Annotated in this window: 55 protein-coding genes (1 of these 55 running past the window's edge); 44 read left to right on the forward strand and 11 right to left on the reverse strand. The window is 50.4% G+C overall.

The features are described 5' to 3' along the window. Window positions 1-143 precede the first annotated feature (143 nt). The 5 genes from cyoD to AC0YOA_RS21500 all read right to left on the reverse strand — a co-directional run bounded on the left by cyoD (window position 144) and on the right by AC0YOA_RS21500 (window position 4762). Window positions 144-488, reverse strand: coding sequence for a cytochrome o ubiquinol oxidase subunit IV (cyoD, locus tag AC0YOA_RS21480; protein WP_210040178.1), 345 nt, complete (start codon window positions 486-488; stop codon window positions 144-146). 1 nt (window position 489) lies between these two features. After that, on the reverse strand, window positions 490-1116 hold the full coding sequence (gene cyoC / locus AC0YOA_RS21485) for a cytochrome o ubiquinol oxidase subunit III (protein ID WP_210040177.1): 627 nt from the start codon (window positions 1114-1116) through the stop codon (window positions 490-492). After that, window positions 1116-3086, reverse strand: coding sequence for a cbb3-type cytochrome c oxidase subunit I (locus AC0YOA_RS21490; protein ID WP_210040176.1), 1971 nt, complete (start codon window positions 3084-3086; stop codon window positions 1116-1118). Before AC0YOA_RS21490 ends, cyoC begins: the two co-directional genes overlap by 1 nt. 21 nt (window positions 3087-3107) lie before the next feature. Beyond that, window positions 3108-4154, reverse strand: a complete 1047-nt coding sequence (cyoA, locus tag AC0YOA_RS21495; RefSeq protein ID WP_475788346.1) for a ubiquinol oxidase subunit II — start codon at window positions 4152-4154, stop codon at window positions 3108-3110. A 347-nt stretch (window positions 4155-4501) separates the two neighbouring features. Next, window positions 4502-4762: a hypothetical protein gene (locus AC0YOA_RS21500; RefSeq protein WP_210040174.1), complete on the reverse strand. Its 261-nt coding sequence runs from the start codon at window positions 4760-4762 to the stop codon at window positions 4502-4504. Between the two features lie 466 nt (window positions 4763-5228). On the opposite strand from AC0YOA_RS21500, the gene AC0YOA_RS21505 reads away from it, so the two are divergent. Further along, window positions 5229-5429, forward strand: a complete 201-nt coding sequence (locus tag AC0YOA_RS21505) for a hypothetical protein (RefSeq protein WP_475788347.1) — start codon at window positions 5229-5231, stop codon at window positions 5427-5429. 52 nt (window positions 5430-5481) lie between these two features. Here AC0YOA_RS21505 and AC0YOA_RS21510 read toward each other — a convergent pair whose 3' ends face one another. After that, a complete protein-coding gene (locus AC0YOA_RS21510) occupies window positions 5482-7047 on the reverse strand; it encodes an S-layer homology domain-containing protein (RefSeq protein WP_475788348.1) in 1566 nt (521 codons plus the stop codon). Between the two features lie 191 nt (window positions 7048-7238). Between AC0YOA_RS21510 and AC0YOA_RS21515 the strand changes: the two genes are divergently transcribed. From AC0YOA_RS21515 to AC0YOA_RS21650, 28 genes are all read left to right on the forward strand, one after another. Continuing rightward, complete coding sequence (locus AC0YOA_RS21515; protein ID WP_475788349.1) at window positions 7239-8228, forward strand: Gfo/Idh/MocA family protein; 990 nt, start codon at window positions 7239-7241, stop codon at window positions 8226-8228. 77 nt (window positions 8229-8305) lie between these two features. Continuing rightward, entirely contained in the window at window positions 8306-8842 is a 537-nt protein-coding gene (locus tag AC0YOA_RS21520) for a GNAT family N-acetyltransferase (protein WP_475788350.1), read from the forward strand. A 486-nt stretch (window positions 8843-9328) separates the two neighbouring features. Next, window positions 9329-10471: an ABC transporter ATP-binding protein gene (locus AC0YOA_RS21525; protein ID WP_475788351.1), complete on the forward strand. Its 1143-nt coding sequence runs from the start codon at window positions 9329-9331 to the stop codon at window positions 10469-10471. Continuing rightward, a complete protein-coding gene (locus AC0YOA_RS21530; RefSeq protein ID WP_475788352.1) occupies window positions 10468-13434 on the forward strand; it encodes an extracellular solute-binding protein in 2967 nt (988 codons plus the stop codon). The genes AC0YOA_RS21525 and AC0YOA_RS21530 overlap by 4 nt, the downstream gene beginning before the upstream one ends. After that, window positions 13431-14399 (forward strand): carbohydrate ABC transporter permease, encoded by a 969-nt coding sequence (locus AC0YOA_RS21535; protein WP_475788353.1) that lies wholly within the window; start codon window positions 13431-13433, stop codon window positions 14397-14399. The genes AC0YOA_RS21530 and AC0YOA_RS21535 overlap by 4 nt, the downstream gene beginning before the upstream one ends. 4 nt (window positions 14400-14403) lie before the next feature. Then, entirely contained in the window at window positions 14404-15261 is an 858-nt protein-coding gene (locus AC0YOA_RS21540; protein WP_475788354.1) for a carbohydrate ABC transporter permease, read from the forward strand. Between the two features lie 27 nt (window positions 15262-15288). Next, window positions 15289-17304 (forward strand): YIP1 family protein, encoded by a 2016-nt coding sequence (locus AC0YOA_RS21545; RefSeq protein WP_475788355.1) that lies wholly within the window; start codon window positions 15289-15291, stop codon window positions 17302-17304. A 40-nt stretch (window positions 17305-17344) separates the two neighbouring features. After that, window positions 17345-19525 (forward strand): DUF5696 domain-containing protein, encoded by a 2181-nt coding sequence (locus AC0YOA_RS21550; protein WP_475788356.1) that lies wholly within the window; start codon window positions 17345-17347, stop codon window positions 19523-19525. Continuing rightward, a complete protein-coding gene (locus tag AC0YOA_RS21555; protein WP_210040157.1) occupies window positions 19522-20418 on the forward strand; it encodes a carbohydrate ABC transporter permease in 897 nt (298 codons plus the stop codon). The genes AC0YOA_RS21550 and AC0YOA_RS21555 overlap by 4 nt, the downstream gene beginning before the upstream one ends. Beyond that, the gene (locus AC0YOA_RS21560; RefSeq protein WP_210040156.1) at window positions 20415-21395 is read left to right on the forward strand and encodes a carbohydrate ABC transporter permease; all 981 of its coding nucleotides are present in this window, start codon (window positions 20415-20417) and stop codon (window positions 21393-21395) included. The genes AC0YOA_RS21555 and AC0YOA_RS21560 overlap by 4 nt, the downstream gene beginning before the upstream one ends. A gap of 132 nt (window positions 21396-21527) precedes the next feature. Further along, complete coding sequence (locus tag AC0YOA_RS21565; protein ID WP_475788357.1) at window positions 21528-22916, forward strand: ABC transporter substrate-binding protein; 1389 nt, start codon at window positions 21528-21530, stop codon at window positions 22914-22916. A 143-nt stretch (window positions 22917-23059) separates the two neighbouring features. Then, window positions 23060-23446 (forward strand): ACT domain-containing protein, encoded by a 387-nt coding sequence (locus AC0YOA_RS21570; protein ID WP_475788358.1) that lies wholly within the window; start codon window positions 23060-23062, stop codon window positions 23444-23446. Window positions 23447-23538: 92 nt separating this feature from the next. Then, entirely contained in the window at window positions 23539-24192 is a 654-nt protein-coding gene (locus tag AC0YOA_RS21575; RefSeq protein ID WP_475788359.1) for a TetR/AcrR family transcriptional regulator, read from the forward strand. Between the two features lie 67 nt (window positions 24193-24259). Then, complete coding sequence (locus AC0YOA_RS21580) at window positions 24260-24685, forward strand: SRPBCC family protein (RefSeq protein WP_475788360.1); 426 nt, start codon at window positions 24260-24262, stop codon at window positions 24683-24685. 66 nt (window positions 24686-24751) lie between these two features. Next, window positions 24752-24952, forward strand: a complete 201-nt coding sequence (locus AC0YOA_RS21585) for a hypothetical protein (RefSeq protein WP_475788685.1) — start codon at window positions 24752-24754, stop codon at window positions 24950-24952. A gap of 510 nt (window positions 24953-25462) precedes the next feature. After that, window positions 25463-26854 carry a glycoside hydrolase family 32 protein gene (locus AC0YOA_RS21590; RefSeq protein WP_475788361.1) on the forward strand — a complete coding sequence of 464 codons (1392 nt, stop codon included), beginning with the start codon at window positions 25463-25465 and terminating at the stop codon, window positions 26852-26854. A 126-nt stretch (window positions 26855-26980) separates the two neighbouring features. Further along, window positions 26981-27937 (forward strand): ABC transporter permease, encoded by a 957-nt coding sequence (locus tag AC0YOA_RS21595; protein ID WP_210040149.1) that lies wholly within the window; start codon window positions 26981-26983, stop codon window positions 27935-27937. 12 nt (window positions 27938-27949) lie between these two features. Next, complete coding sequence (locus AC0YOA_RS21600; protein ID WP_475788362.1) at window positions 27950-28849, forward strand: carbohydrate ABC transporter permease; 900 nt, start codon at window positions 27950-27952, stop codon at window positions 28847-28849. A 57-nt stretch (window positions 28850-28906) separates the two neighbouring features. Beyond that, entirely contained in the window at window positions 28907-30634 is a 1728-nt protein-coding gene (locus tag AC0YOA_RS21605) for an extracellular solute-binding protein (RefSeq protein WP_475788363.1), read from the forward strand. Window positions 30635-30770: 136 nt separating this feature from the next. Next, the gene (locus AC0YOA_RS21610) at window positions 30771-32531 is read left to right on the forward strand and encodes a sensor histidine kinase (protein ID WP_475788364.1); all 1761 of its coding nucleotides are present in this window, start codon (window positions 30771-30773) and stop codon (window positions 32529-32531) included. Further along, complete coding sequence (locus AC0YOA_RS21615) at window positions 32509-34119, forward strand: helix-turn-helix domain-containing protein (protein ID WP_475788365.1); 1611 nt, start codon at window positions 32509-32511, stop codon at window positions 34117-34119. The genes AC0YOA_RS21610 and AC0YOA_RS21615 overlap by 23 nt, the downstream gene beginning before the upstream one ends. A gap of 160 nt (window positions 34120-34279) precedes the next feature. Next, the gene (locus AC0YOA_RS21620; RefSeq protein ID WP_475788366.1) at window positions 34280-35080 is read left to right on the forward strand and encodes a phytanoyl-CoA dioxygenase family protein; all 801 of its coding nucleotides are present in this window, start codon (window positions 34280-34282) and stop codon (window positions 35078-35080) included. A gap of 3 nt (window positions 35081-35083) precedes the next feature. Next, window positions 35084-36082, forward strand: coding sequence for a Gfo/Idh/MocA family protein (locus tag AC0YOA_RS21625; protein WP_475788367.1), 999 nt, complete (start codon window positions 35084-35086; stop codon window positions 36080-36082). 4 nt (window positions 36083-36086) lie between these two features. After that, window positions 36087-37160 (forward strand): Gfo/Idh/MocA family protein, encoded by a 1074-nt coding sequence (locus tag AC0YOA_RS21630; RefSeq protein WP_475788368.1) that lies wholly within the window; start codon window positions 36087-36089, stop codon window positions 37158-37160. A gap of 114 nt (window positions 37161-37274) precedes the next feature. Then, the gene (locus tag AC0YOA_RS21635) at window positions 37275-38012 is read left to right on the forward strand and encodes a phytanoyl-CoA dioxygenase family protein (protein ID WP_475788369.1); all 738 of its coding nucleotides are present in this window, start codon (window positions 37275-37277) and stop codon (window positions 38010-38012) included. A gap of 229 nt (window positions 38013-38241) precedes the next feature. After that, entirely contained in the window at window positions 38242-39135 is an 894-nt protein-coding gene (locus tag AC0YOA_RS21640) for an alpha/beta fold hydrolase (RefSeq protein ID WP_475788370.1), read from the forward strand. Window positions 39136-39180: 45 nt separating this feature from the next. Next, window positions 39181-39696, forward strand: a complete 516-nt coding sequence (locus AC0YOA_RS21645) for a dihydrofolate reductase family protein (protein ID WP_475788371.1) — start codon at window positions 39181-39183, stop codon at window positions 39694-39696. Window positions 39697-39936: 240 nt separating this feature from the next. Next, on the forward strand, window positions 39937-40476 hold the full coding sequence (locus AC0YOA_RS21650; RefSeq protein WP_475788372.1) for a GNAT family N-acetyltransferase: 540 nt from the start codon (window positions 39937-39939) through the stop codon (window positions 40474-40476). A 5-nt stretch (window positions 40477-40481) separates the two neighbouring features. Here the strand turns inward: AC0YOA_RS21650 and AC0YOA_RS21655 are convergent, their stop codons facing one another. Both AC0YOA_RS21655 and AC0YOA_RS21660 read right to left on the reverse strand, forming a co-directional pair. Next, window positions 40482-40910, reverse strand: coding sequence for a hypothetical protein (locus AC0YOA_RS21655; protein WP_475788373.1), 429 nt, complete (start codon window positions 40908-40910; stop codon window positions 40482-40484). Next, window positions 40907-41539: a TetR/AcrR family transcriptional regulator gene (locus AC0YOA_RS21660; RefSeq protein ID WP_475788374.1), complete on the reverse strand. Its 633-nt coding sequence runs from the start codon at window positions 41537-41539 to the stop codon at window positions 40907-40909. The genes AC0YOA_RS21655 and AC0YOA_RS21660 overlap by 4 nt, the downstream gene beginning before the upstream one ends. A 328-nt stretch (window positions 41540-41867) precedes the next feature. Between AC0YOA_RS21660 and AC0YOA_RS21665 the strand changes: the two genes are divergently transcribed. Continuing rightward, entirely contained in the window at window positions 41868-42791 is a 924-nt protein-coding gene (locus AC0YOA_RS21665; protein WP_475788375.1) for a tyrosine-type recombinase/integrase, read from the forward strand. 55 nt (window positions 42792-42846) lie between these two features. Here the strand turns inward: AC0YOA_RS21665 and AC0YOA_RS21670 are convergent, their stop codons facing one another. Beyond that, window positions 42847-43176 (reverse strand): dihydrofolate reductase family protein, encoded by a 330-nt coding sequence (locus AC0YOA_RS21670; protein ID WP_475788376.1) that lies wholly within the window; start codon window positions 43174-43176, stop codon window positions 42847-42849. A gap of 167 nt (window positions 43177-43343) precedes the next feature. Between AC0YOA_RS21670 and AC0YOA_RS21675 the strand changes: the two genes are divergently transcribed. Beyond that, on the forward strand, window positions 43344-44012 hold the full coding sequence (locus AC0YOA_RS21675) for a cyclase family protein (RefSeq protein WP_475788377.1): 669 nt from the start codon (window positions 43344-43346) through the stop codon (window positions 44010-44012). Window positions 44013-44111: 99 nt separating this feature from the next. On the opposite strand, the gene AC0YOA_RS21680 is transcribed toward AC0YOA_RS21675, so the two are convergent. Together AC0YOA_RS21680 and AC0YOA_RS21685 are read right to left on the reverse strand one after the other, a co-directional pair. After that, entirely contained in the window at window positions 44112-44858 is a 747-nt protein-coding gene (locus AC0YOA_RS21680) for a YdcF family protein (protein WP_475788686.1), read from the reverse strand. Window positions 44859-44996: 138 nt separating this feature from the next. Then, a complete protein-coding gene (locus AC0YOA_RS21685) occupies window positions 44997-45557 on the reverse strand; it encodes a methylated-DNA--[protein]-cysteine S-methyltransferase (protein ID WP_475788378.1) in 561 nt (186 codons plus the stop codon). A gap of 207 nt (window positions 45558-45764) precedes the next feature. On the opposite strand from AC0YOA_RS21685, the gene AC0YOA_RS21690 reads away from it, so the two are divergent. From AC0YOA_RS21690 to AC0YOA_RS21750, 13 genes are all read left to right on the forward strand, one after another. Further along, entirely contained in the window at window positions 45765-46628 is an 864-nt protein-coding gene (locus AC0YOA_RS21690; protein ID WP_475788379.1) for a M15 family metallopeptidase, read from the forward strand. A gap of 36 nt (window positions 46629-46664) precedes the next feature. Beyond that, complete coding sequence (locus tag AC0YOA_RS21695; protein WP_475788380.1) at window positions 46665-47186, forward strand: VanZ family protein; 522 nt, start codon at window positions 46665-46667, stop codon at window positions 47184-47186. Between the two features lie 177 nt (window positions 47187-47363). After that, window positions 47364-48059 (forward strand): response regulator transcription factor, encoded by a 696-nt coding sequence (locus tag AC0YOA_RS21700; RefSeq protein ID WP_475788381.1) that lies wholly within the window; start codon window positions 47364-47366, stop codon window positions 48057-48059. Further along, window positions 48052-49161: a sensor histidine kinase gene (locus AC0YOA_RS21705; protein WP_475788382.1), complete on the forward strand. Its 1110-nt coding sequence runs from the start codon at window positions 48052-48054 to the stop codon at window positions 49159-49161. Before AC0YOA_RS21700 ends, AC0YOA_RS21705 begins: the two co-directional genes overlap by 8 nt. 143 nt (window positions 49162-49304) lie before the next feature. Beyond that, on the forward strand, window positions 49305-50171 hold the full coding sequence (locus AC0YOA_RS21710; protein ID WP_475788687.1) for a carbohydrate ABC transporter permease: 867 nt from the start codon (window positions 49305-49307) through the stop codon (window positions 50169-50171). A 62-nt stretch (window positions 50172-50233) separates the two neighbouring features. Next, window positions 50234-51064 carry a carbohydrate ABC transporter permease gene (locus tag AC0YOA_RS21715; RefSeq protein WP_475788688.1) on the forward strand — a complete coding sequence of 277 codons (831 nt, stop codon included), beginning with the start codon at window positions 50234-50236 and terminating at the stop codon, window positions 51062-51064. An 80-nt stretch (window positions 51065-51144) separates the two neighbouring features. Then, window positions 51145-52305 carry an efflux RND transporter periplasmic adaptor subunit gene (locus tag AC0YOA_RS21720; RefSeq protein WP_475788383.1) on the forward strand — a complete coding sequence of 387 codons (1161 nt, stop codon included), beginning with the start codon at window positions 51145-51147 and terminating at the stop codon, window positions 52303-52305. Window positions 52306-52344: 39 nt separating this feature from the next. Further along, window positions 52345-53679: an ABC transporter substrate-binding protein gene (locus AC0YOA_RS21725; RefSeq protein ID WP_475788384.1), complete on the forward strand. Its 1335-nt coding sequence runs from the start codon at window positions 52345-52347 to the stop codon at window positions 53677-53679. 182 nt (window positions 53680-53861) lie between these two features. Continuing rightward, the gene (locus tag AC0YOA_RS21730) at window positions 53862-54365 is read left to right on the forward strand and encodes an RNA polymerase sigma factor (protein ID WP_475788385.1); all 504 of its coding nucleotides are present in this window, start codon (window positions 53862-53864) and stop codon (window positions 54363-54365) included. A gap of 59 nt (window positions 54366-54424) precedes the next feature. Then, window positions 54425-55471, forward strand: coding sequence for an acyltransferase family protein (locus tag AC0YOA_RS21735; protein ID WP_475788386.1), 1047 nt, complete (start codon window positions 54425-54427; stop codon window positions 55469-55471). A gap of 64 nt (window positions 55472-55535) precedes the next feature. After that, entirely contained in the window at window positions 55536-56120 is a 585-nt protein-coding gene (locus AC0YOA_RS21740; RefSeq protein ID WP_475788387.1) for a TetR/AcrR family transcriptional regulator, read from the forward strand. Between the two features lie 269 nt (window positions 56121-56389). Then, window positions 56390-56836 carry a DUF2269 family protein gene (locus AC0YOA_RS21745; RefSeq protein WP_210040121.1) on the forward strand — a complete coding sequence of 149 codons (447 nt, stop codon included), beginning with the start codon at window positions 56390-56392 and terminating at the stop codon, window positions 56834-56836. Window positions 56837-56993: 157 nt separating this feature from the next. Continuing rightward, window positions 56994-57671, forward strand: partial view of a molybdopterin oxidoreductase family protein gene (locus AC0YOA_RS21750; RefSeq protein ID WP_475788388.1) — the beginning only. It continues 1380 nt past the right edge of the window; only the first 678 of its 2058 coding nucleotides appear in the window; the start codon lies at window positions 56994-56996; its stop codon lies beyond the right edge, outside the window.

A 57671-nucleotide genomic window follows, 5' to 3' on the forward strand; every position in this document is an offset into this window, starting at 1 on the left:
TAACGAAGAACGGATTCAATTAAAATTAAACAAACTGACGCCGGTTGAGTACCGACGCCAGCTCATAGCCTAGGGCTTTTTTCATTGTCTACAAATTTGGGGCTTGACCAGAACGTGTACAGGGAGGATTTGCATGCCATAGATCAATACATTTTATTGTTAGTCATAATCCAGACCGAACCGGCAACGATCGTAATGACAATGACGAGGCCGAAGATCAGGGTCATCAGGTTGTAGCGCGGCCCTTTCTCATCGCGCAGATGCATGAAGAAGAGGAGCTGGACCGCAAACTGCAGGATGGCTGTTCCGATCAGCAGAACCCGTGCCGATGTGCCTTCAAGCCATCCGTTCAGCACGACCATGAGCGGGATGATCGTCAGAACGATGGAGAGGAGGAAGCCGATCGTATAGGACTTCAGCGAGCCATGACCGCCTTCGTGTCCGTGACTGCCATGCGCGTCGTGTGCGCCTCCGCTGTGCTGTGCCATGTCACATCACCCCCATCAGATAAACGATCGTGAAGACGAATATCCAGACGACATCGAGAAAATGCCAGTACAGGCTCGTAATGTTCACCTTGCGCCGCGTCACGGGTGTGATGCCGTAGCGGGCGAGCTGAATCATGATGCCTGTAATCCAGACGATGCCGACTGTAACATGAATGCCGTGCGTGCCGACCAGTACGAAGAAGCTGGAGAAGAATGCGCTCGAGCTGATTGTATGGCCTTCATGAATGAGCTTCAGAAACTCGGTCACTTCAAGTCCGATAAAAGTTGCGCCAAGCAGCACGGTGACGATCAGCCAGCCGATCAGACCTTTGCGGCTGCCGGCGTTCATTGCGAGCACCGCCAGACCGCTGGTGAAGCTGCTGGTCAGCAGGATAAACGTTTCGGCGATAATGCCTGGCATTTCGAATATTTCCTTCGGACCGGGACCACCCGCGTGATTGCCGTGCAGCACCACATATGTTGCAAACAGCGTAGCGAACAGAACGCAGTCGGTGATCAGGAAGATCCAGAAGCCAAACTGGCGAAGCTCCTCCTGATTGACATGTCCGTCATGGCCGTCCGCATGCGAGTGGACCTGTGCTTGAGTATGATTGCCGGCGTGTGCCATCAGGAAGACCTCCTAGCCGCAGCTTCTGTGCGTTTGATTTCGTCCACCGGAATATTATACTCGGTGTTGTAGTTGAACGAGTGTGCCAGCATCGTCGCTACGACGCCGATGAAGCCCGGGATAGCGATCCATAGCCAATGAAACACGAGGCCGAAGCCGACAAGAAACCAACAGGCGGCCTGGATGAACGGAATCGCCGAGTTCTTGGGATAATGGATTGGCTCAAGCGGCGGCTTGGGAAGAGGCGCATGACCGGCAGCCAGACGCTCCTTCTCTTCCCACCAGGGCTCGCGGTCCGTGACGACCGGGATCACCGCGAAGTTGTAGAGTGGCGCCGGTGAAGGAATCGACCATTCCAGCGTGCGGCCGTTCCACGGATCGCCCGTCGTATCCTTCTCCATGAATTTGATGCTGTGGGCAATCTGCCACACCTGGAACAGGAAGCCAAGTCCCATCAGGAAGCCGCCGATTGTCGATGTGAAGTTGAGTCCCCACCAGCCGGTATCCCAGCCATAGGAGCTGACGCGCCGCGTCATGCCGTCCAGACCGACGAAGTATTGCGGGATGAAGCAGACGTAGAAGCCGATATTCCAGATCCAGAAGGCCCATTTGCCAAGCTTCTCGTTCAGCTTGAAGCCGAACATTTTTGGCCACCAGTAATACAGGCCCGCGAAGTAGCCGAAGGCGACGCCGCCGATCAGCACCTGATGGAAATGGGCGATCAGGAAGTAGCTGTTATGGAATTGAAAGTCCGCCGGAGCGACTGACAAGAGCACCCCGGTCATTCCGCCGATGACGAAGCACGGTATGAAGGCGATTGTCCATAGCATCGGCGTCGAGAAGCTGAGACGGCCGCGGTACATCGTAAACAGCCAGTTGAAGATTTTTACACCTGTAGGAATCGCGATAATCATAGTCGAGATGGCGAAGAACGTATTGACGTTCGCGCCGGAGCCCATCGTGAAGAAATGATGAAGCCATGTGAAGAATGACAGCAGGCTGATGCTCATCATGGCGAATACCATTGATTTATAGCCGAACAGCCGCTTTTTGGAAAATGTCGAGACAATCTCCGAGAATATGCCGAAGGCCGGGAGGACAACGATATAAACCTCCGGATGTCCCCACATCCAGATCAGATTGACATACATCATGGCGTTGCCGCCGCCGTCCATGGTGAAGAAGTGGGCGCCGAGGAAGCGGTCAAGAAACAGCAGCGCCAGCGTAATGGTCAGAATCGGGAAGGCAAAGATGATCGTGATGCTGCTCGTTAGCACGGACCACGTAAACATCGGCACCTTCGACCAGGTCATGCCGGGAGCGCGCATTTTGATAATCGTGACGACAAAGTTGATGCCTGTCATCAGCGACCCGATACCGGAAATCTGGATACCCCAGATATAGAAGTCCTGGCCGACGCCGGGGCTTCCCGTTATCTCCGACAGCGGTGGATACGACAGCCAGCCTGCGTCCGGCGAGCCTCCGATGATAAATGACATATTGAACAGCATTGCGCCGATGAAGAACAGCCAGAAGCTGAGCGAGTTCAGGAACGGGAAGGCGACGTCGCGCGCTCCGATCTGCAGCGGCACTGCAATGTTGAACAAACCGAACATAAGGGGCATTGCCATGAAAAGAATCATAATGACGCCATGCGTTGTAAATACCTGATTATAATGCTCCGGCGTCAGGAATTTCATGTCCGGAAAGGCGAGCTGCGTCCGCATCATCAGCGCGTCGACGCCGCCGCGGAACAGCATCAGCAGGGAGGCGATGATATACATGATGCCGACCTTCTTGTGGTCGACGGTAGTGAGCCATTCAGTCCACAGCCAGCCCCATTTCTTAAAGACCGTTAATGCGAACACGATGGCGATGGTCGTCATGGCGATCGCGACGTCCGCTCCGTATATAAGCGGATCGCCCGTCACGAAAAACCAGGACAGAAAGTCTTTGATTTGTTCGAACATATGCGTGGATGCCTCCCTTTTCTAGTGGTTATGACCCGTACCTGCGGCATCGGCGTCTTCGTGCTCCATATTCATATCCATATCCATGTCTTCCATGCCGTCGTTCGTTCCCGGCTGCGGGTTCAGATCGGGCGCCAGCTGGCCGCCTTCGTCCTCTTCCGTATGCAGCTCGCTGAGCGTCGTCGCCTTGCGGCCAAGACCGCCCTCTGCGCCGCGCGACATCGAGTAGTTATGTACGATGCGCTGGAACAGACCGTCGGAAACGGAGGCATACGTAAGAATAGGGGAGGTACCCGGCTTAACCAGCTGTTGGTACGAATCGTCCGTCAGCGCGCCGCCTTTTGCCTTGACGTCCGTCACCCAGACATCAAAATCGCTGCGTTTAACGGCCTTGGTCGTGAAGGCCATCTTGGCAAACTCGCGTCCGGTGAAATTCGCGCCTGTCCCAAGATATTCGCCTGGCTCATCCGCCTGCAAATGCAGCGTCGTCTGCATGCCGGACATGGTATAGATCATCCCGCCAAGCTGCGGCACCCAGAATGAGTTCATCGGTCCATCGGACGTCAGCTCGAACTTGACGGGCGTATCTTCGGGAATAACCAATGTATTAACGGTCGCGATGCCCTGCTCCGGATACTGGAACAGCCATTTCCAGTCCAGCGAGGTAACCTGCACCGTAATGGGCGCAACATCCGACTTCAGCGGCTTGGCGGGATCCAGCCTGTGCGTATAGATGCTGGTCACTACCGCCAGCAGGGCGATTGCGAGAATCGGAATTCCCCACCAGATAATCTCCAGCTTCGTACTGTGCTCCCATCTTGGCTGATAGGACGCTTTTCTCTCGGGCCTATCCCTGTAACGCCATACGATCCACGCTGTAATTGCGATTACCGGAACCGCGATGACGAGGCAGAGCAGCATTGCGAAGTAGATCAAATCCCGCTGCTGTTCGCCAATCGGGCCTTTCGGGTCGAATACGACCATGTTGGTACAGCCGGAAGCCATGACCGTGCTTACGGTCAACAGGCCGACCACGGCAAGATGCCGAATACCTTTCGCTACGTTCATCTTTTTCTCATCTCCCTACATTCCCATCTTACCCATCCTATCAGCGAGGATTCCCCCCAGGCAGGATAATTATCACAAAATTGAACCCTTGTGAAAATAATAACATGTTCTCTTTCCTGCGTATCGCTTGTTAACAAAGGCGTCATCAGACCGTCGAATTTCCGTAATAAATCGTTCAACATTTCGACGCAATTCAGACTTATGTAAAATTTACCCTTAATCCACCCGTACGAAAAGGACCCCTGCACCCGGCGGCGTGAAAATCATGATTTTCCAGACAGGTCCCGAAATAAATGGAAAAAGGCTGCTCCCATTGAAGGAAGCAGCCAGTAAAGGTGCGTTCTGATCTACAAATCATTCTCCGCCTCGGATTTCCGTTTGTGAACAAGGTTCATGGCTGTACCGATCGTGTACGTGAAGACGCTACCCACCAGAAACCCGATACCCATCATCAGCAGCATGTTATTGTCGCTGAAATGACCGATATCAATCAGACATAAGACAACACCTACGCAAAGGGCTACCCAAGAGGCGACATGCATCGCGAAGAACAAAGATTTTCCTTCCCGTGCTGTCTGCCGTTCAGCAACTGCCGTTTTTGTCGACATATTAATTCACTTCCCCAATTTAGTTAGTTTGCAAGTATGCTTTCTTCTTATTATAACACCAATAAAGCGTTTGCGTTCAAAAAATGTTCAAATTTTGATCATAAAACAGACACTTTCTTTAAAAGCGGCATCTGCTGATGTATTACCTCTGTGACGATTATGCGAAACCGGTCTCTTGGCATGGAGACAATCCCTATGCGCTGAGGAGAAATTAAAAGTTAATCGACACCCCCAGCCTGCAGTTCTATTATGCTCATAAGCACAATAAAATATATGATGTTCTACATTTATAAATAAGATCAATATTTAACTAAAAAATCTTTTATTGTGTATTATATAATTATATAATATGTATTATATATGACTTATTGGGAGGTTAAAAAAAGGAAACGGAAATGTAATCGGCATAATCCGCTTGCAAAGCGCAGGGAAGTTGTCCGGACAAAACTTAGGGAGGGTTTCGGTTATGCTGTCAAAGCCTGGTCAAATCAACTTGGGAAGTATTGTTTGCCAATATTGCGGAAGGCTGATTGATACGGTGGATGCGAGCAGAGTGAGAACCTATCATGGAATATGCAGCCCTGGCGGCTGCCTGGCGGATAGTGGCGAAGAAGAGTCTGATTCGAATTCGAATTCCTATTCCACCGTCCTCGTTATCAAGAGATGACAATTCAAGCGCAGGCCTCCCATTTGACCGGGAGGCTTTTTTCTTCGTCTCGTTATGATACGAACCGCAGTTTGCTCAAGCGATTTGCGTTCCGAAGTGCTGCCCAAATGTCCGCAGTCGCACCTCCGATATACCAATAGGCGAAACCGGCGGCTTTTTCATTCAAGGACTGGACATATTTCAAGGTTAAAGAACGGCTGTCTTCGAGCCATATGTTATGGATGACATGATTATTCGTGTATACCGCTGTATATTGTCCTACTGATGGATCCCATTTCAGCGATGAGAAGATGGGGAGCAGCTGCTCCTGATCAGGAAGCTCGATATCCTCCGATAGAACCTTTCCTGCCTCGATACGCCAATCTCTCGTGAATAATGGCATGCCGACAATTAATTTGGAAGGAGATGAAATTTCTTTGTTGATCTGCTTCACACCTTGAATAAACCAGGGGAGAGAGGCAACCGAGCCCATCACGCTCGAACCTGCCCAATGCTCTTCATAATCCATAAGAACCAGGTAATCAGCGCTTGCGCTTAATGCCGCATAATCAAAGGGCTGGCTCCAGTCCGTATTTGAATCCGGCGGCACGTCGATGGATATCACTTTCCCGGCCGAATGGAGGCGGGTTCCCAGGTCTTTGACGAATGCGGTCAACAAATCCCGGTCGTCCGGGTCCACGTTTTCGAAATCAAGGTTGAATCCGTCCAATTTATACTGTGATGCGTAATTGACAAGCTGCGTAATAACTGAATTTTTATAGACGGTTAAAAATAAATGGAGGACCTCGGCATTCGAACGGTTCCCTACAAGAGCCCACACCTTTTTCTGCTTCGCATGCGCCCATTCCACAAGCTCCGGTTCAATGGAAACGGTCAAAGCGCCATCTTTTCCCATAAAAAACCATCTTGGAGAAATAACGTTGATTGTACTTTCCATAACATGCTGTTTAAATTCCGCCGTACTGTCCATGTACTGCCATCCTATCTGAATAGGCGCAGATGTTTGCGGGATCGTTCGGAGCTTGTCCGAAATCCGGTTCAAAATGGCCGCGGCTTCTTCACGGGTCAAGCTTTGCCCCGGGTGGAAGTATTGACCGTCGCCCCCCATAATGCCTGCATGGATGATTTCGTTCACTGATTCGGCTGCCCAAGGCGATATGGACGCTTCATCCAGGAACGGATTTGTTTGTGAAACGGGAGCCTGCCTGGTTGCCCTTGCAAGAATAACTGCCGCTTCTTCTCTTGTTATTGTTTCATTTGGAGCAAACTTTTTTTCACTCTTTCCAATAATGAGGCCTAGATTATTCGCAGCAAACACCCATCCGTAGAACCAGGCCGATTTCTTGACGTCATCGAAGCCGGGGATCGAATTATGTACTTGCTCCAAGCCTAATACGCCTGCGAGCATCTTTACGAACTCCGCCCGGGTGACCGTTTTGGAGGGCTCAAATAATCCGGCGCCTGTTCCGTTAATGACTTGTTTATTGTAAAGGGACAGGATATCGTTTTTTGCGAAACTCTTATTTATATCAGTAAAGACTGCATGGGCGGCTTCAGCCCGCACATTCCAAGAAAAGGCAATAATAAGTGCCAGAATAGTAACGGCCAATCTCTTCACATTCATCTCCTCCAAGTTATAAGCATAGCAAAAATAGATTGCTATTACCTTTATAACATTATGGAAAAAGAGGTCTGTTTCTGGCCCTATTAACAGTATGGGAGGAAACCGGATATGTATGCGCTTAATCTTTTAACCGTGGTACAATATAGAGCAGCGATTTTAATTTGAAACGAGGAGTGTCAGCCATCATGAAAACGATACGCTTTGGCATTATTGGATGCGGCAATGTGACAGAAATCAAGAGCGGTCCTGGCTTCCAGAAAGCCGGAGGTTCGGAGCTCGTCGCTGTCATGCGGCGAAATGCCGGGCTCGCGGAAGACTACGCCCGAAGGCATGGCGTGCCTCGCTGGTATACGGATGCGCAGGAGTTAATCGACGATCCGGAGGTCGATGCGGTGTATATCGCGACACCTCCCGGCTCGCATCTGGAGTATACGCTCGCGGCGGCGAAGGCGGGCAAGGCGGTTTATGTGGAGAAGCCGATGGCGCTGAACGCCAGCGAGTGCAGTGCGATGATTGCGGCTTGCCAAGAGGCGCAGGTGCCGCTTTATGTGGCTTTTTACCGGCGGGCGCTGCCGCGCTTCCTTAAAGTCAAGGAGCTGCTGGAAGCAGGCGCGATCGGCGACGTTCGTTATGCGGCAACGGTGCAATACCAGCCCGCTCCGCAAACGGAAGGCGGCGAGCTTCCATGGCGGCTGCAGCCGGAGCTTTCGGGCGGCGGGCTTTTTTTCGATTTGGCCAGTCATACGCTTGATATCCTTGATTTTCTGCTGGGTCCCATCGCAGAAGCGAAGGGGATTGCATCCAACCAGCAGGGGAAGTTTGCCGGTATCGAGGATATCGTCACCGGTACATACCGGTTTGAGAACGGCGTGCACGGGTCGGGCACCTGGTGTTTTTCCGCTTTTGCACGGGAGGATCGTAATGAGATTGTCGGCTCGAAGGGCAGACTGAGCTTCTCCACATTCGGCCATGAGCCGATTCGGCTCGACACGGCAAGCGGAACAGAGGAGTTTCCGTTCGATTCCCCGCAGCACATCCAGCAGCCGCTTATTCAAACGTTGGTTAACGATTTGCTCGGATTGGGCGTTTGCGCCAGCACCGGGGGTTCGGCGGCCCGTACGAATCGGGTGATGGACGAGCTCGTGAAGGGATTTTATCTGGATAACAAGGAATGAACACGTTTGTGAGTGTCAGGAGAGAGGTTAGGAACGCTAATCAGGTCATAGGAGAGAACTAGCCCTTGGAGGACAATATGTTGAATGTAACGTATAGGAAATTAGTGATCGAAGAGTGTGAACGAATCAATGATATGAATCCATCACAATATATAAAAAAAGCGTGGAGAGAAGTGAATGGAACACGCCAGTTAGTCGAGATCAATTATCAGGATTCCGGCTGGGCTGATGGGTACGATCATCATTTCAACCGCTTGAGAGCTACTATTTTAAGTGAAGGCGCTGCCATAGGTGCTTTTGATGAAAGCGGCAAATTAATAGGTTTCGCAGCAATAAATCGTGAGTTCATTGGTGAACATGTTAAATACGTTTTATTGGACCAATTATTTATTTCATTAGAGCATAGAAATAAGGGAATTGGTAAGAAGCTATTCTTGATCGTTGCAGAAATAGCGAGAGAGTGGCAAGCAGATAAATTATTTATTTGTGCTGGTTCTGCCGAGGAAACCGTTGCGTTTTATTTTGCGCTCGGCTGTAAAGAGTCGGCAGAAATAATTAAGAAATTTTATGAGAACGATCCAAGAGATTATCAATTAGAATTTCTGCTTCAATAGAACGGTCTATTAACCTGACAGCAGCGAGGGCAAGTAATTTCAAGGGCTGCTGCATGTCGTAAAGGGTATTGGATGGAGATGTGTAAACTGAAAATGGAAATAAAGAAGGACAAACCGATTCTGTAATGGGTTTGTCCTTTTTCATTTAAACAATTATACCTCCAGATGGGAACCAATTGCTTAAATGCGAGAACCTTCTTTCATGCTCAGCCTTGTCCTCGCTTCCATACCGTCCGATCCGGACGGTTTTTTGCCGTATTAAGAAAATACTAAATTCAGTCCAATTTTTGCTTATACTCTCAGGAAGAAACATGCCTGAGCGGCCAAAGGAAGGCGCAGCAAGCTTCTTCATGCAGATAGATCTTCTAAAGAAGAGGACAATTTCAGACTGCAAAAGCCAAGTTTCACTCATTCTTGTCTGCGCGCCGTTACGGTAACATGAATGCAGGCAAGCCGCAGAATAGTATAGGAGAGAGGTGAATTTAAGTGGGCAGTATTGCATTTCATCATGTATTCAAGCGATACAAAGGCGAATCCCGCCCGGCCGTCAACGATTTTCATCTGTCCATCGAGGAAGGAGAGTTCCTCGTGCTGGTCGGGCCTTCAGGCTGCGGCAAATCGACGACGCTCCGCATGCTGGCAGGCCTCGAGGAAATCAGCAGCGGGGAGCTGTACATCGACGGGAAATACGTTAATTACGTTTCTCCCAAGGACAGGGATATCGCGATGGTGTTTCAGAATTACGCTTTGTATCCCAATCTGACAGTATTCGAGAATATCGCGCTTGGACTGAAGCTGCGCAAAACGGCGAAATACGAAATTGAGCTGCGGGTAAACCGTGTGGCCAAAATTTTGGAGATATCGCATCTGCTGGAGCGCAAGCCAAGCCAACTGTCCGGCGGCCAAAAGCAGCGGGTTGCGCTGGGCCGCGCGATCGCCCGAGAGCCGCAGGTATTCCTGATGGACGAGCCGCTCTCCAATCTGGACGCCAAGCTCAGAGCCCAGACGCGCGCTGAAATCATCAAGCTGCAGAGCGACCTCAAGCGGACGATGGTCTATGTCACCCACGACCAGGTGGAGGCGATGACGATGGGAACGCGGATCGTCGTCATGAAGGATGGGATTATCCAGCAGGTTGCACCGCCCAGGCAGCTATACAGCGAACCGGCCAACCTGTTCGTCGCCGGCTTCATCGGATCGCCGCAAATGAACTTCATTGACGGCACGATGCTGCGCGAAGAGGGAGGGCTCTATTTCTCCAACAAACGGATGAAGCTGCTGCTCCCCGATACGTTTAATGCCCAATTCGGGGGCAGGCTGAGGTCCGGGCAGAATGTCGTGCTCGGAGTGCGTCCGGAGAATGCCTTCCTGAAGGCTGAGCTTTCCGGTGACGGGAATGGGGTAGAGGACAGGGACTTCGTACCTGCCACCGTGCAGATGATGGAAGCGACAGGCGCCGATTCCTATGTGTATGCTTTGATCGGGGAAACCAGGATCATTGCACGCACGGACCCCGAGATCATATACAGGCCGGGCGATAAGCTCCTTGTCGGCTTTAACATGAACAAGGTGCACTTCTTCGACGAAAATACGGGTATTTCCCTCGCGGCCGGAGGAGATGAGGAATGAGGCAGTCCGGAGGTTTACGCATCTTCCGCATCCCGGGATTTACCCGGATCGCCATCCGGCTGCTGTTGGTTGCGGCAATCGCATTCGGCGGGTATCACTGGTTCTCGGGCAAGAAATCGGTCAGCTACGCTTCGAATGTAAGCGCTTCCCAATTGATGGCTTTCAAGGATTCCGGCGCGGAGCTGCCTTATGTCAAGGAGATGATGAATCATCCCGCCGAAGCATTGGACTTGCAGCCGATTATGATCGATCCGGCAGCTTATACCCTTGCAGCTGCGGAAACGAAGCTCGCAGCGGAGAACGGGCCGGATGGAGCCATACTGAATTGGAACGGTGCGGAAGGCTGGGTGGAGTGGAGGTTCAACGCCCCAACGGCAGGATGGTACGAGCTTCATCTGGATTACAAACCGCTTGCCGGAGGCAACACATCCGCAGTCCGCGGAGTACAGATCGACGGACGCTTTCCTTTTCTCGAATCGGAGCACATCGAGCTGGAGAGAAACTGGAAGGACGCCAAGTATCCTTACGACCGCAATGAGGCCGGCATGCAGATCCGCCCGCAGCAGACTGAATTGATCGGATGGACAAACAAAGCCGTGTCGGTTTATACCGCATCCTCAAGACCCCTCCTGTACCGGCTCGAGCAGGGGGAACATACCTTGAGACTGGTTGGCGAGAGGGAACCGATTGCGCTGCGCGCAATCACGTTCCAGGCTCAGACGCCGCTACCGTCCTATGCGGAATACGAAATGGCGCATCCGGTCCCCGCCGCACAGGAGAACTGGTACGGCTTGACCGAAGCGGAGCAGTTCGAACGGAAATCCGGCTTGACGATCCAGACGGATCATTGGTCAGAGCCTTATATTTCGCCGGATCCGAAAGGCCGGATCACCTACAATGTGCTCGGCGGGCAGAGATGGCGTGTGCCTGGCGAGTGGGTCGAATGGGAGATGACAGTGCCGGCTGACGGCTATTATGAGATTGATTTGAAAAATGTTCAAAATTATCGTCCCGGCTTCAAGGCTTATCGTACGATCGAGATCGACGGCAGGACGCCATTCAAGGAAATGCTTCACTTCGGCCTCGACTTCACGAAGGAATTCGCAATTACAACGCTCGCAGACTCGCAAGGCAAGCCTTTCCGGTTTTATCTTGAACAAGGAACCCATACGATCCGGATGATCGCGGATTCGTCGGAGCTGCAGCCGATTACATTGGCTCTGAAGGACACGCTGTCGCAGATTGCGGCTTTCGACCAGCATATCCGGCTCATTACCGGCAACTACAGCAAATCGGCATTCGATGCCAATATGGATTCCACACGCACCTGGGATATGGTCAAATTCGACCCTGCTGCAGCCGCGAAAATACAAGCGTTCATCCAGCGGTTATCCGATATCCGCGAATATATCAATGGCTTGAACGGCAGAAATTCCGACTTGTCGGAAGCGATCAAAGACTCGGTTGACCTTCTGGACAAGATGCTGGCGGACGTGAACGAAATCCCGAACAAGATCAACGATTTCGCGACCATCCAGAGCAATATCGGCAATTGGATGTCCACGCTGACCCAGCAGCCGCTGCTGCTTGATTATCTTGTCCTGCGCACGCCGGATACCAGAACCGGACTGAAGGTGCCTACAACACTGTCGAGAATTCCTTACACCCTCACGGATTTCGCCCGTTCCTTCTACATGGATTACGATCTGAGCAGCAGCAATGAAGACGGGGCATTGACAGTATGGGTGCAGCGGGGACGCGATTACGTCGATCTGCTGCAGGAGATGGTGAACCAGGATTTCACGCCGAAGACGGGCATTCAGGTCAATATCAATCTGATGCCAAATCCGAACATGCTCATTCTGGGAAATGCCGCCGGTGACGTGCCGGACGTCGCCTTGGGAATCGGCGAAGCGACACCGGCCGACTATGCGATGCGGGATGCGGTGGAGGACTTGTCGAAGTATCCGGGGTTTGAAGAGGTGAACAAGCGGTTCATCCCCGGAGTCAGCCGCGCGCTCACGTACAACGGCGGAACGTACGGGGTTCCCGAGGTCCAGAACTTCCAGATCCTGTTCTACCGCTCGGACATCCTGGAGAATCTGCACCTGAAGGTTCCGGATACGTGGGATGATGTCTTCGATATCCTGCCGACGCTGCAGGAGAACGGAATGACGATGAATTTTCCGAAAGGCGATTTCTCGACGCTCTTCTTCGAGAACGGCGCCGAGCCCTACGCTGCGAACGGGCTTAGGACCGATTTGATGAGCGATGACGGCCAGAAGGCATTCAAAATGTGGACGGAACTGTTCACGAAATACAATTTACCGATCGACATTCCGGCCTTCTTCCAGCATTTCCGCGATGGGGACATTCCGATCGGAGTATCGGATTTTAATACGTATGTGCAGCTGCTCGTAGCCGCTCCGGAGATTACAGGCCATTGGAAAATAGCTCCCCTCCCGGGCATCAGACAAGCGGATGGCAAGGTTGCCAGATGGTCGCCGCAAGGGCTGTCTGCCGCCATGATCATGAAGAAGAGCGGGCAGAAGGACGCAGCCTGGGAATTTCTGAAGTGGTGGACTTCGGGCGAGGTGCAGGCCCGGTACGCGAATGACATTGAATCGTTCTACGGCCTCGAATTCCGGTGGAACACGGCGAATGTAGAAGCGATGCAATCGCTGAACTGGCCCGGCGAAGATTTGAAAGCGCTGCGGGAGCAAGCCCGCTGGGCCAAGAATATGCCCAATGTTCCGGGGTACTACTTCCTTGGCAGGGAGATGGAATTCGCCTGGAACCGCACGGTATTTGACGGCATGCCCGCCGTGGAGTCCCTGGAGCAGGCGCAGCTGTCGCTGCAGCGCGAAATGGACAGCAGGCAGAAGGATTTCGGCATAAAAGGAAGGGACCTGCAGGTCCCGCAAATCCACGAACCTTACGAATGGGAGGAACCGGACTCATGAAGACAGAGCTTTCTCCCGGCATGAAGGCACAGCGGTCCTCGGCGATTAAGCTGAATTTGAACCGTTTCTGGATGGACATCCGGCGCGACGCCTTTTGCTACCTGTTCCTTGCACCGTTCCTGATCTGCTTCCTCGTGTTCATCGTTATTCCGGTGGCGATGGCTGCGACGCTCGGCTTCACTTCATATGACGGCTTCGGATCGCTGCATTTCATCGGCTTCGACAATTACATCGGGCTGGTTACGCAGGACATTATATTCCTGACCAAAGCGCTGCCGAACACCTTCTTGTTTGCCCTAATCGTCGGTCCTGGCGGTTATGTGCTGGCCTTTCTGTTCGCCTGGCTGATCCATCAGCTGCCGATCAAAATCAGGGACTACTACACGCTGGCCTTCTACGCGCCTTCGATGGCCGGAGCCGTGGCATTGTCGGTCGTGTGGATTGCCGCCTTCAGCGGCGACCGCGTCGGTTACGTCAACCAGTTTTTGCTTGGAATGGGGTGGATCGAAGCTCCGATCGTCTGGCTTCAGGATCCCAAGTACCTGATGATTATCATGATCGTCGTCTCCTTATGGGTTAGCTTCAGCGTCGGCTTTCTCGCGATGCTGGCCGGGCTGCAGACGGTAAACCGCGAGCTGTACGAAGCCGGCCGCATCGATGGCATCTCGAACCGGCTTCAGGAGGTGTTCTATATCACCATTCCTTCCATGAAGCCGCAGCTGCTGTTCAGCGCCGTCATGACGATCGTCTCGACGCTCAAAGCGGGCAGCATCTCCACGCAGCTGACGGGAATGGCGATCACCCCCCAGTACGCGGGACATCTCATCATCAACCATATTGACGATTACGCATTCATTCGATTCCAGCTTGGCTATGCTTCGTCTATTTCGGTCATGCTGCTGATCGTCAGCTATTTTGCCATGAGATTCGCTTACCGGCTGTTCGGATCGAAGGAGGAACTATAAAACGATGATTCGAAGACTCCGCAGAACGTCGCCGTTTCAGATCACTCTTGTCACCGTCTTTACCGCGCTTGCGGCCTTTATGTCGCTGCCGATCATTTTCATCCTGAACCATGCCTTCAAGCCGCAGAATGAGCTTTTTCTGTTTCCTCCGCGCTTTTTCGTGCAGAATCCGACGTTTCGCAATTTCGAATCGCTGTTTCTTCACGCATCGAATGCGACGGTTCCGTTTACCCGTTATCTGTTCAATAGTATGGTCGTGGCGGCATTGACGCTGATCAGCGTTATCATCGTCAGCACGATGGCGGCTTATGTGCTCGCCAAATACCAATTTCATTTTAAACATCTGATCATGGCGCTCATTACGCTGTCGCTGATGTTCGCGCCGGAGACGGTAGCGATTCCGCGATATCTCATCATCAATGGAATCGGGCTGAACAACACGTATTTCGGGCATGTTCTGCCTGCTCTGGCTTCGCCGGTCGCGGTGTTCATGCTGGTCGGTTTCGTCTCGCAGATTCCGAACGATCTGGTGGAGGCAGCCAAGATTGACGGGGCCAGCCACTTCGGCATTTTCATCCGTATCGTGCTGCCGCTCTGCGTGCCCGCCATCGCCACCATCTCGATCTTCACGTTCCAGGGCGTGTGGGGAGATGTGGAGACATCGACCTTGTTCATGCAAAAAGAGTCGATGAGGACGCTGGCTTTCTATGTCAACAGCCTGCTCAGCGGACTCCAGAACAATGTGGCCGGTCAAAATATGGCCGCCGCTGCCGGTCTGCTTATGTTTATTCCGAACCTGCTCATATTCCTGCTCTTCCAGCGGAGAGTGCTGGAGACGATGGTTCATTCCGGAATCAAGTAATTTCATCAGCAAAGGAAGTCTGAAGCGATGAAGAAATGGATTGCTTGCCTGCTTGTGGCAGCGACGGCCTTGCTTGCCGTGCCTGATACCATGTATGCCCGGCTTCCCTATATAACCAGCTATTTCGACAGCAACCAGTCCTCGTGGTTCCGGATTCAGCCGATTTATACGCCGGCCGATGCCTATTCCGCCCGCTTCGGAGAGCCAGTCGATCTGCATGTGGCAGCGGACGATAAGGTGTATGTGGCCGACAAGGAGCTGGGCCAGGTCATCGTGCTGAACAATGACGGTTCGCTGGAGAGGACGATTGGAGATAAGGAAGGAATCGGGCAGCTCAGCTCGCCCGAGGGTGTATTCGTCACCCCGGAAGGCCTTGTTTATGTGGCGGATGCCGGCAATCAGCGAATTGCGGTGTTCGATTCGGACGGCGCGTTCGAACGCGAATACAAGAAGCCGGATTCGGCTCTGCTGGGCTCCGAGCACTTTGTGCCGAACAAGCTCGTCGTCGACCGCCGCGGCGTGATGTACATCGCGCTGAATTCCTCCTATCAAGGTCTCGTCCGTCTGAACGGCGATGGAGAGTTCATGGGCTATTTCGGCGCCAACAAGGCGCAGCAGACGCTGCTTAACTGGCTGAAGAAGCTGATTCTCAACAAGGAGCAGCTGGCGAAGGAGACGGCCAGCCTGCCCCGACCAATTACGAATATTTCGCTGGATGACGATGGCTTCATCTATACGTCAACAGCGGCCGGCTTCGGCCAGGGAGCGATCCGCAAGCTGAATGCCGGGGGCGTGGACGCCTTCAAGAACAAAACACTGGAGAACGGCCACGGCATTGTGGATATGGCGGTCGACAAGGACGGGTTTCTGTACAATGTCGATCTGGATTCGGAGCGAATCAATCTGTACGACCGCAGCGGCAATGCGCTGTTTGCGTTCGGGCTCGTCGACAAGGAGACGCAGCAGTACGGCGTCCTCGGTTATCCGACAGGCATCGGCGTCGATTCGCATAATGGAATTTGGATATCCGACAGCCTGACCAAGACCGTGCACAAATACGTCCGTACCGAATTCGGCAGCGACGTCCTCCAGGCGCTCGTGCTCTACACGGATGGCAAATATGAAGAGAGCAAGCCTTACTGGGACCGGGTTTACGCCCGCAATGACATGTACAACGGCACGTTCCAGGGGCTCGGCAAGGTTTACCTGCATGAGAATAATGACGGCGAAGCGCTGAAGTTCATGAAGACGGCATTCGATACGGACGGTTATTCCAAAGCGTTCTGGCAAATTCGGCTGGAATGGCTTCAGGCACACTTCGTTGTCCTGTTCCTATGCCTGGTCGGGCTAGGACTGTTGATCCATTTCGGTATGAAGGGAATCCGCAGGCTCCTGCGCAGACATCCGCTTCCACCAGCATGGAGCAGGCCGCTTGCCGATCTGCGGAACTTCGGTTATGTCATGATTCATCCCTATCAGGGCTTCTACCGACTGAAGGAGGCGCGTGTCGCGCCGTGGATTATCATCCTCCTTCTGGTCGCGGTATTCGGGGTCAAGCTGGCGACGATCTATGGGACCGGCTTCCTGTTCCATCCCGTCGATCTGATGGAGATCAACCTGCGGAATGAGCTGGGCCTGTTCGTGCTTCCATGGCTGACCTGGATCATCGCCAATTATCTCGTATGCAGCGTCAAGGACGGCGAAGGGAGGTTCAGGGAGGTCATTCAAGGCAGCACTTATGCGCTCGCGCCTTACTTGTTCTTCTCCATTCCAATCGTGATTCTGTCCAATATCGTTACGCTGGATGAGAAAGTAATTATCGGCTCCCTGAACTCCGCGATGGTGCTGTGGCTTGGGGTGATGTTCATCGTCATGACCCAGGTGATTCATAATTTCGATTTTCTGGAGACGCTCAAAAATACGGCTGTCACCGTATTCACGATCGGCACGATCTGGCTGTTCGGCTTCATCGTGTTCGGTCTGTCCTTCAACCTGTACGATTTCTTCTATCAGCTCTACAAAGAGGTGAGTTTCTATCAATAACGTTATCAAGCGGCAATCCCTTCGGGTAAAGCTGATATCCGTGATCGTGCTTGCTGCCGCTGTGCTGCTGCTGATCGTCATTCCGGCCCGCGGCGGAGGGCCGTCCCCGGAGGAGACATTTGCAGACGCGGGTATCGACGTGCCGGAGCCGGTTCATGCGCCGCTGTACGACGGAGAAGCGTGGAAGCCGGCAGCGGGGGCAGACGGATACGCACTGGCAATGGAGAATGACAAATATGAGCTGTATGTCCGTCCTGACAATACGCAAATCGCCGTGGTCGACAACCGGACCGGCTATCGGTGGACCAGCAATCCCACCGGGCAGCAGTTGACCAAGGAAACCGTCAAAGGCCAGCTGCTCTCCAATCTGAAATCGACATTCATTCTGACATATGTCAAGACAAGCGGGGTGGATCAGACGATCAGGGAAGTGCTCAATGGAGATAGTCCCGGCACGCAAGCCGTGATGACCAGAACCGGTGCCGGACTTCAAATCGCTTACTCATTTCCGGAGAAGCAGCTTGGATTCGCCATTCAATACGAATTGTCGGACAAAGGGTTAAAAGTGCGCGTACCGGCGGACGGCATTCGGGAGGACGGGGAGTACGCCGTCTTCTCCCTCGACCTGCTCCCATATTTTGGCGCGGCGGCGGTGAATGAGGATGGCTATCTGTTCGTACCCGACGGCCCCGGAGGGCTCATCCGTTTCGATACCGCCCATGCGGATATCTCCAGAGGCTATATTCATGAGGTTTATGGATCGGAAATTACGAATACGGCCAATTGGACCCGGGCCGGGGAGCGGCGGGAAGATATTGCTTATCCGGTATTCGGCCTGAAAAAGGGCGATCACGCGTTCCTCGCCGTCCTGACCGGAGGAGACGATTCGGCCAATATAGCCGCCATGGCGCCCGGATTGAAATCGTCCTTCTTCAACATCTATTCCAGCCAGATCTACCGCGAGGAATATCTGTATCAGATGAGCCGGCTCGCCGCTCCGGCCAAAGCGGTCCAGAAGCAGCTGCTCAACCGGGACCGCGAATTGGAATACCGGTTTCTGGGCGGGGAGGATGCCGATTACACCGGCATGGCCAACGCATACCGCGACTATCTGACAGAAACCGGCCGATTGAAGGAAACGCTGAAGCCGGTCGATCACATTCCGCTGTATTTGAAGATCATGGGCGGCAATTATCAGATCGCCTTCAGCCAGGTGCAGTATGTGGCTGCGACTACTTTCCCCCAGGCGGCGGATATCGTCGACAGCCTGCGCAGCAAGGGAGTTGCGAATTCCAAAGTCATTTTCTACGGCTGGCAGAACCAGGGCGACTATAACATGGAGAAGCGCTTTCCGGTTGAACCGGCGCTTGGCGGAGAGTCCGCCGCTCAGGCGTTCGTGTCGAAGATGAAGGGGGAGGGAACCGACGTCTTCTTCCAGGACGACTTCGTCTGGTATGACGAGCACTCATCGACATCTGGCAAGAACTATGCCGTTCGGGCCATCGACGGTACCGCATTCATTGATGAAGGCTGGTACTTGGGCAAGCCGGTTCTGACCGTCGCAAATGCCGTGAGTACGATCGACAAGCTGAAGAAAATCGGTGTATCCGGCATTCATTACAACGGGCTTGGCGAGATCGTGTTCAACGATTATGAGCCTTCGGGGATCTTGACGCGAGAGTTCACGAAGAACGTATATGACGGTCTTCTGGCTTATACCAGAAAGACGCTCGGCTCGGCCGGCGTCACACGGGGCAATGCGTATACGATCGGACAAACGGATTATATCGATTATTTCCCCTATGATTCCAGCTATGATTTCATGATCGACGAGACCGTCCCGTTCTACCCGATCGTGCTGCACGGCTATGTGCCGTACTCGTTCGAGGAGGGCAATCTGCGGGACGATGCGGAGACGGAGTTTCTGAAGGCGATCGAATACGGGGCCGTTCCCTCGTTCTTCATCACGCATGACGATTCCCGCAAGCTGAAGAACACGGATGCTGATTTTCTCTACAGCAGCAGCTTCGCCAAATGGGAGAGCCGGATCGTCGAAGAGTACGGCAAATTCGATTCGCTCGCCAGCGTGTTCGCGCAGAAGATCATCCGTCATGAGAAGCTGTCCGCGAGCCGGTTCGCAACAACGTACGAAGACGGAACCCAAGTTATCGTCGATTACGGAACCAAAACGTTCGAGGTCGAGAAGGGAGGAGGCGCATGAGCGAGGTAAAAGCAAGCAAGAGGGATGCGCGTCTCTATCACTCGAAGCTTTACGGTACGGGATTGCTGTTCATGCTTCCGTGGATCATCGGCTTCTGCCTGTTTGTCGCCATTCCGATCGGCTGGTCGCTGTTCATGTCTTTTCACAAAGTCGCCGTCGTTCCCGGCGGATTCAAATATGACTGGCTTGGCATGCAAAATTACCGGGACGCCTTCCTGAAGGACAATGTCTTTCCGATTGAACTGATTACCTACTTCCAGCAGACGCTGCTGATGGTTCCGATCATCGTCATATTCGCGCTGCTGATCTCCGTGCTGCTGAACCAGAAATTTCCCGGGCGGTTCCTCTACCGGGCGCTGTTCTTCCTGCCTGTTATTTTCGCAACCGGCCAGGTGCTGTCCGAGCTCTTCGCGCAAGGGGCGGGAGAAATCCCGTTCCTCGACCAATACAACCTGGAGCCGCTCGTTCAGCAGTACATCGGCGCCGAGTTTGCCAAGACCGTCATGGACGTTCTGAGCCGGGTTTTTCTGATCCTCTGGTATTCAGGCGTGCAAATTCTCATCTTTATCGCAGGCTTTCAGACCATTTCGCCATCTATTTATGAGGCGGTCCGGATCGACGGAGCATCCCCCTGGGACAGCTTCTGGAAGATTACGCTGCCGGCCTGCGTGCCGTTCATCAGCCTGAACGTCCTGTACACGATCATCGACCTGTTCACATTTCCGCTGAATCCGGTCCTCAAGCATATCAAGGACAACATGTTCAAGATCGATACCGGCTACGGTTATGCCAGCGCGCTGGCCTGGATCTATTTCGGGTTCATCTTCGTCCTGATCGCGATCGTCCTGTGGCTGTTCGCCCGGAGCATGAAAACGAGGAGGGCTAACTTATGAATAATACCGGACTGTGGATCGAGAAAGCGAGAAAACAAACGCGCATGCTGGTCTGGAACCGCAAAACCCAGAAGGTCAAAATGCTGGTCATGGGACGAAATCTGTCGGACGGCCTGCTTGCCAAGCTGATCATCTTCTTCCTGCTTTCCATCGTCGCTTATCTGTATCTGCAGCCGCTTCTCTATATGGTGAGCACCATGTTCAAAAACACCAGCGACTTGCTCGATCCAACCGTCAAATGGATTCCGCGCCAGGTGACCTGGGAGAATCTCACCAAGGCTCTGGAGGGCCTGCAGTATCCGGAAGCGCTGAGAAACACAGCCTTGATCGCTCTGTCCTGCTCGCTGGCGCAAGTATTGATCTGCGCTATGACCGGCTATGCGCTCGCCCGGCTGGCTGTGCCGTTCAAGGGACTTTTTACGGCGCTTGTCATCCTGACCTTCCTTATTCCGCCGCAGGTTATCATCATTCCGCTGTACGTCATTTTCAGCAAGCTCGGCCTGCTTAATTCAATCTTCGTATTTCTTGTTCCGGCGATCTTCGGGCAGGGCCTCAAGGGCGCGCTATTCATCCTGATCTTCCGGCAGTTCTTCCGGGCACAGCCGCTGAGTCTTGAGGAAGCCGCGAAGCTGGACGGGGCGTCGACGTTCCGCCTGTTCTTCCGCATCATGCTGCCGCTTGCCGGGTCCGCTTGTCTCGTCGTGTTTCTGTTCTCATTCATTTGGTACTGGAACATGTACTACGAGCCGTCGATGTTTCTTGCCAAGGGATTCACGCCATTGTCGATCCGCCTGGACAATCTGGAGGACGTACTGAATCCTTCGCTGCTGGGCAACACCAACGGCACCAATAATCCGGTCACGGAAGGTACCAAAATGGCCGCGGCGTTCCTGATCATTTTGCCGCCTATAATTATCTTCATGTTTCTGCAGCGCTGGTTCGTTACCGGTATTGAACGAACCGGGATCGTGGAATAGAAGGTGTGCAAGGAGAATCGAAACGAGGGGAGTGATGCCCGAACAACATGAAATGATGAGGGCCGTCAACCGGCTTGGACTTTTCGTTTGAAGATGAATGCAAGCGAAACCATTTTGGGGAGGAAGTAAGAAATGAAGAACAAACGCAAATCGGCAGGGATACTCAGTATCGTCTTGATATTATCCATCATTATAACGGCTTGCTCCGGGGGGAATAGCGGCGGGAACGGCAATACTGCGGCTCCTGACAACGCAAGCGGCACAAGCGAAACAAACAGCGCCACCGGGGCGGATAACGAGCCGGCCGTAGCGGAGGAACATGATCCCGTCACCATTAAGTTCATTTCCTGGAAGGACGGCACCTACAATGAATTGTATGAGCTGTTCCATAAAAAATATCCGTGGATCACGATCGAGCAGGTTCCGGTCAACGGACAGTCGATTATGGAAATCATTGCGGCGCTCGAAGCTGCGGGCACGCCTGCGGACGTGACGGAGATCGATGCGGATTTGATTACATTCGAGCAGAATGGCCTGGTTGAGGATCTGACCCCGTATATTGACAGCAGTCCGATTTTTCAGGAAGCTTCGCTGCCCCAGGGTTTTTTCGATACCATGACGTTCAACAACAAGAAGCTGGCCGTGCCGATGGTCGATGTGCCGATGTGGGTCCTGGTAAATAAGGATCTGCTCGCCAAGCATGGTGTGGATATGCCGCCGAACGACTGGACATATGACGACTTCCGCGAGATTGCCAAGAAGCTGACAGATCCTGACGCGGGCGAATACGGCGTCACCACGCAGCCCGAGATCCAGATGCGCCTGCTCAGCACGAAAGCCATTGCAGACGGCCACGCGGCCAATCTGCAATATATGAACGAGGATTTCACGCAAAGCGTGATGGCTACGCCTGACGTGATGAATGATGTGAAGTGGCTCCAGGAGTTCGTCACGAAAGACGGATCGATGCAAAGCGACGCCGCCGCAACCGCATCGGGCAACGTAACGAGGGAATTTATTAACGGCAAAACCGGCTTCGCGATCGGCGGAGACTGGGTGCTGCCGGATTTGAAAAAGAACGCCAAGTTCAACTGGGATGTACTGCCGTTCCCGCGCGGCGAAGTCAGTCAACCAGGTTATTCGATATACGGGCCGCTCTCGCTGCTTGCCGGTTCGAAGCATAAAGAAGAAGCGTTCCTATGGCTGAGCTTTCAATTCACGATGGAAGCGCAGAAGTGGAAGATCGATCAGGGAGCAAACGCATCCGTGGCCGACCCCGAGCTGACCGCTTATTACGATCAAGCGCCTATCTGGCAGGATAAGAATATCGAAGCCGTGAAAATCGCCCAGAAAAACGCCGTCATCCAGCCAGGCGCTACCGTTCCGGGATGGAGCGAATACAACTGGAACAATATTTTGAACGAAATTATTTTCGGCGAACGCGACATCAACGATATTATTCCGGAAACGGAAGCATGGAACAAGAAGACGACGGAGCTTCGCGCCACCTTAACCCAATAAGACCAGTGTGACTGGAGACTGACCCGGGCCATGTGCCATAAGGTCAGTCTCTTTTTTAATTGTGAGTTGCGGACCGGGAGTCGGGCCTAGTATAATCCGAAATAGAATAAGCTTGAATTTACGCCATGAGGAGGAGAAGGAATATGAATCTGACCATACTGGACACTCTTTTATCTATTGTGAAACTGCCTCCGACAGAAGAGGTTCCGTCATGGGCAAGCAGCGGCGAACTGTTATCTATAACACGCACAAATGACGAGCTTTCTATTGTATGTCCTGCCTCCAATATCCCCCATGACGCTCCAACAGATATCGAGCATAATTGGAAATGCATCATGGTAGAAGGGGTGCTGGATTTCGGATTAACGGGTATCTTATCTTCGTTGGCCCGTCCATTGGCGGAAAATGAGATAAGCATTTTTGCGATTTCAACCTATAACACGGATTACATATTGATGAAAGATCATTTCCTGGCAAAGGCGAAACTGGTGCTGCAGAATGCAGGGCATACTTTCAACAGCCAGACATAATGATTAGTCACATATTATAGACTGTTGACAATACAGATTCTTCTTCTCTATAATTTTGACTACTATCAAAGTCAAAAAAGGTGGATAATAACATGTCTCCACGTACCAGAGAGCAGAATGAAGCCATTCGCAAGCAGCGTAAACAAGAAATTTTGCAGGCGGCTATCCGCGTTTATGTCGATAAAGGCTACTTGGCGTCTGAGATGGGGGATATAGCGGATCAGGCGGGACTTGCGCATGGTCTGGTTTACTATTATTTCAAGAATAAGAAGGCTTTGTTCCGCGAGCTGTATGAATACATGATGGAGGAGTCCAGGCAGTTTACGAAGACCTACTTTGAGCAGGAGGGCTCTACATTTGAGCTGTTCAGGAACTATGCGCAGATTGTTTGCGAACGGGTTTTGGAGAATCCTGCATCTCAACGGTTTTACATGCGTATCAGTCTGGATGTGCATCATTTGTACACGCCAGGAGAAGTTTCTCCATTCGAGTGGCTAAAAAACTTCATGCATCCGATGACGCTTGCCATTGAAAAAGGTATCGAGCAGGGCGCGATTCAGCAGGGTGACGCCAGTCTGATGGCTGTGCAGTTCTGGGGGTCAGTATCTCAAGGGATGAGTTATCTGGATCAGGTGCAGCAGGAGCTGACAGCACAAGGGATTCCGGCAGCAGCCCGGAGAGAGCAGTTAGAGAAGGTTCTGGATCAAGTGGTGGCATCGGCAGTTTCGTTATTTAAGCCCCAATAATTTTTTTGGTTTTATATTGACTTGTGTATCAATCAAAAATAAGATGATTATAAGGAGAGTGAAGCAAATGGGGACAATTCGGAAGGAAATCATGATTGAGGCCAACCTCGAGCAAGTGTGGGATGCGGTACGTGATGTCGGCGCGGTGCATCGGCGTTTCGTGCCTGGCTACACCGTCGATACACAACTGGATGGCGACAACAGAATTCTTACCTTTGCGAACGGGGCTGTCGTACGCGAGCTTATCGTTTCCGTGGATGATGAAGCATGTCGGCTGGCGTATGCGGTAGTCGAGGGACCTATGCCGCTTAAGCATCATCACGCATCGTTCCAGGCCTTTGCAGAAAGCAGCAGCCACACCCGGCTTGTCTGGATTACTGACTTTTTGCCCAATGAGCGGGCTGCGGAAGTACAGGCGCGCATAGACCGCGGAGCTGAGGTAATGAAGCAGACCATAGAGGCAGAAATTAAGAATGGATCGCCAGCCAGCTAAACTTATATGATTTCCGATCTTATACTGACTTGTCCTTGGGATAAGAGCAGTAAATGTTTGAAAACAATGGTTATTGTAGCACATCCGAATCTGCAGCAGTCACGCGTTAACAGACGTGGGGCAGCGGAATTACGTCAGCATCCCGATCAAATAACGGTGCATGAGTTGTACGAAACGTACAGCCTGACCCCTGAGCTCGATCCCCGAATTGCCCGGAAAACGCATGCTGGAAGAAATGCAGCAACAATAATGGCGGCCCGGAAGTAATCCTCACACCACGGACTCTTATGTTCGTGGTGTTATTAATTCGTCATCCGTTCAAGTGTCACTGGATATTTATCACGTTGGACTACTGGATCTGATTATCAAAGCAGCCCGTTTTCCACCTGGATGCAGCGTTGATAAAGCACAAAATACGGCTTATCTGGGCTCTATTGCATATATTCAATTGTTATTTAATTCCATTAATTATTTATTTAATGCCGTTAATTAGTGAGGTGACCCAATACCGAATTGTTGTGGCTGGAATGCTTGTCTCCCTGCTTGCATCGTTTATTGTCAGCAGTTTTTGATTTGTGCTTGTTTTTGTGGCATGGTTTTTTATGAAAGAGATTCTTTCAGCATCAGTTTTTTCTTGATGCAGACCGGCCTGGGTATTGATGCTGTGATTTTGCTCGGAAAATAGTCATAATGAAAAGGGATACTTGGCAAAGGATACTGTGATCATTTCATTGTTCCACGATCCCGGTATCCGACACATTTAAGGGAGGCAATATAATGGATATTTATCGGCCGGTCTTTCATTTTACATCGAAAGTAAACTGGATGAACGACCCTAACGGGCCTTTTCATCACAACGGGGAATACCATCTGTTCTACCAGCATAATCCGGATAAGCCCGAGTGGGGAAACATCCATTGGGGACATGCCAAGAGCAGGGATCTGGTGAACTGGGAATACCTCCCCGTTGCGCTTTCCCCCTCCAGGGATCGCGGCGAATATCATTGTTATTCGGGGTGCTCGGTTGTTGAAGAAGGGAAAGTCACGCTGTTCTACACCAGTATCGGCACCGGAGAGCGTAATGCCACAACCGGAGCCGAACAATGGACGGCACACGGCAGCGGCGATTTGATAACCTGGGAGAAATCCCGGAATAATCCCGTGCTCGCGGGAAAAATTCATGGGGACGTAAAGATCGAAGAGTGGCGTGACCCCTATGTGTGGCGGGACTCAGACGAATGGCGGATGCTGCTTGGTGGCATTCATGAAGGGAAGGGCTGTGCTGCCTTGTACCGCTCAAGCGACCTGCACGACTGGGAATTTACGGGTTTCTTTCATAAAGGGGACGAGTCCATTTGGGAATGCCCGCATGTATTCAAATTCGATAACCGGTATGTTCTTTTCTACTCCCCGTCCGGCGAAGTGCGCTATGTTACCGGCACGGTAAATGAGCAGCTTCAGCTGCAGCCAAATGCGACCGGTTACGCAGACCATGGCGGATGGGAAGGATTCTATGCCTCAACCGGCTTCACCGATCTTTCCGGAAGAAGAATCCTGCTCGGGTGGATGCCCGAAGGCTCAAGAGGAGAAGACTTCCCCTTGCAGCTGGATTGGGCAGGAGCGCTTGCCTTGCCGCGGGAGGTGCGTCTGAAGGACAATGGGAAAATTGCGATGTCCCCTGTTCCGGAGCTAAGCGCGCTGCGTGGCGATCATTCGGTCTTTCATGAGTTGGCTGTACATGCAGAGCCCTATGACACCGGGATTCGTTCCCGAGCCTATGAGGCATATGCCGAGCTTGATTTGGCGAATGTGACGGAGCCTGTCGTGATTTCAGTTTTGCGTTCAAGCGGCGGAGAAGAAGAGACCCGGATCGTGATTGATCCTTCGGCAATGTCTATCATGATCGACCGGACGCGATCAAGCCTGTTTCCCGGAACGCATAGATCCTGCATCACAGGCAAGCTTCCCGAGCTGGAAAACGGGCGCCTGGACGTGAGATTATTTGTCGACCATTCCGTCATTGAAGTATTTGCGGGGGATGAAGCTTGTCTTACCTCGCGCGTTTATCCGTCCTTGGCTGACAGCGACGGGTTGACGGTCTCTGCAAGCAGCGGACTAACGGTGCCCCGGTTCGAGGTTTGGCAAATGAAGCCAGCAATTATAATCTGATAAACGGAAAATAATGGTACCTGACTGAAAATAATTAGACTTCTCCTAAGGGGCTTAGGAGGCGTATCATCTTATGTAAGCCTTTACATTCTAAAATGAATACTCAAATGGAGGGGAGCCGATAAGATGAAGCCTGTCCCGGGAGAAGCTCAGCCGCACACGGCTAACTCGATAAACTGGCCCTATTTACGGAAGAGGATCTGGGAGCATCGCATATTTTACTTGTTTTTATTGCCCGTTTTGGTTTGGTTCATTATTTTTTCCTATACGCCGTTATTTGGACTGGTGCTTGCGTTCAAGGAGTTCAACTACGCGGACGGCATTCTTGGGAGCCCATGGGCCGGTTTGAAATACTTCGAACAGTTCTTCGATTACTACCAGGCAGCGGATATTATCCGCAACACGGTTGTGATCAGTTTATTGAAGGTGATCATCGGATTTCCGGCTCCCATTATTCTTGCAGTTCTGATCAATGAGGTCCGCAAGCAGTGGTTCAAGCGTTATGTGCAGACAATCTTCTATTTGCCTCATTTTATTTCATGGGTTGTTGTCGTTACGCTGATGCAGCGTCTGCTTACGCCAAGCGGGGGGCCTGTTAATGAATGGATCACTTCGATCGGGAGCCAGCCTGTCTTCTTTATGGGAAACGTGGATTGGTTCTACCCGCTGATCATTTCCTCTTATATCTGGAAATCGATCGGATGGAATTCGATTATTTATCTGGCGGCGATTGCGGGAATCGATCAGCAGCAGTATGAAGCAGCCAAAATTGACGGCGCAAGCCGGTTCAGGCAGATGTGGCATGTCACACTGCCGGGGATTCGCAGCATTACGATTATTTTGTTTATCCTCGAATGCGGAACACTCATGACGGCCGGCTACGAGCAGCTGCTTCTGATGAGCAATCCCGCGACTGCCGCGGTCGGCACCGTGCTCGATACGTATGTGATCCAGGCAGGGCTCCGCGAGGGACGGCTCAGCTATGCGACGGCAGTCGGTTTGTTCCAAAGCATCATCGCCTTCATTCTCATTCTGACGGTAAACCGGATCGGCAAAAAAGTAAGTGAAACATCGTTGTTCTAGAGGGGGCTGTTTATGGTCATCAGATGGTCATGGTTTACGCTGCTCAATTACTTCTTCCTTGGCTTGTTTGCTTTCTGTACGCTCTACCCGTTCATATATATAGCGGCCTATTCGCTGAATGAAGGGATTGACGCCATGCAGGGGGGCATTCATTTCTGGCCGAGGAAGTTCACCCTGGAGAACTACCGGGAAATTTTCAAGGATACGGCGCTTCTGAACGCCTATAAAATCACGCTGCTTCGAACAGTCATTGGCACTTTGCTGCATGTCAGCTTATGTATGCTGGCCGCATACGCCTTGTCCAGGAGGAAGCTCCCGGGAAGAAACTTTTTCACCTTTTTCATCTTTATTCCGACCATCTTCAACGCGGGATTTATCCCATTGTTCATCGTTCTGCAGAAATTGGGGCTGTTCAATACATTCTGGGTGTACATCCTGCCTTTTCTGTTCAACTTTTTTCACATTATCATTATGCGGACCTTTCTGGAGCAGCTGCCCGAGGAAATGATAGAATCGGCCAAAATTGACGGCTATGGGGATGTGCGGATTTTTCTGCGCATTATCGTCCCCTTATCTGGACCGGTGCTTGCCGTCGTTTCGATATTTATCGGCGTTTTCCATTGGAATGACTGGTTCACCGGCTCTTATTTTGTCTCGAATAAAGACCTGATTCCCGTACAGACGCTGCTTCAAAATCTGTTGACGCAATCAGAGGCGTTCCTCAATGCGACCCGCAATAATACCAACTCTGGCGGCGGTACGACGGAAATGAGCATGCAGCTGCTGAGAACGACTCCCGAATCGCTGCGGATGGCGATTCTCGTAACCGCAACGCTGCCGATCTTATGTATTTATCCATTTTTCCAGAAGCATTTCGTCAAGGGAGCGATGCTCGGATCGATCAAGGGGTAACCGCTCCTAACCCGGGAGCTTTATCATAGATTTCCAGTTGATGAAGGAGGAAAGAAGATGAAGGGACAAAAGAAGCGCGGAAAAAGCTTCTCTCTGCTCGCGATTGCTCTGCTATTGGCTGCTTCGACGGCCTGTACAAACAATTCATCAACGAACAACACAACAAATTCACCGCCGAATTCTACCGCAAGCGAGAATCAAAACGCACCAGATGACGGAAATCAATTCGAGGATGTCACGCTGACGCTGCTGACCAATTGGAACGGCGGGAACACAGCCCCCGAGGATGAGGAGAACAATCCGGTTGCGAAGGTGATTAAAGAAAAGACCGGCGTAACGCTGAAAATCATCGAGGTCACGCAAAACGAAATAGAGAAGGTAAATACGATCTTCGCAACACAGGACCTGCCTGATATTTATACGGGACCTGCCTGGGCGGGCGGAGGGGAAATGGAAGCCATCCTCAAGGCTGCGAAGGAAAATCAACTGGTCGACCTGACGCCGTATCTGCAGAAATACCCGAACCTGGCCGCGACAGTCGAAGAAAAGAATGTTCCTCCGCATATGTGGGCCCGATATTTCGATCCTGCCAATTTCGACGGAAAATCATATATGCTTTACTCCCAAATGGCTGCAAAGCCCGAGGACCTGAGAGATTGGCTGTATGGCCAGTACGTTCGCAAGGATATTGCCGCTCAAATCGATATTGATCCCCAGTCTGTTCACACGCCTGACGACCTCTATAACTATCTTAAAGCGATCAAGGATGCCAGCTTGACGTCGAACGGTCAACCTGTCATCCCGATGGGCGCATTCCACGGCGGATGGGCGCTTGATATCATTAATAAAATGTTCTACAGCAGCTCCGGCGGCTTCTCCTTCGACAGTGAGGGCAAAGCGCAGTACACCTTCATGACGCAGGGCCAAATGGATTATATTCTGTATATGCAGAAGCTGCTTCAAGACGGTCTGATCGACCCGGAAGCCTTCGTGCAGTCCGATGCGTTAGCTCAGGAGAAGGTGGCGCAGGGCCGCTATGGGGTGCTGTCCGCCCATTATTATGCCATTTACGATGCAACCCGCAGTTTTGTCAATGCACATCCGGAAGCGGAGCTGGAAACGCTCGGACCGTTGAATGATATTAACGGCGATCCGTATAAAGCTCAATTGATATCGCAGGGCTCGGATGTAGTGGCGATTACGAAGAAGTCGAAAAACCCCGATGCCGCTGCCCGGGTTCTCGATTTCCTGATGTCCGACGAAGGTTATCTGCTGACACACTACGGCGTTGAAGGCGTGCATTATGATTTGGTGGACGGCAAGCCTGTCGCGAAGCCGGAATGGGTCACGAAGATGCAGGCGGACCCGGTCAATGCGCTTGTCAATGAAGGAATCAATGCAGGGTATGCCAATGTTTCCGGAGCGAAAAGAATGTTTTCCCAGCTTGGCGGGGAGTTTGGCTATCAGGTGGATCCAAGAACGAAATTGGTGGAGGAAATCACCAAGACCTTGCGTCCCAACGGGGTTGAGCTGGCGGAAGGCTACGACCCGGGGGTATTTGCCCAATCGCAGGAGCAGTGGGAACAGATCAAGCCGATCGCCGATAAATTGGCTGACGTCAACAAGCAAGCCTTCTATGCGAAGACAGAAGAGGAAGCGCGCAGTATTGTCGACGCGGCAAGAAAACAATTGGAGGCAGCCGGCATTCACGAGATAGAGAAAGCGATGAATGAGGCTGTGGCAGCAGGGACCATTAAATTCAGGGCCTATAATACAGCAGGCTGACAGTTGACGGAATGGCGGGGCGGGATGATCCGGCTCCCGCTGTTCCTTCTTTTTTATCCGTTATTGGAAGGGGAACCGGACAGAGAATCGAATTGATAGGTTATGCTCTTACTAAGAATTGTGCAGGTGAATGTACATGAAATTTCATCATAAGCTGATGGTCGTTTGTCTGGTTACCATCGTGATCCCGATTACGGTAGTCAGCTATGTCTTCTTTAACCAGGCCAATCAGCTGGTGGACAAACAGGTGGGCGATTCCTACCGCAAGGTATTGGAGCAGCTGAATACGACCGTAAGCTTTAATCTGAAGTTTTATGAGAGCATTGCGGATCAATTAACCTTGTCCGAGGTCGTGCAGAATGCTTTCGAGGACCCCGATGCCTATGTCCAGAAGGGCATTTTTATGATGAACAAGGAAATCAAGACAACGATCCGATATATTTTCGCCTATCGCGCCTCCGATATTTCGTCGATTCAATTCTTCTCGCTTAAATCGGGAAAGCTCTCGGACGGCTTATACTGGCTGCCCATTCAATCCTTGTTCGACTCCGTCGATGCCAGCTATTTACAGGATTCCGACGTGTGGATGCTGCAATACGACGAGAAGAACGGGAAATACAATTACGCATTAATCAAGCCGATTTACTCATTGAAATCCTTTCAAAAGCTTGGTTATTTGCGGATGGTTATTGAATTATCCTCCATCATTCCTACACCTGCGGACGCAAGGTCGGGAAATGCGCCGGATCAGGTATTTATTCTAGGCAATCAAGGAACATATATGTACCATTCCTCGTCGGAGGCCTATATGGGCCAACCGGCTCCGCAGGAGATTGTCCGTCTGTCCCAAAGAGAAGGGGACGCAGGGAATGAGCTTGCGGTAACGCTCGACAAGAAGAACTATTCCTTATGGTACAAGAGCGTCGGTGAGAACCAGCTGACCAGCTTTCTGCTCGTGCCGCAAAGCTCACTGAACGGGAGTGCCATTCAGCTGCGGAATATACTGCTCCTGGTTGGCGGGATAAGCATGGTCGTTTTCACTGTGCTTTCTTTCCTCTTTACGCAAAGACTCACCCTGAGGCTGCGGCTGCTGCATCAAAGGGTGCTGCTCGTAGGAAAAGGAGTGACCTACAGACAAAGCGTGGAAAGGCGCAATGATGAAATCGGGGTAATCAGTACGAGCTTTGACGCGATGCTCAGCCAGCTGGACCAGCAAATCCAGGAAAACTTCGTGAAGAAGCTGAAAATTAAAGAACTGGAATTGAATTTTTTGCAGACGCAAATTAATCCCCATTTTCTGTATAACACTTTAGACTCCATTAAAAATGAGATTGAGCTTGATGAAGGCGATACAGCCGTACGCATGGTCATCATTTTATCGGATTTATTTCGCATTTCGGTTTCCAAAGGAAACCGGGTGATCGCCTGGCAGGATGAAATCCATCATGCCGAATGTTATTTGGAAATTCATCGCATTCGTTTTGGAGAATGCTTCGAGGTTGTCTGGGAGATTGATCCCCGCCTGTATGGGATGTACACCTTGAAAATCATTTTGCAGCCGATTCTGGAAAACGCTATCCGGCATGGACTTGGCAGCAGAGGCAAAGGAGGTGTTATACGTGTAAAAGGGAACGTCATTGACAGAAATGTTGAAATTACCATAACGGATAATGGGTCGGGGATACCGGAGGCGCAATTATTGCGTATTCGCGCAGGGATTTCCTATCATGGTGCCGATTCGGGCATCGGCTTGAAAAATATCAACAATCGGATTCAAATGTATTTTGGTCAAGCCTATGGACTTAGCCTTACATCCACAGTGGGGAAAGGTACGGAAGTAAGGCTCTATCTTCCCTTGTTAAAGGAGGATTCAGATGTACAGGCTGCTTCTGGTTGAAGACGAATGGTCGACACGTAAGTGGTTATCGAAAGTCGTGGATTGGGAAAGCTTCGGATTCCATTGTGTCGATGTTGTGGAGGACGGATTGGCTGCATGGGAAAAATTGCAGTCCGACGGCCGTATTGACGCCATCATGACAGATATTCGGATGCCGCGGATGGACGGCATGGAGCTTGTCAGCCGGATCCGCGACGCCGGATTCGATACCGAGGTAGTCATCTCCAGCGGGTATGGCGAATTCGAATACGCGCAGCAAGCCATCAAGCTGGGCGTTGCGGTCTATTTATTGAAACCGATTACCAAAGAGCAGCTGTGCCTGGAATTTGAAAGCTTGAAGGTGAGTCTGGATGAAAAGCATATGCGCCGCAGCCGGCTGATGCAGGCAGACAGCATGAAGAAAGAGAACGAACGCGCGGTCATTCAGCATTGCCTGCAGCAAACCTTGCTGCAATCTGATCCGGATTCGGACAGGGAATGCGTTCGTCTATTGGATCTCGCTTCTTCTTCCTTCTCATGTATTACGATCCTTGCCGAAATCGATGAATATGCCCGGTTTCTGCTCGACCACCCCATACGGGACCAGAAGCTGTGCAAATTTATGGTGATGAACATTCTGAACGAGATTGCCCGGGAATATCACTGCCTGTTCTCATCTGCCTTGTTCGATAACCGATTTATCTTTATCATCCCGTTAAGCTCTAGGGGCATAACTGCGGATGAATGGACTCTGCTTATCGGGCAGCGCTTCCAGGAGGCGCTGCGGCAGTACCTGAACGTATTCGAGCTGACGATTTCGGTAGGCGGCAGTGCGCAAGCGGATAATCCGGATGCGCTGCCCCGTTCTTTCCGCGAGGCGGAAAAAGCGCTGAATCATAAGTTTTTCAAAGGGAAATCATCGATTACCAGCTTAGGAGAACTAGCCGGGTGGAATGAAGAGTGCAATTATCCCTTCGAATGCGAGAAGCGACTTGCTCTTGCCTTGAAGCAGAATGAAATCGGAGCCGCTGCTGCGGTGCTTGAGGATTGGTTTGCTTTGCACAAGCAAAGAGGGGCAGCGGAAGGCGTTATATGGGCGACGGGCGAGCTGCTGGTGAATGTGACGAAGCAGTTGACGGAACTGAAATCCATGAACGCAAGCAGTGAATGGCTCAGCGGTCTGCCGCAGCAGTTCGAAGAAACGGAAACGCTGGAGGATTTGAAAACAAAGATGTCTGACATGATTCACTATGTAATGGACGAGATCCAGATGGACAAGACGGAGCGCGGTCCCGTTTTCAAGGGAATTGAATACATTCAAGTCAATATGAACCGGGATATATCCCTGCAGCAGGTAGCAAATTATGCCGGAATCAGCTCTTCCTATTTCAGTACGAGGTTCAAACAGGAAGTAGGGGAAAATTTTATCGACTATATGGTCCGCCTCCGCATGGAGAAAGCGCAGGGACTTCTCGAGCGGACCAAGCTTACGATTATCCAGATCGGGGAACAAATCGGATACAATAACTACCGTTATTTTACGAGAGTGTTCAAAGATCAATATGGGATGACGCCAAGCCAGTACCGCTCCAAGGTATGGAAGCTGTAATGACATTCCATTCAACGCATAGACTTAGCAAAAGAGTGGTACTCCGTTTAAAGGATTTACACTTTCCAGGAGGCGGAGAAAGGAAGAAAATAAAGGTAGAACAACGGCTTGCTGCTTGAGAACTTACGCGTTTCGTCTAATGAGAAAAGGAGGCTGAGGTATGTTAAATCCGGTTGTGTCCGCAGGGGCTTATACGGATCATGACAAATTTATATTTGAATCATGGGGCTATTTTATTATTCCCGATGTGCTGTCAAGGGAGGAGGTCCGGCAATGCCTGGAGGCGTCGGAGAGAGTTCATAAAGCAGCCGGGACGCCTGCCTTCGGTCAGGTCGGCCGCGGGTATGAAACGGAACCGGCGCTCGAAGGACTGATGGATCATGCGGCGGTGCTGCCTAAGATCAGAGGCATATACGGCGACAAGTTTATCGTCCAATCCGGCTGGAACACGAGGCAGCCGGCAAGAGGCGTCATGGGCGGCTGGCATCAGGACGGATCGGGCGCCTACAACTTTAATCAGTTAAGCCATCCGATTCCGCTGCTGCAGCTGAGAGCCTCTTACCTGTTGACCGATCAGACCAAACCGGGAATGGGAAATATGGAGCTGGTTCCGGGCAGCCACCGGAGCGCCGTGCCGCTTCCCGCATTGATCCGCGAGCAGAAGGGGGATACGCCGATCGGCCATGTCATTTGTGCGACGGCCGGTTCCGTGCTTGTGTTTCATAACGCAGTCTGGCACCGGACCTACGAGCACAATGAGGACTATGACCGCTATACCATGCATTACATCTATTCGCCGCCATGGGTGAAGCCGTCCGACCGCATGGAGAACAACAGCGAATTCATGGCAAGAACAACGCCAATGCGCCGCGCCTTAATGGGGGATTACACAAGGCCTGACGCGCCATTCGGCGGAGGATATGCCGCACTTCCATTTCATAGCCAGGATAAGGAGGGATGACAAATGCTTAATGTCGCAATGATTAGCAAGTGGCATGTTCATGCCGAAGGTTACGCCAAACATCTGCAGTCTCATGGAAGCGTCACCATTACGTCGGTATGGGATGAGAACAAGGACAGGGGAGGCGCCTGGGCAGGGGAGCTGGGGGCTGATTTCGAGCCGGATCTGGATACGCTGCTGCGAAGGGATGATGTGGATGCCGTCGTCATCGATGCCCCTACCAGCATGCATGCCGAAGTGATGACTGCCGCCGCCCATGCGGGAAAGCATATCTTCACGGAGAAATCGATGGCATTGACCGTTGCGGAGTGCGATAAAATATCTGCCGCGGTACAGCGGGCAGGCGTCAAGTTCTGTATCTCGTTCCCCGCCCGTACAAGGCCGCATCATTTGTTCGCCAAGCAGCTCGTGGACGATGGCTTGCTTGGCGCTGTCACGCTCCTGCGCATCCGCAACGGTCACGACGGAGCGTTAAATAATTGGCTGCCAGAATACTGGTATGACGAGAAACAGGCAGGCGGGGGAGCGATGATGGATCTCGGCTGCCACCCGATGTATCTGGCAAGCTGGCTTCTGGGCAGACCGAAACGCATCACCTCCATGTTTAATTATTTCACAGGACGCTCCGTTGAAGATAATGCCCAATGCTCGGTTGAATTTATGAATAATGCGGTTGCGCTGCTGGAGACAAGTCTTGTCACCTACCTGACGCCGGCGGCATTCGAGCTGTACGGTACCGAAGGGACCTTGATCATCTCCGGCGATCATGTCAGATTTGCCTCCAAGCATACGGATTCTCCGCTGCAGGGATGGGTTTCCCCACGCAAGCTTCCAGCGGAGCAGCCGCTTCCGCTGATTCAGTGGGTGGACGGGATTCTCCAAGATAAACCGATGCCGTTCGGGCTGGAGGATGGAACGAAGCTTACGGAGCTGCTGGAAACGGCTTATATCGCTCACCGCGAGAAAAGAACGGTGGAATTCAAGCAGCCGGGAGGGATCTGATCGGATGCGGACTGTTAAAGTAGGAATAATCGGAGTCGGAATGATCGCCAATGGCAAGCATATGCCAAGCCTGGCCAAGGTAGACAATGTGGAAATGGTCGCGTTCTGTGATCTGATCGAGGAAAGAGCCCGCGCAGGCGCGGAGAAGTACGGCGTTCCCGGAGCGAAGGTGTTTACCGATTACAAAGAGCTGCTCGCGATGGAAGAGATTGAAGTGATCCATGTGCTGACGCCTAATATTTCGCATGCCGTCATTTCAATCGATGCGCTGGAGGCGGGGAAGCATGTCATGTGCGAGAAACCGATGGCGAAGACCGGCGCCGAAGCTAAAGCGATGTACGAGGCTCATTTGCGTACCGGGAAAAAGCTGACGGTCGGCTATCAGAACCGCAGCAAGGCGCGGTCGCAGCTGCTCAAGAAAATGATTGATAACGATGAGCTGGGCGAAATCTATTACGCCAAAGCGGTTGCCACCAGACGCAGAGGCGTTCCCACCTGGGGTGTCTTTCTGGATAAGGAGAAACAGGGCGGAGGTCCTATGATCGACATCGGAACCCATTCGCTCGATCTTATCCTCTGGCTGATGAACAACTATGAACCGCAGAGCGTGGTCGGAAGCGTGTTCCATAAATTAAAGGATACGGAAAACGCGGCCAACGAATGGGGTTCCTGGGATCCGCAGCAGTTTGAAGTGGAGGATTCGGCCTTTGGTTATGTCAAATTCAAAAATGGCGCGGTGGTTGCGATTGAAACCAGCTGGGCGCTGAACATTGCCAAGTCAGACGGCTCTTATTTATGCGGCACCAAGGGCGGCGCTGATTTTAATGACGGCCTGCGCATCAACGGCGAGAGGGACGGCAGCTTATATTTGAACGTCATAGACGTTGATCCGAACGTAAGGGAACATTTCAGAGGAGAGAAACTGACTGATTTCGAGTATGAAGCCAGGCAGTGGATCAGCAGTATCGTAAATGATACGGAGCCTCTTGTTAAGCCGGAAGAGGCGATGGTGGTATCGGCCATCCTGGAAGCCGTATATATTTCCGCGGAAACCGGGAAGCCCGTCTATTTTGATTAAAAACGCATAAAATCTGGTATGGGTCAGACGCTGCCTGCGTTTGCTCATACCTTTCTTTATTTGGACGCAGCCAGGGAAATGTCCACAAATCAGATGAATTCGGAGGGAATCGGGATGAATGAAAAAGAAAAATATTTATTTGACGTACAGGGATACATCGTGGTCAAGAATGTTTTGACCAAGGAGCAGCTTGCTTCGTTAAACAGCGCCATCGATGCGAATATGGAACAGGGTAAGGAGCGGCTGAAAAACTTTATGCTCTGGGAAGAGAGCGATTTTCGCGATCTGATAGATGATCCCAAAATCGTGCCATATCTAACGGAGCTGCTGAAACTGGAATACCGGCTGGATCACGAGTATACCCTTATTCAGCGGAAAGGCCATCCCCCTCTGGGACTTCACGGAGGAGGAGCCCCGTACGATCCGGGGCAGTTTTATGTTTTTAAAGACGGAGAAATGTTCAACGGCCTGACTGTCGTATCTTACGCCTTGACAGATATCGGACCGGATGACGGCGGATTCTGCTGTATCCCCGGAAGTCATAAAGCCAATTATCGCGTGCCGGATTCGTATAGGGACTATTCGGACATCGGAGCCACCGTACATATTGAGCAGAAGGCGGGGGATGTACTAATATTCACGGAGGCGCTGACTCATGGAACCTTCCCCTGGCAGGGCTCGCATGAACGCCGATCCGTATTATATAAATATGCCCCCTCCATGATTTCGTGGAGAGCTTTCGAAAGACCGCAGGAGCTGCTGGATTTGCTGACCGATGAGCAAAAAATTATCGTTCAAACGCCTTCCAACATTTTTTTCAGATACCATGGGGGAGAGAAAAGAAAGAAGTGAAAACATGAATGTCTGTGCAAGTCTTATTATAGTAAGACATAGAGGAACCGCCAATTCAATTTGGCGGTTTTTTTATTCAGTGTTTCTCTATCGTTCATTTTGTGAAACTATTGCACCTTAATGTAACTACTTTTCAAATGTTCCGTAATCCACTACTCTTGTTGCAGGGGGATACATTAAATTGAAGCCTCAATAAAATGAAGCAAGCAGTGGATTGGAGGCGATACATATGAAAAGACCTTTTGAAGTGGATTCGTCGGAATACCCCTTCAAGGACCATTGGCTGCCTTACCGTGACGGACACATTCATTATATTGACGAAGGACAAGGGCCGGTAGTTCTTCTCCTGCACGGAAATCCCACATGGTCTTATCTCTATCGCAATGTCATTAAGGAGCTCAGCAGAGAATGCCGCCTGATCGCTCCGGATTACCCCGGAATGGGAATGTCCAAAGCGCCTTCGCGGTACGGCTTCACGCCGCAGGAGCAATCCGATGCGGTCATGGAATTAATCCGGTTCTTGGATCTCAAAAATATGATTCTGGTGGTCCAGGACTGGGGAGGACCGATCGGATTGAATTATGCCGTTCGGAACCGGGACAATCTGCGGGGCATCGTTGTCATGAATACCTGGGCCTGGCCTGCGGCGCTGCCTGCGATGAAGATTTTCTCGTTGGCGATGGGAGGATGGCCCATTGGATACTGGCTGCAGACAAGGCGGAACTTCTTCGCCAAAAGGATTGTTCCGCACGGAATTTTCCATTCGGAAAAAATCACGGAAAGCTTGAGAAAGGCCTATACCGACCCGTTTCCGAATCCGGAATCAAGGAAGCCGACATGGGTTTTCCCAAGGCAGATACGAAAAGCGCGGTCGTGGCTTGCGGAAATCGAATCGGGACTGTCAGTGCTGTCTGATTTACCGGCACAAATTCTCTGGGGCACGAAGGACAGCGCCGGCTTTCCGCCCGAAGAAATGGAAAAATGGCAAGGATATCTTAATTTGAGCATAACCGAATCCCTGCATGATGCCTCTCACTATGTGCAGGAGGACCGGCCGGATCGGGTTGCGGCTTCGATTCGAAGTGTCCTTGAGAGAACGTCTCCGGAATTGATAAATGTGTAATTTTGTAAACTATCATTGTTATGAATGAAAATGGAGGAATTAACTATGAAAACAATTCTTTGGGCAGCATTGTCTGCCAATGGAAACTACGCCCAGTCCAGTGCCGAACATCCGCCAAAAAAAGAAGCATTCGACGATTTTGCGGCCCAAGCGATAGCTGCCGGTAATTTCATCGTCGGACGCCGAACGTTCGAGGCCATGCGTGGAAACGGCGGTGGAGGGGGTGGTCCTTTTGCCGATATCGATATCGTGGTGGTTTCAACAAGCATGAATGAATTGCCCGGTGTCAAGGTTGTAGGGTCCCCGCAGGAAGCACTCGATTACCTGCAGGAGAAGGGCTACCAAACAGCGCTCCTTGCGGGCGGCGCGGATCTGCACAATGCATTTTTAGGTCAAGGGCTTATTGGGGAGATCATATTCAATTTTGCGCCTGTGCTTGAGGGAAAGGGGCTCAACCTCTTGATAGACCAACACCATTATCAGTACAAGGATGTGGAGCTGCTGGACTTCAAGCCGCTTGGCAATGGCGTTGTTCAACTGCGCTACGCCGTTGGCGTTTAATTAAGAATGACAAACTCAAACAATTCGCAACAGGAAAGGGCGCTTGCAGCGATGCGGTGCCTTTTTACTTTTAATAGAAGCAAATCAAAATAATTAGTCTCCAAATCAGGGGGCTTGATTGACATAGAACATATGTTCTTGATATCATAAGACAAACGTAATATTTTCTAAACTCGAATACATAAGTGTGCGCCCATGAAGGTGACCGGATCAGAAATAAAAATAATAGGAGTGAGAGAAATGTCGGAGAAAATGAATCCATCACTCGTCCGGATAGAGTCTTGGGCCGATTCCAATCTGGATTTGCTGCGTCTTATTAATGCTCCGGAGATGATGGAGCATCTTGGAGGTCCGGAAACCGACGAACAGATCCTTTCTCGCCACAAGCGGTATCTTGAAATTGGCGGACGAGGGACAGGCCGGATGTTCAGCATTGTTTTGCTTCCAGAACTTGAAGCTGTCGGCAGTGTCGGGTACTGGGACAGCAAGTGGGAGGAAGAGCGCGTCTACGAAATCGGCTGGAGCATACTGTCGCCTTATCAAGGCAGAGGCATAGCGACCGCAGGTGTCAGAGAAGCTATTATTAGTGCCACCAGGGAACAAAAGCATAGGTATATTCATGCGTTCCCGTCTGTCAATAATCCGGCGTCGAACGCAGTATGCCGGAAGCTCGGCTTTTCGTTGATGCATCAGTGCGAATTTGAATACCCGCCAGGGAACATCATGCAGTGTAACAACTGGCGGCTGGATATCGATGGGGCAATGGGAAGTAGTGAATAGATATGCTAAACAAATTTGGCATGCGGATGGGTTAACCATTGAACCGCTTCTTCCATCTCGCTGAAATTCACAAGCTCATACGGCAGCTCACCCAGACCATCTATTGTTCGATCCAGACTCAGCTTGGCGATCATGCTTTTAGGCAAAAGCATTGCGAGATATCGAAGTCCAACCCCATAAGCACGTGCCACGAATTGCTGCGCGACCCACTCCTGATCCTCTGCTTTAATGGCAGAGCCTTTGCGGGAATCCATCAATAATTTGCTGCTTTTCTTTTGCTCCAATAATTCAATTCCCTTTATAAGAATCGTTTGGAACTCTTCGCCGTGAGCAAAGCCTTTCCATTCCATGACGACTGCTTGAAGCTCTTCATTCCAGGAAACCTGTCCATGGGTAGAATCGTAATAGATCATCTGCAGCAACTCCATTTTCAATTTATGCTGAGCTCGTTTTTTATATAATCCTTCAAATGATTTTGGACCGTTGTAATATGAAACCGGTCGTTAAATAATTTGTTCAAAAGAATGCCGCCTTCAATAGTACTCATAATAAGAGTTGCTGTTTTTTGCGGGTCAATATCAGCCCGGAATTCCTTGTTCGCAATTCCGCCGGTGATTTCGTCCTTAAGGAAATGGATTAAATGCTGCATGGCGCCTTGCGCTCTTTCCAGCAGTTTTGCGGATTGTCCGTCATCGGCTTCAATGCTAGCATTCATAATGGGACAACCCCCTGGTATCGTAGGGTTCTCTCCAAATGTACTATAAGCTTCAATAAAGGCGATGATGCGGTCCGTCCCTGATGTCTTCAAAAGGAGCGCATCTTCTATATATTGTTGAATCACGCTGCAGCATTGATCAAAAGCAAGCAAAGCCAATTCCTCTTTGTCTTTAAAGTGGTTATAGATTCCGCCTTTTTGCATTCCGGTTGCTTCCACAATTTCAGAAAGCGGAGTAGCCAGAAATCCATGCTGGTTCATCAACATGGCGGATTGTTCTATAATATGTTTTTTTGATTTTTCACCTTTTTTAATCGTAAACACCTCCTGTTTAAAGCTGGTTTTCACATAAAAGACAGACCGTTCATTTTATTATACATATAAACAATTATTAGTCAAGTTATACGCCGGTGATAATCCGGAGGTCATACGATTCAGGGCAAATCCATGATTTTTGTACCGCATTTGGGAACAAATATATGCTATAATAAGTGCGCAAAATACATGTTTGGCGCACTTTCGGTTTAAAACGATTTTATAATCGTAAGAGGGGACACAGTATGCTGTGTTTGAATGTATCGAAGCCAAGCCAATAAACAGACATATACAAGCAGCCGCGGACATTCTTTATTATGTTGTGGACCGGTTACATGAGGGATTAAGAGGGGGATTATATTTGCCGCGGGATTATGAGCTTGAGGAATTGTATGGGAAACAAATTCATTGTTTTTCTATATGGATGAAGCAGGCGGGTTATACGGCTACCACTCAAAAAGAATATTTGAGAGAAGCCTATTCTTATCTTCAATCATTAGAAGGACTTCCGGCAGAAGATGCGGGAAAAATGAACGTTGTTGGATTTTTGGTGGCCAAACAGCATTCGACCGGGGACCGGACACGGAACAGGACATTATCGGCGATCCGCTCCTTTTATGTGGCATTGATCGATTTCGAAATGGCTAACCGCAATCCTGCTATTGAGGTGAAAAAATCAAAAACGGAGAAAAACAAGAAACCCGTGTATCTCGAAGAAGAAGAGCTTGTCGAGACTCTCCAGTATATTGAGGGGCGTTACCGAAGCAGGAATATCGCGATTTTTTTGCTGATGGGCTATTGCGGGCTTCGGGTTGGCGAGGTACATCGGTTGAATCTCAAGGATTTCAAGAAAGGGAAGGAGTCCATCGAAGTATTCGGAAAAGGGCGTAAATGGAACGAAATCCCTGTGCCTGCTGTTTTGCTGTCGTATCTGATCGAGGTAGAAGCACATAGAATCACGCCTTACAGTGCGAAGGAGGATGCTTTTTTTGTTTCGCAAAAGGGGAAGAGGCTTTCCATACGGCAGATCCAGAAAATTGTGGGGCAAACCTTCTCGGCCTTTAAAGAGAAGAACCCCAAAGTGACGGATATGAAACTCTCATGCCACAAATTAAGGCATAGTTTTGCCACGATGCTCCTTAGAAACGGGGTGGATATCAGGGTTGTCAAAGAGTTATTGGGACACTCATCCATTGAAACGACAATGATCTACACGCATGTGAACGATGAACAAAAGAAACAGGCGATGTCGATGGTGAACATTCCGCTGCATGCGATGGGATAGCCGGTTTAAGTGTCCCGCCGGTCAAGAGCGGCAGCCAGACCCCGCTCTTAAGGCCTTATATCTTCTGGTACCGCAACCCAACAACGCCATTCTTATATATTTTAGTGCTGCTCAGGTGCAGGGAGAACTTTGTTCCAGCATCCGCGAACAGCCTTTCGCCTTGAGCAGCGACTACGGAATGTACGAATAACCACAGTTCATCAAAAAGATCGTGATGTAAAAATAACTGCCAGGTTTTCACTCCGCTTTCAACGGAGATGTTCTTGCCGTCACTGTTTTTGAGCTTTTCAATTTCATGAACAAAGCTTTTATCAAGGATCAATTGCTGTGAGTTATTCCAAGCCAGAATATCCATTTTTGAACGGGAAATAACAATCTTCTTCATTTCGTTTATTCTTTTGGCAACTGATCGACTTTCTATCATTTCTTATCAATTGCTCTCTTTTGCCGGTTGGATTCCTCATAGTATGATATAATTTTTTTGAGTTTTGTTATTGTGTATTGTAAGCGCTTATATTGAAACATATTCAAGTACAAATAGGAGGTTGAAAGATGCCAATTCCGACCCCGAGGAAAGTTGTTGATTTATCCCAACCAGTCTATCACAACTGTCCAGGCTGGCCGACTTACCGAATGGTGGAGGTCCGTTACGAAGCGCTGTGTCCCAATGATGGCTTTACAGCCGAAAGGCTGGATATGAATGTACATACCGCCACGCATCTTGATGTACCGTTTCATTTCTACCCGCAAGGAAAGACGATTGAACAGTTTCCGGTCGAACAGTTCCAGGGTGAAGCGGTACCGATTAACCTGTTCGGCATTGAAGCCGATTCGCCAATCGGCAGCAGTCATCTTGAGCTCTATAGCGACCGCATCCGCGAAGGCGATATTGTTCTTCTCTGCACGGGCTGGGGGTTAAAGCGCGGATATAACGAAGATTATTACCATCGGTGGCCTTATCTTAGCGGTGAAGGAGCCGAATGGCTCGTATCTCGCGGCGTCAAGGGAGTCGGTATTGACGGTCTCAGCATCGGAGGCTGGGGAGAAGGTAAGGGGCGGCCTGCGCATGAGGTATTGCTGTCAAATGAAATTTGGCCGCTTGAGGAGCTGTACCTGACTGAGGAGCTTCTTACCGAGGAACGCTGGTATTTATGCGCGTTTCCTCTGAAGCTGCAGGGCTTCGGCGGAGCTCCCGTCAGAGCTGTGGCTATGGCTTTCTAAATGCCCCGATGAAACTAAAAAATCCCCTTGAGCAGGACATGCTGACAGCAGCGGCATGCATCGCTTTAAGGGGATTTCTCTTTCATTTTGCCTCAACGCTCAGAACCTTAAAGCAGCGATTCCCAGGTATTCCTTTAATGCGACGCCGGTATTGGAGAGACCTCCCGATGATGGCGTCAGCTTATTCGCATAGATGGCCGCCTCCTGCCCGGTCCAGTAATCAACAGGATAAGCGATGACGTCAATGGAGGATTTTTTGAAATTCAAGACAGATCGTTCCATATGAAAAGCGGAGGTAACGAGAATCGGATTCTCAAAATGCTGCTCATCGAGAATCAGTTTGACATTTGCGGCATTTTGTTCGGTATTTAACGAAAGATTGTCGATGAAGATTTGGTTGGCGGGTATGTTTAGCCCGATGAGCTGGCGTTTGGCGATATCCGCTTCATTGCCGCTATCCTCGAATACCTGGCCACCGGAGAAAACGATGGGAAGTCCGGTTTCATTATGCAGTCTTGCCGCGGCTAGCACTCGGTTGGCAGCCGAACCGGACAAGTTCCCCTGGCCGTCGATATCCGGCGTGTCCCTTGTCGCTCCTCCGCCGAGTACGACAATAACGTCGCCTTGCAGCCGATCGGGAGGCGAATAACGACTCTCCAGTGAACGGATTAAGGCCTCACCAACAAGGCCGGTCGAGAGCAGATACAATATAAGTGTAGTCGAAAGCAGCACGATTGCGGACTTTCGGTCCCGCTTCCAGATCCGGAAGCAGAGAAGCAGCAGGACCACAATAAATAAACCGGGCGGAAGGACAAAACTGTACAGAAATTTAATGATATAAAGCAAAGCGGCAGCCACCTTCGAAATAAATCTGAACATCCGTCCACTTATTGTAACACGGCCGCAATCTGTCAGGCTATTCAGCAGCCAAAAGACTTCTCCATACTATGACCTGACATCGGCCATCCCACCCGAACCTGTCCGTCAAAAGAGAAAGCGTGCATGTCCTTTGTGGATATAGTCATAAAAGCCCTCCAGCCGAAGTAATTCCTCTTTCACCTGCAGACCGCCCCTGAAACCTGTGAGCGCGGCATTTTTGCCTATGACACGATGGCATGGAATGACGATGGGAATGGGATTGGCACCATTCGCCGCACCTACCGCACGAACCGCTTTAGGACTGCTGACAGTCTCGGCGATATCTGAATAGCTCCGGATTTGGCCGTAAGGGATTTGGGTTAACGCGCGCCAGACAGAGACCTGGAATGCAGTACCGCGCAGGTCAAAGGAGAGCGTAAATAGTTGCCGGCTCCCTTCGAGATATTCCTGCAGCTGGCGGACGTACCCGGATACCCGTTCGAAATCTTCGACCAGCACAGCTTCCGGTATTTTTTTATCCACCCATGCTCTTAGTGTATCGAATGACTCGTTCGGCAGGGTGATCAGGCATAAGCCTTGGCTCGTCGCCGCCAGATAGAGCGGACGGTCTTGAAAAATAGGATGTACAAGAGTTCCCCAGTATACTTCGATTGCAGTTCTGCCCATGATTATAGTATCCTCCTGTGAGTTATAAGCAATCATCAAGCTTATGATAATACAGCCGAAATAAGATAGCAAAATTCGATTGCGATGCAGGGACTGAACCCCCGCCGGCCGAGAAGTTTAATGAAAATTTTAAGTTTAACCCCATTTCTTTTTTAATAGTTTTCTTTATCCTGAAGTGGATGATGGGTGGTTAGGAGGAAACGGATAATGAAGAAATGGGTTTTTGGGCTTATTATACTTTTGCTGCTGGACTTTGGATTTGCCCAGCACAAACTGAAGGTTATTGACAAGAAGTCATTGCAAGAGGACCATCAAGCTCCGGAGGTGACTCCTGTCAAGAATGTGCTTACCATTCAAGTTGCAAAGGATCAGATTCACAAAGGCAATTTGCTGCTTGTCAATAAGGACCATCCTGTGCCGTCCGGGGATGAAGCAGCCGAAGCGGTCAATCTGTCACAGCATGAGGAGCTGTTGAACGGATTCGGTTTGCTGGATAACACAATTAAGCTGTCGCCAAGCCTGGCGCAAAAATTTACAACCATGGTGGAGTTCGCCGAAAATGATGGGGTCAACCATTTTTTAATCAGCAGCGGTTATCGGGACGAAAAAAGACAAGAAGAGCTCTATCAACAAATGGGTGCCGACTATGCCCTTCCGGCAGGCTACAGCGAACATAACCTGGGTTTATCGCTTGATATCGGATCTACGCAGGCGGAGATGAATTCGGCCCCTGAAGGATTGTGGTTGAAAGAAAACGCATGGAAATACGGTTTTGTCCTGCGTTATCCGCAGGATAAAACGGCAATCACGGGCATTCTGTATGAGCCCTGGCATTTTCGCTATGTTGGACTGCCGCACAGCTCCATCATGAAGGAAAAGAATTTTGTCCTGGAAGAATATTTGGACTTCTTGAAAGAACAGAAGACTATCACGACGACGATCGATCATCAAAGCTATCAAATTTCTTACTATCCTGTCTCAGGCAGCACAACCATTCCTATTCCGGCGAATGAGCGCTATGAGATTTCAGGCGACAATATGGATGGTGTCATTGTGACCTTGTATTCCTGACGGGGTCAAAATTCCGGGAGAAGAGGAGGATGGGAAATGCAACAAAAGAGAACGCTGAACGATGTTTTCACACTGGGACTGCTTGCCGTGTATATGTATGCATTACTCAAAATTATTTTGTTCAAATTTCGCGCGATTGACATGACATTTCTCTGGCAGCAGCTCAAGATGAGTCTGAAAAATCCTGATCTGATCAGCAGGAGATTGCATGAAGGCAATCTGATTCCATTTCATGAAATATCCCGGACGATCTATGTATTATCCGATCACGATCTGATCAACCTGGTCGGGAATATCGTCATATTCATGCCGTTCGGTGTCTTTCTTGGCATACTGTCAAACAAAAAACTTTCGCTTACAGGCGCATTCCTGCTTGCTCTAGGCTTAAGCCTTTGCCTGGAAAGCGCGCAGGTCCTATTCGCTATTGGAAGCTTTGATGTCGATGATCTCATCCTCAATTCCAGCGGAGGCTTGCTTGGCTGCATGGCCTTCAAATTATGCGCTAAGCTTGTGACAGCTGCGTCAAGTGTCATCCGGCCTGGAGATAGACCCATTTAGCTTGCGCAGGAGTTCAAGGCTCTAACATTGTATCCTTTAAGGGGACTTTTGCTTTTTTCAAGCAGAAGTCCCTTGAGGCGTTTTCACAAAAGGGCTCTATTCATAGAGGAAGCAAGCCGGGTCAGGAATAAATCTGATACAATAATAGCCATACTAATGTTTACAGAGGTGGAAAGAATGAAGTCGATCACAATACTGATAGCTGATGATGAGCCGGAGATCGCCGATCTGATTGAGCTGCATTTGGAAAAAGAGGGTTACCGCTGCATTAAAGTATTTGACGGACAGGAAGCGATTACCGCGATTCAATCGCATTCCATTGATTTGGCTATTTTAGATATCATGATGCCTAAGCTGGATGGTTATGAAGTAACGAGACAAATTAGGGAGCAGCACAATCTGCCTATTATTTTTTTAAGCGCCAAAGCGAGCGATCTTGATAAGATTGCGGGGCTGGTAAGAGGAGCAGATGATTATGTGACCAAGCCGTTCAATCCGATGGAACTGGTTGCCCGTGTGAATGCCCAGATCCGGCGGTTCATGCAGTTCAATCACGCAGCACAATCGAATAAAGTTGTTTTGGAGCTGGGCGGGCTGACCATCAATCCCGAGGAACGCACTGTATCCCTCTATGGCAAGCCTGTCGAACTGACTCCCAAAGAGTTTGATATTTTGCATCTGCTGGCCAGCTACCCCAAGAAGGTGTACAGCTCGGAAAATATCTTTGAACAGGTGTGGGGCGAAACCTACTATGAGGGCAGCAATACAGTCATGGTACATATTCGTACCCTGCGCAAAAAGCTTGGCGAGGACACGCACAAAAACAAACTGATCAAAACCGTTTGGGGGGTGGGATATACATTCAATGGCTAACATGATCCGAAGCTTCCGGTTTAAAATGATCCAGTTGTTCGGGTTAAGCATGATCCTTTCCGCTGCGATTACTTATGCGCTCTATAAAGCGCTCCAGCTCTATTATTATACGACCAAAATCGAGAATCCCTTGACTAAAGTCCGGTACTTCATGAGAGAGATGGGAGATATAAACTTTTTTCTGATCGTATTTATTCCGCTCTCCATATATTTTTTCTTTCTACTTACCAAACGCTATGCAGCCTATTTTCACGAAATATCAAGCGGAATTAATCTGCTTGCAAGCGGAGACTTCAACAATCGTATCCATATTCCGTCGAAAGATGAATTCGGGGATATAGCCCGGGACATCAATCTGGCAAGCGAAAAATTGCAGCAAGCCTTGGAGAGAGGCGATTTTGCGGAAAACAGCAAGGAGCAGCTGGTCTTGAATTTGGCTCATGATTTGCGTACGCCGCTGACATCCGTTCTAGGTTATCTGGATTTCATTCTTCAGGATGATCAATTGACTTCCGAGCAAATGAAACACTATACAAGCATTGCTTTTAACAAGTCCCAGCGTTTGGAGAAATTGATCGACGAATTATTTGAAATCACCCGAATGAATTACGGCAAGCTGGTCATTGATAAGAAGCCAATCGATCTGAGCGAGCTTATCATTCAATTAAATGAGGAATTATATCCTGTTTTTGAGAAAAATAACCTCACCACCCGACTGAATGTGACTCCGCATTTGACTGTTTCGGGGGATGGGGAGCTGCTCGCGCGCGTATTCGAGAATCTTCTGACCAATGCCATCCGTTATGGAAAGGATGGTCAATTTATCGATATTCATTGCAATCTTGAGGCAGAGGATGTAGTGGTTCAAGTGGCTAATTATGGGGATTCCATTCCTCCACAAGAGCTGCCTCATATCTTCGATATGTTTTTTACCGGCGATGAAGCGCGGACTCACCATGAGGGAAGCACAGGCCTTGGCTTGTTCATTGCAAAGAATATCGTCACGCAGCATCAAGGCATCATTTCGGCTCAAAGCAGCTTAATCCGAACCTGCTTCGAAGTCCGTTTGCCGCAGCACAAAACAACTAAAATCACCGATTAGTTACCATGCCAACCATTTTATGAAAATTTAAACTTTACCCCACTTCTTTCTTTAACAGTCTGCCCTATTCTTAAACGTATGAAGGGCAGGAGGACAAGAAAATGATGAAGTGGGGTTTTTGGCATGATTTCAATATGAACAAAATGGCGAGATGGCTTCGCAGGGATGCGATGTCGGCATGGCTGTTTCTCGCACCGAGCGGTATCGGCTTTGCGCTGTTCTATCTGATTCCGTTTGCCATGGGCGTGTTCTATTCTTTCATGGATAGTACGGTAGACGGTCATTATGCGGGTTTGGACAATTACCGTGAGCTGCTGGCGAGCGATTCCTTCCGGAAGGCGGCATCCAATTCGTTTTATTTTAGCGCGGTCAGCGTTCCGCTTATTCTTGCGCTGTCGCTGGGGCTCGCGATGCTGCTCAACCAAAATATATATCTGCGAAAATGGCTGCGGACAGCCTATGTGCTGCCGCTTGTCGTTCCGGTCGCCTCGATCATTCTAGTCTGGCAGATGCTGCTGGACTGGAACGGCTCCCTGAACGCCTGGCTGAGCTATTTTGGTTTTCAGCGTGTGGATTGGATGAAGACCGATGCGGCCCGAAATGTCGTCATAGCCGTTTATTTATGGAAAAACATCGGCTATAACGTGATTTTATTCCTGGCGGGACTGCAGCAGATTCCGAAGGATTATTACGAAACCGCCCAAATTGAAGGGGCAGGCCGTATAAGGCAGTTTGGCAGTATCACGCTTGTCTATCTGACATCCACGATGTTCTTTGTGATTATCATGTCAATCATGAACTCGTTCAAAGTATTCCGGGAAACTTATTTGATCGCCGGGGATTACCCGCAGGACAGTATATACATGCTTCAGCACTATATGAACAACATGTTCATGTCACTGGACATTCAGAAGCTGACTGCGGCGGCGACCTTGATGGTCGGCTGCATCCTGCTGATCGTCATGGTCCTGTTCGCAATCGAGCGCCGGTACCGGCAGTTCATGGAGTAGAAGGGAGGAAAGTCCGATTGCCAGCTGCAAAAGTATTGCAGAAAAGTGCGTTAACGCTCGTCATGGGTTCCATAGCGCTCCTGTTATTGTTTCCCATTGTGATTACGTTCACCAATTCGCTCATGACCGGACAGGAAATTGAAATTGACTATGGATCAATCGGGCAGATGAATGAGACGGCTGCCGGAAAAGCTATTCCCTTTGTAAATTTAAAATTGCTGCCGGATCAAGTGTCTCTGGAGCAGTACGGCAAGGTGCTCATAAGCAGCCCCACATATCTGGCGATGTTCTGGAATTCGGTGTGGCTGGTGGTGCCGATCATTGCGGGGCAGACCCTTGTGGCGGCCCTTGCCGCCTATGCGCTCTCCAAGCTGAAATTCCGCGGCCGCGATACGCTGTTTCTGATCTATCTGTTGACGATGCTCATGCCGTTCCAGGTGACACTTGTGCCGAATTATATTATGGCTGACAAGCTGGGATTGCTGGGCAGCTCAAACGCCATAATCCTGCCTGGCATATTCGCCGCTTTCGGCGTGTTTATGCTTCGCCAGTTCATGCTGCATATTCCGTATGCCTACATCGAAGCGGCCAAGATGGACGGTGCCGGCCATTTGCGGATATTCCGGACGGTTATCGTCCCCATGGTCAAACCGGGTCTTGCCGCGCTTGTGGTCCTCTTGTTCGTCGATTATTGGAATATGGTGGAGCAGCCGCTTATATTTCTGGACGATCCGTTCAAGCAGCCGCTTTCCGTCTATTTATCCAGGCTCAATGGCGAGCCGGGGATTGCTTTTGCCGCATCTGTGCTCTATATGGCTCCGATGATGCTGTTGTTTCTGTATGCGGAAAGCTATTTTATTGAGGGCATTCAATTGTCCGGCATCAAAGGATAGTTTTGCCTCACACAAAACTGATTTGAATGTTTACGATGCTCGTTTTGCCTCACGCAAAACTTTCAGGAAGGAGACGGGAAATGGAGCTGGAGAAAGAAACGGCTGATCGCAGACGCAAACGGATGATTCAAGTCATATCCATTGCTCTTTTGGGTCTGCTGATGTTTTTTACATTTTTCAGCAATACGCTGCAATCGCTGACTCTGCCGAAAGTGAGAACGGAGAAGCCGGTCAGCGGAAGTATTGCATTTACGCACGAAGGCAGCGGCATTCTGCGGCCGCTCGCTGAAGCCGGGCTCTTGAATCCCGCTGGCTGGAAGGTCCAAGAGATTCTCGTCAAACCAGGCGATCATGTGAAGAAAGGCCAGCAGCTAATTACTTATGACAGCAAATCTGCCGAAAGGGAATTGGAAGATGAAATAACCAATTTAAACAAGCAGAAAATTGGGCTGCAAAATGTTCAGGATCAGTTCATCTTAACAGCCAAGGACGGGGACCCGGTGAAGATCCGGAGTGCCGGACGCGAGATTGAAACGCTTAAGCTGGATTTGGCGGCACAGGAACGCAAAATTAACGCACTTAGAGAGAATCTGGAAAGCCAGCAGGAACTCACCGCTCCATTCGACGGAATTATAACGCAGTTGAATGCCATAGAAGGATTAACATCAACGGCAGGACCGGATATTCTTGTCTCGAACAACAGCAAGGGCTACCAATTGGATATTTCTGCGGATTCATCGTTATTGACCAGCCTGGGGATTACGGCAGGAGAGAAGATAGAGGTCGAGGTGCATTCCCTACAGGAACAGCAGAGCCGAATGATCGACGGCGTTATTGAGGAAATAAAAAATGCAGAGCCGCTGGCCGCGGACTCATCCGGTACCGAAGCGGACAAGAGCTTAACGATCCCCCGGAAGCTTCTTCATGTGAAGATCGTTGATGCCAAGCTGAAAGGGGGTGAAGAGGCGCAGATCAAAATCGGGAAGCCCTCCCGTCAACATGGACTTGTCGTTTCCAATGAAGCTGTTCATCGGGAAGGCGACGGCAGTTTTGTTTATAAGATTGAAGAGCAGCGGGGCGCACTGGGCAATGTATTCGTTGCCCGCAAGGTCCAGATTCAGTCCAGTGAAACGAATGGCAAGGAAACGATGATTCAGTCGGATAATCTCTATGAGGATGACCGGATTATTCTGGAAAGCAGCGAGCCCCTGCAGGACGGAAACCGTGTCCGTCTGCAGTAGTCAAGCGTGAAGCAGCATATTACAGGAGGTATTCATACAATGAGAAAGTGGATGTGCATCATACTTATTCTATTGACGATAACAACGACCGCGTGCAGTTCCGGAGACAGCGGGGAAACAGCAGGCAATGAGAAGACGGCGACTAAAGAAGGTAAAACCGTCGTCACGTTGTCTATCCAGCAGGCGAGTCCCTTTTATGAGACGTTAGAGAAAAAGTTTGAGGAGAAGTACCCGGACATCGATTTGCAAATTAAGGCTTATCTGCAGGCAGGCGAGCAAGTGGACTCGGCCAATTATGAAAAATACCAAAAAACGATGAATACAGAGCTGCTTTCGGGAAAAGGCGCGGATATTTACGAAATAAGCAGGCTGCCTTTCGAGGAGTACGTGAGCAAACAGCTCTTTCTGAACATGGATGATCTCATGGAACAAGACAAGACGCTTGACAAGAGCGATTTGGAGATGAATATCTTGAATGCAATCAAGATGAATGGCGGTACATATGCCATCCCTTCGGGTTTTTCCCTCCGGGCGTTCGTAGGCGACGGGAGCGTTCTGGAGAACGCGAATATCGACGATAAGAACTGGACTTGGGATGAATTTACAGAGATTGCGAAGCAGATTATTCAAAAGGAGCAGGAGAACGGCAACGCGAACCGCTATGCGATCGCGGATTATCCGCCGGATGTCCTCCTTCAAGAAATGGTTGTGGATCATTACTCGGAATTCGTTGACAGCGCGGCGAAAAAGGCCATGTTCGATACTCCTGTGTTCCTGGACACGATGCAGCAAATAAAAAAAATGTACGATGACAAAATCATGACTGCGGGCCCGGCGGAAGTCGGCAAGCAAATGTTCTTCTCGACTGTCGTGCAGTCGCCCGCTGATTTGATCAATGGTCCGCATGCCTTGTTCTCAAGTCCGAAGCTGCTGCAAAAGCCGCATGCCCAAGGTCAATCAGGCGGTATGAGAATTATCCCCATGTCCCAGTTCGCGATACAAGCCAAATCTCAGGTCCAGGAGGAGGCCTGGAAGCTCATCGCCTTCCTGCTATCCGCAGAAGGGCAATCCCTGCAGGATCGGGAAGGAATTTCACTTCTTAAATCGGTTAACGAGAAAACATTAAACGATATTCAGCAGCAAGTCAAAAGCGGAACATACAAGCTGGCAGACGGGAAAGCAGTCCAGGTATCGGACGAAGAATTTACCCAGTTCAAGCAGCTCATAGATACAGCGGATAACTTCGCGGTACTTGACGGTAAAGTGGTTTCCATTGTCTCAGAGGAGGGCCTGACCTTCTTCGGCGGGCAGAAGTCCGCGGAGGAAGTGGCGAAGCTGATCCAGAACCGGATAACAACCTATCTGAACGAATAGCAATTATTGAAGCAAGAAGCAGCCACCCCGTGCGCTGCTTTTTTCCATTCAGCATGATGACGGACAATTCATAGAAGCCGTCTCATGATGCAAAGTTTTATAAAAATTTAATTTTAAACCCCAATTCGATTTAAACAGTTTTCCTTATTCTAAAGGGGAAGAAGGGATAGGAGGATGCCATAATGAAGGACAGGACAGTGGACGAGACTTTCAATACCTTATATGAAACGTACTATAAACAAGTATATTATTCAGCCTTTTCGGTAATAAGAGACCACTTTTTGGCACAAGATGTGGTTCAGGAAACCTTCGTCAAGGTTTTCCGCCGTTTCAATACCTTCAAAGATAAAGCAAAAAAGGATGCCTGGCTAAAGGTTATTTCCAGAAATACAGCGATCGACTTATACCGAAAGAGACTTAGAAGGCAGGAAATTTTCAACGAACATATTGAATTATTAGCCGGGGCTGTCGCAGACGAGATGGAGCGCTCCATCGAGATGAAGATTGACCGCCAACTGCTTTGCTCCTTGCAGCCAAAGCATCAGAATGCGCTACTGCTTATCTATGAATATGGAATGACCTATGAACAGCTTGCTTCATATCAGAATACTTCCGTTAGCGCAGTGAAGTCGCAGCTGCATCGTGCAAAGAAAAAACTGCAGTCCATGGCAAGGGAAACGGAATAGCGCTCTATGCAATTCCACATCCTAACAATAGATGAATAAGGGATAAGGAGGACGAACCCATGAATTCCAAACCGGATTTCAGCGGACTGGATTGGTTGAAATTTCTGGCTGCTATATTGGTTGTTGCCAATCATACCGGCCCGCTGCAAACCTACAGTCCCTATGCCGATTTTCTGCTAAGCGGTGTCCTTACACGTATAGCCGTTCCCGTGTTTTTCATAACCTCAGGATTCTTTTTCTTCCGCAAGCTGACCGGCGACCCCGCAGCGGATAAAAAAAAGCTGTTTCGCTATTCGAAAAAAATTGGAATACTATATGCGATTGCCATATTGTTGTATATTCCGTTAAACATATATACAGGTTATTTCACCGTTCATTTTACTGTGTATTCCTTCATCAGGGACATTATATTTGAAGGCACCTTTTATCATTTGTGGTATTTGCCGGCTTTGCTTGTCGGGTTATATATGACCTTTTTCATGTATAAGAGAATGTCGATGAATGCGCTGCTTGCAGCGGCTGGCTTGTTGTATGTCCTCGGGCTGCTTGGCGGGAGCTATTACGGACTTATTGCGGACAATAAAGGGATTTCGCAAGTCTATGATGGAATGTTCACTTTGTTTGACAATACGCGTAACGGGCTGTTTTATGCACCTGTTTATCTTGTATTGGGTGCTTGGGCAGCCAGGAGGCCACAGCCGGCGGGAAGCACAATGAAGAATGCCGGCTTGTTTATGGTATCGCTCGGATTTATGCTCGCCGAGGGAATCCTCCTGAATTCAGCGGGAATTCCCAGGCAGGAGGGTATGTATATTTTTGCTCTGCCAGCCGCTTATTTTTTATTTCAATGGGCGCGGGAATGGAAGGGGAAATCAGGCAAAGCCTTCCGGGAGTGGCGGGTGTGGGTTTATATTTTGCATCCTTACGCGATCGTGTTTGTACATGCAGCGTTACAAGCTGATAATCTTGAGGATTTGTTCATTGCGAACAGCCTGTTTCATTTTCTTGCGGTATGTCTGTTGTCAGTCGCCATGGCCGCGGCTGCAGTACGGATATCCGTTATTAAAATTTCAATTCCAAAACAGAAATCTAATACAACCCATTGACACGAAAATCTAACGGTGTTATATTTCCGAATGAGATTAAAAATTGAAAGGAGGCTGAACCCATTTGAGTCGCCGTGAGCGGCATAAGCAGGAGCTTCGGCAGCGAATTATTTTTGCGACGAGGGAGATCGCTTCCGAAGAAGGATGGCGGGGCATAACGATCCGCAAGGTAGCGGAGCGGATCGAATACAGTCCGCCGACTATTTATGAGTATTTCGAGAACAAGGATGCGCTGCTTTTTCAGCTGCTGAAGGAAGGATTTCACTTGCTCTATCTCGATCTGGCGAAGGCTAAAGAGGCGAACAAGGAAACGCCGCAGCAAACACTGTACGCCATTGCCAAAGCGTACTGGGCTTTTGCTTTCCGGGAACGCGAATTATACGAAATCATGCACGGCCTTGGAGGCGTTTCGTTTGGGACCCGGGAAACTCCCGAAGAACCTGTTCGGGTATTCTTTCTGCTGCGCGATGCCATTACTGACTGTTTGAACATCGAGACGAATGATCTCGACGGTGAAGTCGATTTATTTTGGAGCAATTTGCATGGCATGATTTCACTGACGATCCAGGGCCGCATGAAAGGCGGGAAGGAACGCGCCGAGGTGCTGGTCGATCGAATGGTGGAGTTATATATCAAGGCATGGGGGTAGCTACCCTTTTCTTTTCGCAAAAAAAATAACATAGTTAGATAATTGAACGACGATAAAAAATTATTAAGGTGGTTAATCCTTGAGCACATTAATCGTAAGCGCTCATCCAAATCCTTTCAGCTTCAACGCCGCGGTGCGCAGCGTCCTTGCGGGAAGCCATGCTTCAGCAGGCAGCCGTTCTTGCCGGGAAACTTGGGTATGACCGGCGTACTGGGCAGCCCCTATCGTAAGGAATGACAGGACACACCATCACATTAGGAGGCATTCCCATGTATACTTATCTGTTGTTCATCCATATTATCTCAGCCGTGACAGCTATCTGCGCCGTTATCGGTTATCCATTAATCATGAGCAGCGTCCGCACGGCAGGGCAGGCTAGGTTCGGATTGGCGCTGCTGGAGAAGATGGCGATCCTCCCGAAAGCCGGCGGGACACTGCTGCTTCTGACCGGTCTGGCACTCGGCTTCCTGCAAACCTATCTGTTCCACCAGATGTGGTATGTGGTCTCGATAGCCATCTTCTTCGTCATTCTGGTCATTCTGGCCATCCTGCTTCCATCCGGCATCAAAGAGCAGCTTGCGCTGCTGCAGCAGACGCAAGGAGAGGCGCTGCCGGACGAGTACCGGCGGAGCCGCAGGCGCTCCGCCTGGTTGGAAGGAATTGCGAATCTGGCCGTTTTCATCTCGATTCTGCTGATGGTGTTCAAACCCTTTTAAACTTACGAAGAGCAGCTTGCTTTGAACGGCGACTGCCGACGAGAAAGCGTGAATTGATCCCGCGAATCATTATGCAGCAGGCATTTCTTCCCGTTTGTGCTATCATTAAACGATAAAACATCAATCTCCCGCCTCGCCGAAAGGAGCAGTCATCGCTATGAATTCTTCGTTTATTGATCAACCGAACGGGATTTTCCCTTCCGTATGTCCGCTTGATTGCCCGGATCAATGCGGCCTGCTGGTCCGCAAGGAGTCCGGGAGAATCGTAAAAATAGACGGTGACCCGTCCCATCCCGTAACACAAGGGGCCATTTGCAACAAAGTGCGCAATATGACGGAGCGGATCTACGATCCGAACCGCCTGCAGTATCCGCTGCTGCGGACGGGACCCAAGGGCTCCGGGCAGTTCCGGCGCATCAGCTGGGAGGAGGCTCTGGAGACCATCGCCTCCCGGTGGAAGACACTTGCGGCTTCCGGGGAGGGAGCAGAGTCGATTCTGCCTTACAGCTTCTACGGTAATATGGGCAGAATAGGCACCGAAGGAATGGGGCGGAGGTTCTTCAACCGCCTGGGAGCCAGCCGGCTCATTTATTCCATATGCGAAGCGGCTGGCTCAGAGGGCTACCGCTACACGATGGGCGGCAGCTACGGCACGGATCCGGAGGAAACGGTTCATGCCAAACTTCATATCATGTGGGGCATCAACGCGGTCAGCACGAATATGCATCAGGTTACGATCGCCGAGAAGGCGCGCAAGCAGGGGGCGCAAATCGTCGTTATCGATGTTCACCGGAACCGGACGGCGAAGTGGGCGGACTGGTTCATTCCCGTTATG

The sequence above is a fragment of the Paenibacillus sp. JT22N12 genome, assembly GCF_056269365.1.

What these genes read in the sequence shown, in the direction of transcription:
- cyoC (WP_210040177.1), bottom strand. Translation starts at nt 1,116, where the DNA reads ATGGCACACGCCGGCAATCATACTCAAGCACAGGTCCACTCGCATGCG.
- AC0YOA_RS21545 (WP_475788355.1), top strand. Translation starts at nt 15,289, where the DNA reads ATGAAGAAATGGATTGCTTGCCTGCTTGTGGCAGCGACGGCCTTGCTT.
- AC0YOA_RS21505 (WP_475788347.1), top strand. Translation starts at nt 5,229, where the DNA reads ATGCTGTCAAAGCCTGGTCAAATCAACTTGGGAAGTATTGTTTGCCAA.
- AC0YOA_RS21530 (WP_475788352.1), top strand. Translation starts at nt 10,468, where the DNA reads ATGAGGCAGTCCGGAGGTTTACGCATCTTCCGCATCCCGGGATTTACC.
- cyoA (WP_475788346.1), bottom strand. Translation starts at nt 4,154, where the DNA reads ATGAACGTAGCGAAAGGTATTCGGCATCTTGCCGTGGTCGGCCTGTTG.
- AC0YOA_RS21645 (WP_475788371.1), top strand. Translation starts at nt 39,181, where the DNA reads ATGAAAACAATTCTTTGGGCAGCATTGTCTGCCAATGGAAACTACGCC.
- AC0YOA_RS21560 (WP_210040156.1), top strand. Translation starts at nt 20,415, where the DNA reads ATGAATAATACCGGACTGTGGATCGAGAAAGCGAGAAAACAAACGCGC.
- AC0YOA_RS21720 (WP_475788383.1), top strand. Translation starts at nt 51,145, where the DNA reads ATGGAGCTGGAGAAAGAAACGGCTGATCGCAGACGCAAACGGATGATT.
- AC0YOA_RS21725 (WP_475788384.1), top strand. Translation starts at nt 52,345, where the DNA reads ATGAGAAAGTGGATGTGCATCATACTTATTCTATTGACGATAACAACG.
- AC0YOA_RS21555 (WP_210040157.1), top strand. Translation starts at nt 19,522, where the DNA reads ATGAGCGAGGTAAAAGCAAGCAAGAGGGATGCGCGTCTCTATCACTCG.
- AC0YOA_RS21515 (WP_475788349.1), top strand. Translation starts at nt 7,239, where the DNA reads ATGAAAACGATACGCTTTGGCATTATTGGATGCGGCAATGTGACAGAA.
- AC0YOA_RS21650 (WP_475788372.1), top strand. Translation starts at nt 39,937, where the DNA reads ATGTCGGAGAAAATGAATCCATCACTCGTCCGGATAGAGTCTTGGGCC.
- AC0YOA_RS21575 (WP_475788359.1), top strand. Translation starts at nt 23,539, where the DNA reads ATGTCTCCACGTACCAGAGAGCAGAATGAAGCCATTCGCAAGCAGCGT.
- AC0YOA_RS21695 (WP_475788380.1), top strand. Translation starts at nt 46,665, where the DNA reads ATGCAACAAAAGAGAACGCTGAACGATGTTTTCACACTGGGACTGCTT.
- AC0YOA_RS21500 (WP_210040174.1), bottom strand. Translation starts at nt 4,762, where the DNA reads ATGTCGACAAAAACGGCAGTTGCTGAACGGCAGACAGCACGGGAAGGA.
- AC0YOA_RS21620 (WP_475788366.1), top strand. Translation starts at nt 34,280, where the DNA reads ATGTTAAATCCGGTTGTGTCCGCAGGGGCTTATACGGATCATGACAAA.
- AC0YOA_RS21715 (WP_475788688.1), top strand. Translation starts at nt 50,234, where the DNA reads ATGGGTTCCATAGCGCTCCTGTTATTGTTTCCCATTGTGATTACGTTC.
- AC0YOA_RS21585 (WP_475788685.1), top strand. Translation starts at nt 24,752, where the DNA reads ATGGTTATTGTAGCACATCCGAATCTGCAGCAGTCACGCGTTAACAGA.
- AC0YOA_RS21690 (WP_475788379.1), top strand. Translation starts at nt 45,765, where the DNA reads ATGAAGAAATGGGTTTTTGGGCTTATTATACTTTTGCTGCTGGACTTT.
- AC0YOA_RS21490 (WP_210040176.1), bottom strand. Translation starts at nt 3,086, where the DNA reads ATGTTCGAACAAATCAAAGACTTTCTGTCCTGGTTTTTCGTGACGGGC.
- AC0YOA_RS21710 (WP_475788687.1), top strand. Translation starts at nt 49,305, where the DNA reads ATGGCGAGATGGCTTCGCAGGGATGCGATGTCGGCATGGCTGTTTCTC.
- AC0YOA_RS21705 (WP_475788382.1), top strand. Translation starts at nt 48,052, where the DNA reads ATGGCTAACATGATCCGAAGCTTCCGGTTTAAAATGATCCAGTTGTTC.
- AC0YOA_RS21615 (WP_475788365.1), top strand. Translation starts at nt 32,509, where the DNA reads ATGTACAGGCTGCTTCTGGTTGAAGACGAATGGTCGACACGTAAGTGG.
- AC0YOA_RS21605 (WP_475788363.1), top strand. Translation starts at nt 28,907, where the DNA reads ATGAAGGGACAAAAGAAGCGCGGAAAAAGCTTCTCTCTGCTCGCGATT.
- AC0YOA_RS21745 (WP_210040121.1), top strand. Translation starts at nt 56,390, where the DNA reads ATGTATACTTATCTGTTGTTCATCCATATTATCTCAGCCGTGACAGCT.
- AC0YOA_RS21600 (WP_475788362.1), top strand. Translation starts at nt 27,950, where the DNA reads ATGGTCATCAGATGGTCATGGTTTACGCTGCTCAATTACTTCTTCCTT.
- AC0YOA_RS21640 (WP_475788370.1), top strand. Translation starts at nt 38,242, where the DNA reads ATGAAAAGACCTTTTGAAGTGGATTCGTCGGAATACCCCTTCAAGGAC.
- AC0YOA_RS21700 (WP_475788381.1), top strand. Translation starts at nt 47,364, where the DNA reads ATGAAGTCGATCACAATACTGATAGCTGATGATGAGCCGGAGATCGCC.
- AC0YOA_RS21670 (WP_475788376.1), bottom strand. Translation starts at nt 43,176, where the DNA reads ATGAAGAAGATTGTTATTTCCCGTTCAAAAATGGATATTCTGGCTTGG.
- AC0YOA_RS21570 (WP_475788358.1), top strand. Translation starts at nt 23,060, where the DNA reads ATGAATCTGACCATACTGGACACTCTTTTATCTATTGTGAAACTGCCT.
- AC0YOA_RS21735 (WP_475788386.1), top strand. Translation starts at nt 54,425, where the DNA reads ATGAATTCCAAACCGGATTTCAGCGGACTGGATTGGTTGAAATTTCTG.
- AC0YOA_RS21565 (WP_475788357.1), top strand. Translation starts at nt 21,528, where the DNA reads ATGAAGAACAAACGCAAATCGGCAGGGATACTCAGTATCGTCTTGATA.
- AC0YOA_RS21580 (WP_475788360.1), top strand. Translation starts at nt 24,260, where the DNA reads ATGGGGACAATTCGGAAGGAAATCATGATTGAGGCCAACCTCGAGCAA.
- AC0YOA_RS21595 (WP_210040149.1), top strand. Translation starts at nt 26,981, where the DNA reads ATGAAGCCTGTCCCGGGAGAAGCTCAGCCGCACACGGCTAACTCGATA.
- AC0YOA_RS21635 (WP_475788369.1), top strand. Translation starts at nt 37,275, where the DNA reads ATGAATGAAAAAGAAAAATATTTATTTGACGTACAGGGATACATCGTG.
- AC0YOA_RS21535 (WP_475788353.1), top strand. Translation starts at nt 13,431, where the DNA reads ATGAAGACAGAGCTTTCTCCCGGCATGAAGGCACAGCGGTCCTCGGCG.
- AC0YOA_RS21540 (WP_475788354.1), top strand. Translation starts at nt 14,404, where the DNA reads ATGATTCGAAGACTCCGCAGAACGTCGCCGTTTCAGATCACTCTTGTC.
- AC0YOA_RS21520 (WP_475788350.1), top strand. Translation starts at nt 8,306, where the DNA reads ATGTTGAATGTAACGTATAGGAAATTAGTGATCGAAGAGTGTGAACGA.
- cyoD (WP_210040178.1), bottom strand. Translation starts at nt 488, where the DNA reads ATGGCACAGCACAGCGGAGGCGCACACGACGCGCATGGCAGTCACGGA.
- AC0YOA_RS21590 (WP_475788361.1), top strand. Translation starts at nt 25,463, where the DNA reads ATGGATATTTATCGGCCGGTCTTTCATTTTACATCGAAAGTAAACTGG.
- AC0YOA_RS21610 (WP_475788364.1), top strand. Translation starts at nt 30,771, where the DNA reads ATGAAATTTCATCATAAGCTGATGGTCGTTTGTCTGGTTACCATCGTG.
- AC0YOA_RS21630 (WP_475788368.1), top strand. Translation starts at nt 36,087, where the DNA reads ATGCGGACTGTTAAAGTAGGAATAATCGGAGTCGGAATGATCGCCAAT.
- AC0YOA_RS21730 (WP_475788385.1), top strand. Translation starts at nt 53,862, where the DNA reads ATGAAGGACAGGACAGTGGACGAGACTTTCAATACCTTATATGAAACG.
- AC0YOA_RS21675 (WP_475788377.1), top strand. Translation starts at nt 43,344, where the DNA reads ATGCCAATTCCGACCCCGAGGAAAGTTGTTGATTTATCCCAACCAGTC.
- AC0YOA_RS21625 (WP_475788367.1), top strand. Translation starts at nt 35,084, where the DNA reads ATGCTTAATGTCGCAATGATTAGCAAGTGGCATGTTCATGCCGAAGGT.
- AC0YOA_RS21685 (WP_475788378.1), bottom strand. Translation starts at nt 45,557, where the DNA reads ATGGGCAGAACTGCAATCGAAGTATACTGGGGAACTCTTGTACATCCT.